Origin of the sequence: Pedobacter sp. Bi126, assembly GCF_918698245.1 — a bacterium.
GTDB lineage: Bacteria > Bacteroidota > Bacteroidia > Sphingobacteriales > Sphingobacteriaceae > Pedobacter.
Window position 1 is genome coordinate 230687 of the sequence record NZ_CAKKMS010000002.1, and the last position, 57671, is coordinate 288357.

General features: G+C 40.1%; 40 protein-coding genes (1 of these 40 cut by a window edge). 22 read left to right on the forward strand and 18 right to left on the reverse strand.

The window, feature by feature from the left end; all coding sequences use genetic code 11:
• Positions 1-3420: the 3' portion of a family 43 glycosylhydrolase gene (locus LQ201_RS06210; protein WP_230140185.1), read on the forward strand. 120 nt of this gene lie to the left of the window's left edge; the window shows 3420 of its 3540 coding nt (coding positions 121-3540); its start codon lies off the left edge, out of view; the stop codon is at positions 3418-3420.
• A gap of 224 nt (positions 3421-3644) precedes the next feature.
• Here LQ201_RS06210 and LQ201_RS06215 read toward each other — a convergent pair whose 3' ends face one another.
• The 9 genes from LQ201_RS06215 to LQ201_RS06255 all read right to left on the reverse strand — a co-directional run bounded on the left by LQ201_RS06215 (position 3645) and on the right by LQ201_RS06255 (position 16802).
• Positions 3645-4004 carry a DUF1801 domain-containing protein gene (locus tag LQ201_RS06215; protein ID WP_230140186.1) on the reverse strand — a complete coding sequence of 120 codons (360 nt, stop codon included), beginning with the start codon at positions 4002-4004 and terminating at the stop codon, positions 3645-3647.
• A 248-nt stretch (positions 4005-4252) separates the two neighbouring features.
• A complete protein-coding gene (locus tag LQ201_RS06220) occupies positions 4253-4873 on the reverse strand; it encodes a Crp/Fnr family transcriptional regulator (RefSeq protein ID WP_230140188.1) in 621 nt (206 codons plus the stop codon).
• Between the two features lie 227 nt (positions 4874-5100).
• A complete protein-coding gene (locus LQ201_RS06225; RefSeq protein WP_230140190.1) occupies positions 5101-5370 on the reverse strand; it encodes a hypothetical protein in 270 nt (89 codons plus the stop codon).
• Between the two features lie 873 nt (positions 5371-6243).
• Positions 6244-8565 (reverse strand): GH92 family glycosyl hydrolase, encoded by a 2322-nt coding sequence (locus tag LQ201_RS06230; protein ID WP_230140192.1) that lies wholly within the window; start codon positions 8563-8565, stop codon positions 6244-6246.
• Positions 8566-8719: 154 nt separating this feature from the next.
• A complete protein-coding gene (locus LQ201_RS06235) occupies positions 8720-9946 on the reverse strand; it encodes an acyltransferase family protein (protein WP_230140194.1) in 1227 nt (408 codons plus the stop codon).
• A 70-nt stretch (positions 9947-10016) separates the two neighbouring features.
• Entirely contained in the window at positions 10017-10997 is a 981-nt protein-coding gene (locus tag LQ201_RS06240; protein WP_230140196.1) for a tartrate-resistant acid phosphatase type 5 family protein, read from the reverse strand.
• A gap of 118 nt (positions 10998-11115) precedes the next feature.
• Positions 11116-12789: a RagB/SusD family nutrient uptake outer membrane protein gene (locus tag LQ201_RS06245; protein ID WP_230140198.1), complete on the reverse strand. Its 1674-nt coding sequence runs from the start codon at positions 12787-12789 to the stop codon at positions 11116-11118.
• An 18-nt stretch (positions 12790-12807) separates the two neighbouring features.
• Positions 12808-15846 (reverse strand): SusC/RagA family TonB-linked outer membrane protein, encoded by a 3039-nt coding sequence (locus LQ201_RS06250; protein WP_230140204.1) that lies wholly within the window; start codon positions 15844-15846, stop codon positions 12808-12810.
• Positions 15847-15914: 68 nt separating this feature from the next.
• Positions 15915-16802: an inositol oxygenase family protein gene (locus tag LQ201_RS06255; protein ID WP_057934786.1), complete on the reverse strand. Its 888-nt coding sequence runs from the start codon at positions 16800-16802 to the stop codon at positions 15915-15917.
• Between the two features lie 501 nt (positions 16803-17303).
• Here LQ201_RS06255 and LQ201_RS06260 point away from each other — a divergent pair.
• The 3 genes from LQ201_RS06260 (at position 17304) to LQ201_RS06270 (ending at position 21537) form a co-directional block, all read left to right on the forward strand.
• Positions 17304-18311 carry a LacI family DNA-binding transcriptional regulator gene (locus LQ201_RS06260; RefSeq protein WP_230140206.1) on the forward strand — a complete coding sequence of 336 codons (1008 nt, stop codon included), beginning with the start codon at positions 17304-17306 and terminating at the stop codon, positions 18309-18311.
• A 127-nt stretch (positions 18312-18438) separates the two neighbouring features.
• Entirely contained in the window at positions 18439-20067 is a 1629-nt protein-coding gene (locus tag LQ201_RS06265) for a sodium/sugar symporter (protein WP_230140208.1), read from the forward strand.
• Between the two features lie 51 nt (positions 20068-20118).
• The gene (locus LQ201_RS06270; RefSeq protein ID WP_230140210.1) at positions 20119-21537 is read left to right on the forward strand and encodes a glycoside hydrolase family 28 protein; all 1419 of its coding nucleotides are present in this window, start codon (positions 20119-20121) and stop codon (positions 21535-21537) included.
• A gap of 48 nt (positions 21538-21585) precedes the next feature.
• On the opposite strand, the gene LQ201_RS06275 is transcribed toward LQ201_RS06270, so the two are convergent.
• Positions 21586-21867: a hypothetical protein gene (locus tag LQ201_RS06275; protein ID WP_230140212.1), complete on the reverse strand. Its 282-nt coding sequence runs from the start codon at positions 21865-21867 to the stop codon at positions 21586-21588.
• A 196-nt stretch (positions 21868-22063) separates the two neighbouring features.
• On the opposite strand from LQ201_RS06275, the gene LQ201_RS06280 reads away from it, so the two are divergent.
• The gene (locus LQ201_RS06280) at positions 22064-22468 is read left to right on the forward strand and encodes a TfoX/Sxy family protein (RefSeq protein WP_230140214.1); all 405 of its coding nucleotides are present in this window, start codon (positions 22064-22066) and stop codon (positions 22466-22468) included.
• A 174-nt stretch (positions 22469-22642) separates the two neighbouring features.
• Entirely contained in the window at positions 22643-24523 is a 1881-nt protein-coding gene (locus tag LQ201_RS06285) for a gamma-glutamyltransferase family protein (protein ID WP_230140216.1), read from the forward strand.
• Positions 24524-24569: 46 nt separating this feature from the next.
• Here the strand turns inward: LQ201_RS06285 and LQ201_RS06290 are convergent, their stop codons facing one another.
• The 5 genes from LQ201_RS06290 to LQ201_RS06310 form a co-directional block, all read right to left on the reverse strand.
• Positions 24570-25550 (reverse strand): type IX secretion system membrane protein PorP/SprF, encoded by a 981-nt coding sequence (locus LQ201_RS06290; protein ID WP_230140218.1) that lies wholly within the window; start codon positions 25548-25550, stop codon positions 24570-24572.
• Between the two features lie 18 nt (positions 25551-25568).
• Positions 25569-26513: a gliding motility-associated C-terminal domain-containing protein gene (locus LQ201_RS06295; RefSeq protein ID WP_230140219.1), complete on the reverse strand. Its 945-nt coding sequence runs from the start codon at positions 26511-26513 to the stop codon at positions 25569-25571.
• Positions 26514-26547: 34 nt separating this feature from the next.
• Positions 26548-27240: a hypothetical protein gene (locus LQ201_RS06300; RefSeq protein WP_230140221.1), complete on the reverse strand. Its 693-nt coding sequence runs from the start codon at positions 27238-27240 to the stop codon at positions 26548-26550.
• 24 nt (positions 27241-27264) lie between these two features.
• On the reverse strand, positions 27265-30171 hold the full coding sequence (locus LQ201_RS06305) for a DUF11 domain-containing protein (protein WP_230140223.1): 2907 nt from the start codon (positions 30169-30171) through the stop codon (positions 27265-27267).
• A 525-nt stretch (positions 30172-30696) separates the two neighbouring features.
• A complete protein-coding gene (locus LQ201_RS06310; protein ID WP_230140225.1) occupies positions 30697-31617 on the reverse strand; it encodes an alpha/beta hydrolase in 921 nt (306 codons plus the stop codon).
• Positions 31618-31773: 156 nt separating this feature from the next.
• Here LQ201_RS06310 and LQ201_RS06315 point away from each other — a divergent pair, with 156 nt between their 5' ends.
• The 9 genes from LQ201_RS06315 to LQ201_RS06355 all read left to right on the forward strand — a co-directional run bounded on the left by LQ201_RS06315 (position 31774) and on the right by LQ201_RS06355 (position 43721).
• Positions 31774-32484: a FadR/GntR family transcriptional regulator gene (locus LQ201_RS06315; RefSeq protein WP_230140227.1), complete on the forward strand. Its 711-nt coding sequence runs from the start codon at positions 31774-31776 to the stop codon at positions 32482-32484.
• Positions 32485-32575: 91 nt separating this feature from the next.
• The gene (locus LQ201_RS06320) at positions 32576-33745 is read left to right on the forward strand and encodes an exo-alpha-sialidase (protein ID WP_230140229.1); all 1170 of its coding nucleotides are present in this window, start codon (positions 32576-32578) and stop codon (positions 33743-33745) included.
• Between the two features lie 83 nt (positions 33746-33828).
• On the forward strand, positions 33829-37176 hold the full coding sequence (locus LQ201_RS06325; RefSeq protein WP_230140231.1) for a SusC/RagA family TonB-linked outer membrane protein: 3348 nt from the start codon (positions 33829-33831) through the stop codon (positions 37174-37176).
• Positions 37177-37193: 17 nt separating this feature from the next.
• Positions 37194-38639 carry a RagB/SusD family nutrient uptake outer membrane protein gene (locus LQ201_RS06330; protein WP_230140233.1) on the forward strand — a complete coding sequence of 482 codons (1446 nt, stop codon included), beginning with the start codon at positions 37194-37196 and terminating at the stop codon, positions 38637-38639.
• An 11-nt stretch (positions 38640-38650) separates the two neighbouring features.
• Positions 38651-39430 carry a phytanoyl-CoA dioxygenase family protein gene (locus LQ201_RS06335; RefSeq protein WP_230140236.1) on the forward strand — a complete coding sequence of 260 codons (780 nt, stop codon included), beginning with the start codon at positions 38651-38653 and terminating at the stop codon, positions 39428-39430.
• 9 nt (positions 39431-39439) lie between these two features.
• A complete protein-coding gene (locus LQ201_RS06340; RefSeq protein ID WP_230140238.1) occupies positions 39440-40369 on the forward strand; it encodes a dihydrodipicolinate synthase family protein in 930 nt (309 codons plus the stop codon).
• Between the two features lie 17 nt (positions 40370-40386).
• The gene (locus LQ201_RS06345; protein ID WP_230140240.1) at positions 40387-41298 is read left to right on the forward strand and encodes a dihydrodipicolinate synthase family protein; all 912 of its coding nucleotides are present in this window, start codon (positions 40387-40389) and stop codon (positions 41296-41298) included.
• 37 nt (positions 41299-41335) lie between these two features.
• Positions 41336-42460 (forward strand): galactose oxidase, encoded by a 1125-nt coding sequence (locus LQ201_RS06350; protein ID WP_230140242.1) that lies wholly within the window; start codon positions 41336-41338, stop codon positions 42458-42460.
• A gap of 28 nt (positions 42461-42488) precedes the next feature.
• Positions 42489-43721 (forward strand): MFS transporter, encoded by a 1233-nt coding sequence (locus tag LQ201_RS06355; RefSeq protein WP_230140244.1) that lies wholly within the window; start codon positions 42489-42491, stop codon positions 43719-43721.
• 93 nt (positions 43722-43814) lie between these two features.
• Here LQ201_RS06355 and LQ201_RS06360 read toward each other — a convergent pair whose 3' ends face one another.
• From LQ201_RS06360 to LQ201_RS06370, 3 genes are read right to left on the reverse strand one after another with little or no spacing between them, the layout of a single operon-like run.
• Positions 43815-44321, reverse strand: a complete 507-nt coding sequence (locus LQ201_RS06360; RefSeq protein WP_230140246.1) for a GNAT family N-acetyltransferase — start codon at positions 44319-44321, stop codon at positions 43815-43817.
• A 2-nt stretch (positions 44322-44323) separates the two neighbouring features.
• Positions 44324-44935: an FMN-binding negative transcriptional regulator gene (locus tag LQ201_RS06365; protein ID WP_230140248.1), complete on the reverse strand. Its 612-nt coding sequence runs from the start codon at positions 44933-44935 to the stop codon at positions 44324-44326.
• Between the two features lie 31 nt (positions 44936-44966).
• The gene (locus tag LQ201_RS06370) at positions 44967-45857 is read right to left on the reverse strand and encodes a DMT family transporter (protein ID WP_230146612.1); all 891 of its coding nucleotides are present in this window, start codon (positions 45855-45857) and stop codon (positions 44967-44969) included.
• Between the two features lie 90 nt (positions 45858-45947).
• Here LQ201_RS06370 and LQ201_RS06375 point away from each other — a divergent pair, with 90 nt between their 5' ends.
• The 7 genes from LQ201_RS06375 (at position 45948) to LQ201_RS06405 (ending at position 57346) form a co-directional block, all read left to right on the forward strand.
• Positions 45948-47360, forward strand: coding sequence for a PLP-dependent aminotransferase family protein (locus LQ201_RS06375; protein WP_230140259.1), 1413 nt, complete (start codon positions 45948-45950; stop codon positions 47358-47360).
• A gap of 522 nt (positions 47361-47882) precedes the next feature.
• Positions 47883-49097, forward strand: a complete 1215-nt coding sequence (locus LQ201_RS06380; protein WP_230140261.1) for a hypothetical protein — start codon at positions 47883-47885, stop codon at positions 49095-49097.
• The gene (locus LQ201_RS06385) at positions 49094-49597 is read left to right on the forward strand and encodes a hypothetical protein (RefSeq protein ID WP_230140263.1); all 504 of its coding nucleotides are present in this window, start codon (positions 49094-49096) and stop codon (positions 49595-49597) included. The genes LQ201_RS06380 and LQ201_RS06385 overlap by 4 nt, the downstream gene beginning before the upstream one ends.
• Before the next feature lie 865 nt (positions 49598-50462).
• Positions 50463-51545, forward strand: coding sequence for an efflux RND transporter periplasmic adaptor subunit (locus LQ201_RS06390; protein ID WP_230140265.1), 1083 nt, complete (start codon positions 50463-50465; stop codon positions 51543-51545).
• Between the two features lie 24 nt (positions 51546-51569).
• A complete protein-coding gene (locus LQ201_RS06395; protein WP_230140273.1) occupies positions 51570-54740 on the forward strand; it encodes an efflux RND transporter permease subunit in 3171 nt (1056 codons plus the stop codon).
• A complete protein-coding gene (locus tag LQ201_RS06400) occupies positions 54733-56166 on the forward strand; it encodes a TolC family protein (protein WP_230140282.1) in 1434 nt (477 codons plus the stop codon). Before LQ201_RS06395 ends, LQ201_RS06400 begins: the two co-directional genes overlap by 8 nt.
• Before the next feature lie 349 nt (positions 56167-56515).
• Positions 56516-57346, forward strand: a complete 831-nt coding sequence (locus LQ201_RS06405; protein WP_230140290.1) for an aldo/keto reductase — start codon at positions 56516-56518, stop codon at positions 57344-57346.
• The last annotated feature ends 325 nt before the right edge of the window (positions 57347-57671 follow it).

A 57671-nucleotide genomic window follows, 5' to 3' on the forward strand; every position in this document is an offset into this window, starting at 1 on the left:
TTTGCAGATCCAACGGTTAAAAAATTTGGAGATACGTATTATATTTATGCAACAACCGATGGCAATGGGGGTGGGTTCGGCCCATCGCAGGTATGGACTTCAAAAGATTTTGTGAACTGGACCATGCAGGATATGAACTGGCCAACAACCCATCATTACTGGGCGCCAGATGCAACACAAGGCCCTGATGGAAAATATTATCTATACTACTGTCAGCCCGTTGAAATATTCGGTGCATCTTCAGCAACACCAGTTGGTCCATGGACATCCCTTTTGGCACCTGGAAAACCAATAGTTTCAAATTTTATGGTACCCAAAGTGATCACCCTTGATGGGCAGACTTTTAAAGATGACGACGGTAAGTACTATATGTATTGGGGTACCTGGGGCATTTATCCGGGCCATGGTTGTGGCGTTGGCTTATTGAATGCCGACATGAAGTCGTTTTCAAAACTTGCGCAGATCCCGAATACCGATGCAAAAGACTTTTTCGAGGCTCCATTTGTATTTAAAAGAAAGGGTGTTTATTATCTTACCTATTCATCCGGATATTGCGAAGATGGAACCTACAGGGTACAATATGCCACTGCAAGCAATCCGATGGGACCTTTTAAGTATGGCCCAGATAATCCTATCCTCGCCACAAACGGCGATGGAACGGTGCACGGACCAGGGCACCAGTCTGTTCTGCAGCAGGGAGACGATTTTTACCTGGTTTATCACCGGCATAATAACCCACACAATGATGGTGGCTATCACAGGCAGGTAGCAGCAGATAAAATGATCTTCGATGAGAAAGGAAACATACTGAAGCTGGTACCTACACATTCCGGAATTGGCTACTTGGCAAAAAATGCGAATCCGCATCCAAATCTGGCGCTAGGCAAAACTGCTGTGGCCTCTTCAAGTTATGATCAGGATTTTAAACCAGAATTTGCATTCGATGATAATAACGGAACTTTATGGAAAGCCAAAAACAATATTGGTCCCTCGTGGATCCAAGTTGATTTAGGCCGGGTCTATGATGTTAAAAGTGTACATACTCAATTTGAATATGCTACCTGGTACTATCAATACAAAATCGAATATTCGCTCGATGGCAAAACATGGGGGCTGTACATTGATAAGCGTAAAAACACCCAACATGGAAGTCCGATGATCGATTTTGGAAACGTTAAGGCCAGATATCTGCGTACAACAATTTTACGGACAGAATATCCGGGCTTAAATAAGGCGGTATGGAACATTAAGGTTTTCGACAATGCTGAATATAATCCGGTGATGAACACCAGCATCAAAAAATGGGAATCTTTGCAAGGTTTTGAACCGAAAGGACTGTTGGTTGATCTGAACTTTGATCACCTCCGTATAGGATCAATAGCAGCCCATATTCAAAATAATGGAAAATTGGCCGGTATGTTTTCTGCTAACGGAACAAATAAGCCGGTTACTTCAATGATAGGTGGAAAGAAAGCTTTGGTTTTCTCTGGTACCGAGCGCCTGTCATCGTCCGTTCGTGCGCCTTCATCTATGTTGGGGAACAGCAGTTATAGCGTGAGTATGTGGGTGCTGAATCCAGAGATTAATAAAGAAGAAATCATCATTTCATGGACAGGAAGGGGTGGTGTTGATTTAAGTAATGCTGCGGTAGGTTATGGGAATAGTAAAGGTGCAGGGGCTGCCACCCATCTTGGTTGGGCAGATTTAGGATACAGAAATTTACCCAAAGCAAATGAGTGGCATATGATTACCATGGTTTTTGATGGGACAATGGAGCGTATATATGTTGATGGGAAATTGGATAGGGCAGAAAGAAGGATGCTTTTTGTGAATAATCTTACCAGGTTTCTTGTTGGCGGAAATGATGATGGAACTTCAGGATTTTCTGGTGCGCTGGCAGCTTTGAAAATTTATGACGTTCCATTAACCGGTGCAGAGATTAAAGCGGCTTATACAAAAGGCATAACTAACCATACGGTTCTGTACGCAGCTGCAAAAAACCTTGAATATGGGGATTTAGCAAACTGGCCCAACAATGGGGCAGCTTTGGGAGAACTGACATGCAAAGGAAATGTGCAAGTTGCCGATATTAGTGGGAAAACAGCTGCTGTATTGGCAAATGGCAGTAAAGTCCTCATGGGAGATCGCATTACAAAAGAAGTCGATTTTTCAAAACCATTTAGTGCTGTTTTTTCTCTTTTGCCTGCTGTTGGCTCAAAAACAGATCTGTTTGTTGGTAAAGGAAATAAAGCCGTGAGGATAGTGGGTAATGGCAAATGGCAACAGTTAATCTGTTCTTTTTCTCAGGGCAAGTTCCAGGTATTTATTAATGGTAAACCAGCGAGTTATGCACTGGTACCTAATAATCAAAGAGACGAGCGTATTTTGATTGAATCTTCTGGTGGAAGACCAGGTGCCACAACAGCAATATCATCAATTTCAATATACAATTATGGTCTTGATCATAGTGCTTGCTTAAAAGAATTTAATTTTTGGGAACAAACCTTGGGAACAGACAGCTTAAAAGCATCATTTGCCTTAAAACCATCTGCAGTTACACCAAATATGGTTTATATGGTTGCAGATAAACCTAAACTGCCAGGCAGTGACCTCGAATATCTTTTTAAAAATGACAAAGATAAAGGGAATGTAAAATGGCTGCGGTCATTAGATTATATGGATTTTTCGGTCCTTCCGCAAAGCAGTTATCAGTATACGGTGAAAATCAGGGATAATTTTGGAAATGTTACCCAAACATCTCTTCCCTTTGCTGTTAGAACAGATTCTTCACAATTTGTGATCAGAAAACAGCGTGGGTCGGCCCGGTCAGTTCCGGCAACAAAAGACGGCCTGTCAGGAACTTCCTGGGATGGTTTATTGGGAAATGCTGATACCGTTACACAACAATCGGGTATCCTAAAGATGGTTTCGCACAATACATTTTGGGATGGATCGGAGGCAATAGGGCCTTTCGCCTACAACAATGTGGAGGGTGATTTTATCGCCGAGGTAATGCTTTCAGATATGCTGGGGCTCAAGGAGAAGAAAGCCTATGGTGCAAATGAGGCAGGTATAATGGTTAAAGCTCCAACAAATGGAAGAATGCTTTTACAAAACGGCATTATGCCAGGCTGGGGCGTTGGAAATATTGTTACCGACCTTGGGAATGGTGGCAGAAGGCAGACGAACAACCTCTCTGGATGGACTTTTTACAGGCATCTGCAGGTACAACGGCTAGGAAATACATTTTTTATGCGCGGTAGCAGTGATGGAAAGGCTTGGGTAGATCTTCCTGGCAGCCCGGTAAAAAGGGATGATTTGGGAAATAGTGGCTTACAGGTTGGTGTTTATCATGCTACTTATGGTGATGCCTCCGGTGATGCATCTTTTAGCGGTTTTAAGATTATCCAAAAGAAATGAAGCGAACATCGATGCGTCACAAGATGAAGTTCATTTTAATAAAGAATGTAGCTCAATACAGCCACAAAATGAGCTATAAACAAAAGCAGCATGAGCCATAAATTAAAAAATTAGACTTGAAATCAGTATTTCTTTATTGTGTTCTGGAGGCAGTAAACTCGCCAAGGACCTAGAATTATGCAAGAAATGGTTCTGCCAAGAATACTTTTGAGGACAAAGCGAATTTATTTGTCCATCAGTTCAACCCAGGCATTAACCATTTTTTCAATGAGTTCCTTGTTTGCTGTTACCTGATCCATAGAATAAAATTTTGCATAAACCTTTCCCTTAGTTGCCTCTTCAAGAAAGTCTGATTTTACATTGATCAGCGCTCCTTTGTGAAAGATAAGGGCAACATAGTTTTTGATCCTTGGATTGAAAGTAGCCAGGTCTTCTTTGTAAAGAAAACTAGGGCCTCCCCACTTTATGTCTTCTTCTATTTTAGGGTTTGCATTGACAATAATAGATCTTACTGCTTCAAGTTCTGCTTTAAGTGGGTGTTCAAGTTTAGCGATAAACTCATCTACTTTTTTTGTGTTGTTCATAATGGTTTGATATTAATGATTATAACAAATATCAAAATCTTTTATGGAGGGAATTAGGTGTATAAATGACAAATTAACGGGTCGATTAAGACTGATTAGGTGGAAATCCCCTTTTTTTGAATAAAATAGATGCTGTATTTATTTCATGGCCTATTTTTGCTGATTTATCAATGCATCAGCAGCCTTTAATATTTTCATGCCTTCAGCAAGATTTTAAACAATAAAATTAAAATAACGCAGACTATGTTTTATATTCTTTTGTTTTCTACTGATCGGATCCTGCTTAGCGTTTCCAGTCTTAGGCCAAGGAACGAAGCAACATACCGGAGCGGCACACGGTTAATCATCCAGGGGAAGGCTTGGAGTAGGTGTTTATAGCGGCCCGTAGCAGAGGGAATCTGACAGAGAAAGCCCCTGTCATTCGCTCCTCTATAATGAAGCTCCATAATCTTTCTGCCAATAATGTTTGCCTCTGCAAAATTTTTATAAAGCATAGTCGTGAGTTCATGAGGTATGGCAATCAGCTCTACATCCTCTATTGCCTGGAGGTATTCATCTGATTCTTCTTCAGTCCATAGATTGCGGATGGTCCCTACAATTTCATTTTCCTGACAGATCCAGGAAGTGATCTCTGTTCCCGAGTCCTTATAGAACCCCCTTACTACTCCCTTTAAAATCAGGTAAAGATATCTATTACGATCTATCGGAGAGATAATATATCTGTTCTTACGGAAACTCACGGGAAAGGTGTGGCTATCGATGAGTGCCTCCATTTCAACAGTTAGGGGGTGAAAGCTATTGTATAGGGCAATAAGTGGGGAAGCACCGTTATAGGAGTCCCATTTGTTGTTTTCCTGCGCACCGGCCATGATTCTTTAGTTTAGCTTTTCAGATAAGATAAAAGTAATTAAAAGACCAAACTTTTCAAATTTTCGTCGTTCCAGATTAATTGCATTGTCTCTTGATCTCAAGTAACAGTTATCGGGAAAATTCAGCTGATCATATTAGCCCCCCATCAAATACCGGGCCGGTAAGCTATATCACAGCTCATCAATATAAATTTTGGCGAAGATTAAAATGGCCTGTTTTTTGGCAATTATTTGTTTTTGGCACTTAAAGATGTGCGTAAAGCGCCCGATAGGGCAAGCATTTCACATACTTTATCATTCCAGTCTATCAGTGCATCTTCAGGTGAGGTTCCAAGACCTGAAAGATCATGCTCCTCCTCAAAGGATAATACGGCATAATAACAATCACCATCTTGATAAACGGAGGGTTTAAACTGCATTACAAATGTTGGTAACCTGTATCTGTTATAATCAAAATCTACCAGTTTTCCTGGGATCGTTCTGGCCTGCTGTTTCATAGCTTGCTATTTATCGAAACTTTTTTGTTTACCTGTTTTCTACTTAGGGTATGCGAATGCATTTGTAAATTAGTCAATCAATGTTTCCTCAAGGTTAGCAGGTTGTTGTTTGTTTGTTAAGTGTTTGGTGAGGCTGTGTTTTTACGAAAAAATACCTGGTATGCTTTCCCAAGATTAGGGCTTTCCCATTTGCCCAGAATCAATTTTTTGAGATGGGTAGGGCAGGTGCTTTAATATTGATGTTTTGAGCGATACGGTCAATGAATAAAGATATTTTTTCCTGTTAATCTTTTTGGCTCAAACGCAGTCAAATCCCATCTATACCAATCTAGCCATGAAGGTTGAAAAGAAAATTCTAAAAACATCAGATAAAACCGGGAATGAGGCGCGTGAAAGTGTCTTTCCCAAAAGAATGATACTTTTTATCCTTGTGTTAAGTGCAATACTAATGATCTTGATTTTGTTTAAAGATTAACCTGGGTTGAATCCCCTCTTTTAGAGGGGAGGGACGTAAAATGGGCATTTTATTAGTCCTAGCCGGACAGGCTTCTTTCTTTTTGATGTCAAAAAGACCAGCAGAGCTAGCTTGAATGCCGCTGAAAAACATAAAAGCCCATGAAAAAACAAAAAACACCGGCTGAAAATTTATTCATTCGTATTATAGTTTTCAGCTGCATTCATGAGGGCTTCGCCGTTTTCTTTCGAAGCTAGTAGGTTGGCTTGGGCATTGCAACCCGAAAAATTTATTACGCCGGATTTAAGTAGAACGGGGATACGGTGCTACGGCCTAGTTGGAAGGAAATGCGAAATCATCATAAACTGTTCATATTTAAATGATTATAAAATAACGGTAATACAGTTATTAATTTAAGTTTATTTATGTGCAGATTGGTTTTTAGGCATTTGAAGCATGGCTGGTTGATCTTGCAGATAAAAGATTAATTTTCCGCCTTGCACCAGCAATTGGTGTTTAATTTGGTTTTGGGTAAAAAGCTTTCCATTTAAACTGATTTTAGAGATGTAAATAGAATTTTTGTTCTTTTTAATGGCTGTTATAACCAATTTTTTGCCATTTTTAAAAGCTATTGTAGCCTGTTTAAACAAAGGACTGGTGAGTTGATAGTTTCCTGAAACAGGATCTACCGGATAAAAGCCAAGCGCTGCAAATACATACCATGCCGACATTTGCCCCGCATCGTCGTTGCCACTTAAACCACCAGCGCCTTCCCCGTACTCTTCTGCCAAGATGCGTGATACTTGCATCTGGGTTTTCCATGGAGAAGAAGTGTAGTTGTATAAAAATGGAATCTGGTGGCCAGGTTCATTCCCATGCCAATATTCCTTTTTATTAAAGAGCGAATCCAGTTCGTTTTCGAGATTTTTCCGCCCACCCATCAACTTGATCAGTCCTGGCATATCATGCGGAACATAAAAAGTATATTGTCTTGGGGTTCCTTCTGTAATATAAGGTTCGCGGTGATCGGGATAAAAAGGCTTGTACCAGTTGCCATTGGCAAAACGGCCCCTAACCATTCCAACATTGGGATCAAAAACATGTTGGTAATTAAGCGATCGTTTTGATAGCTCTCTGTAATCGGTTTCTTTGCCCAAATCTTTCGCGATACTGGCGAGTGCATAATCATCGTATGCATACTCTAAAGTTCTGCTTACCTGTTCTTTTTTATGAAAAGCGTTGGGGATACTGTCTTCTAACGGAATATAGCCATACTTTAAATAACTGTTAATGCCACGTCGGCCTTTTCCATTCAGATAATCGACAGAATCGGGCATTTGGAAGGCATTTTGCCTCATCAATCGGTAAGCTTCATTAATATCATAATTGCGGATCCCCTTATTATATGCGGAAGCGATGAAAGCAGTGGCATGATCGCCGATCATGGCGGCAGTATAACTGTTCCAACAAGGGAAAATAGGCATCCAACCACCTTGCTGACCTTTTAATACCATCGAATTAACAAGACTATTAGCTAAGTTGGGATTCAATAGTTCAATTAATGGTAATTGTGCACGGTAAATATCCCACATCGAAAAATCATCGTAATAATTGCCTTTATTTATTGTTTTGTTCTGATAATTTCCATCAAACTGCGGATATTTCCCATCTACATCATTGTATAACCTGGGATGTTGCATGGCATGATAGAGGGCCGTGTAAAAGATTTTCTTTCCTTTTTCATTTGTGTCTGAAATACGGACCTGCGATAGGGATTGTTCCCAAGCCTGATTGCTGCGTGCTAAAACAGTATCAAAATCATCATTTTTGATCTCACTTTCCAGGTTGGCCTTGGCAGCTGCGATACTTGTAAATGAGGTGCCGGAATAAATCACTAACTGTTCTCCTTTTTGCAGTTTAAAGCCTGCATAAGCACCAATATCCTTTTTATTGCTGATGTTTTGCTGATTGAAAATATGACCTTCGCTATAAACACCTGCAGAAGTAAAGGATTTTTTGAACCGGATGAAAAAATAACCACTAAAGCCTGCAGGTTCTCCCCATCCCTGATAAATCCGGTGAACAGGATTATATCCGGAAATTTCACCTTTTTCTGCATCAACCTGAATAAAACCTTTGCTCTGATCGCTATTGGGCGTAACTAAAATATAAACGCTATCTGTTTTCAGTGCGGTGATCCGCATTACACCGCTTCTGAGGCTGGCTGTAATTTCTGTTAACAGTTGATGTTGAGGTAATTTTAATTTGTAATAGGATGGGGTAGAAACTTCGTTTTCGTGGACATAATTTTCTGCATATTGAGCTGCATTGGTTTTAAGTTGGCCTGAAATGGGCATAATGGTGAAGCTTCCGTAATCTTGGGTACAAGAACCACTGATCCAATGGCTTGCCCTAAATCCGTAAAACTTTTTGTTGTTGTAATAATAAGGTGCCAGACATTTTTTTTCGGTGAGCTGGGTCTGCGGTGTCCATTGTGTCATACTAAAGGGCGGTGCTACAGCAGGAATGGTATTGGCCAGGCGTTCGGTTTTATCTTCTATATGTTGGCTGGCCAATGTGGTGCTGGCCGAAGTACCCGAAAATGGCTGAACATAGGGGATTAAAGGCTGTTTTTGTGCATAAACAACATTTGTATAAGTGATCGCTATGGCCGAAAGGAACAGAAACTGTATTCCTTTTTTGAATTTTGACGCTCTATTTTTTACATCAGTTAACAACATATGTATAATGGGGCTAGGATTTGATGGAAGTTCTTTTATTGCTTCTTTGTTCTTCAGGGGTAATTTTGTGTTTTTAATATTGCTCGTTTCGTCATCCTGAACTCGTTTCAGGATCTTTCTATATTACTTAGCGTATGGAGCCTAAGGCTTTGCCTTAAATTTTTAAGAACCATTTTCTATCATAGAGAAATTTCAATATCCCAAGCTGTATCAGTAGAACGCCTAGCCATAAACCTGCCTGTTGCCAGGCTAAAGGAATTTTAGCTATAACTCCGCCAAAGAGGAATTGTGAAGTAGATTCGAAATTGAAAAGCCCATGGGCACAAACGTAAATTAAAATAGAATTAGTACCAATCCAGATGAAAGGCAAGCTCCATTTTTGATAAGTTTTAACATCAATAATGTAATAGAAGACAGAGAACAGCGCCAGACTAAATCCACCGGCAACCAATACAAAAGAGCTCGTCCACATATTTTTATTGAACGGAAAAAGCAGGTCCCATAGTAATCCGAGCGAAACCAATATTATGCCTGCTACAAGGAGGTAGAAAGCTTTTAGAACCAGACTGAAACGGTTATTTTTAGTGTTTAGAAATGTTCCAGTAAATACCCCTAAAAGTGCTGTTGCAATGGAAGGAATAGTGCTCAGCAAACCTTCCGGGTCGTAAACTGCACGATGGAGTTTGCCGGGCAACAATAAGCGGTCTACATAGGCTGCCAGATTACCTTCGGGTGTTAAAACGCCATTCCCAAAACCAGGAACAGGTATGGCTATCATGATGATGTAGTAGCCCAATAAAATGCCGAGCAACCAGATGAGCTGTTTGCGTAACGAAAAATTGAGGTAAATTAAAGCCGCAAAAAAAGTAGATAGGGCAATCCGGCCAAGTACGCTCGCGAAACGGGTATTTTCGTAGCCTTCCCATTGGAGCAGGCCGTTTACCACCATTCCAAGAAAGATTAAAATCAGTGTTCTTCTGACCAGGGCATAATAAATAGCTTTTGCTGATTTTTTTTTATCATTTCCGGCATTTAAATGTTTTTCATAAGAAAATGGCATCGAAACACCTGAGATAAAGATGAAAAGTGGAAAAATCAGGTCGTAAAAAGTAAAACCGTTCCAAAGGGAGTGATGAAGCTGGTTGCTGATGCCAACCGAAAACTTTTCGAGAAACGATAAATGGCTATTACTGGCAATGGTCCAGTCATTGGGATTTCTGATCAAATGGTGTTCTTTCATTACACCGTTAGCCAGTCCGTGGAAAATACCTTCTCCACTAATAATCCAGAACATGTCAAAACCGCGTAAGGCATCTAAAGAAAGTAATCTTTTCTTTTTCGGTAAAAGTAAATCTTGCGGTGCAGATTCGGTAATGGCCATAATATTTTTAAGCTAATGATGGGCGGTTTTTGTTTTCTAAAAATAAGCGCTGTTCGGAGAAAAGCAGCATTTATTTTTTGATAATGGTATTATAAATAATTTCTCCTTCATCGTTAATGGTTTGTACACGGATTAAATCTTTACTGACCGAGAAAAGCATAAAACCATACACAGAAGCCACCATCTGGGCATCATCAATGAGTTTTACAGGTGTTTTTTCTGATGCTGCGCCTGAAATGAAGTGATGTGTTTTGCCTTCAGGTTTAATGTACTGCAAGCTGTGCTCGTGCCCGGTGAGGTATACATCTACGCCATAACGATCAAAAACCGGTTTAAGGGAACGGCGGATTGCTTTGGTATCATATCCATCTGTGCGGCTTCCTCCAGTATACATGGGATGATGCCCCACAACAATTTTCCATCTGATGCTTGGATCTGTGTCACTTAATGTTTTAACCAGCCATCGTTTTTGTTGGGTGGTATCCTGGCCTTTTACATTTGGGCCGTATTCGGAATTTTTGTAAAATTCTGGAATTAAAGGGTTGGTATCGATAAAAGCAATCAATACCTGATTATTCAGATCTCCATTGATGGGGAACTTCTTTGCGTAATAACGGGCGGGCATTTTCCATCTCCTACTGATTTTAGAATAAGCAACCTGGGCATCTGGATTGGATTTATAATCGTGGTTACCCAGTACCGGATACCAATCCCACTGCAAAGAAAATGCAGTATAAATATCTTCAAAAGAATATTTAAAAAGTGGATCGTGTTCACTGATTACGCCGCTAGGGTAGAAGTTATCACCTGTAGAAATGATAAACTGTGCTTTAACATCTGCTGCGGTTATCCCCATTTGTTGCGCTACCTGTTTCTGATGGTCGGCACCGTTTCTTCCCCAATCGCCCATGGCAATAAAATTAAGCGATAAGGCATCTTTAGTTATCGTTTTGGTAGGAGGGGTGGCTTCAGATTGTGTTTTTAATAAAACCTGAGCTTGTAATGAGCAATAGGTGAATAGGGAAATCAGTAAAAGTAAGTGTTTCCTCATGGAGATAAATTTAAGGTGATTGAGAAATTTTGATGGGCCATCGGCCTTAAACAGGATAGGAAAAAAGAAATTTCTCTGGCTTTTACCCCAGAGAAATTTTTGTATTGTTTACCGAGGGTTAATTGTAACCAGGGTTTTGAACCAATGTATTGTTTGTCGCTATTGCTGTACTTGGAATTGGGAATATACGGCGATAAGTATCGGTATTGGTTTTAGATAAACCATAAGTGTTCTCAAATTTACCGAACCTGATCATATCATTACGGTGCCAGCATTCCCATGCAAATTCTTTCGAACGTTCATTGTAAAGTACATCCAATGTCAATGCGCCTAAAGCTGCAGAAGTGGTACGGTTGCTTCGTACGCTGTTTACCAAACCTAATGCCGTAGCGCCTAATGTTGGCGTTCCACCTCTAAATATGGCTTCAGCTTTCGTTAGGATAATATCTGAATAGCGGAATAACGGCATATCGTTGTTTTGGTTCCGGCTAATTGGATTGGTGTAATCTGGTAAGAATTTAATGTTACGGTAGCCGGTATTCCAGGCAATTTCATCCTTCCCTAAATCGTAAGCATTTGCACCTAAACGTGAACTGCTTAATGGCGTTAAATTTAGGGCATAAGTTAGTGTTCCAGCCGGAGTACCACCAGTATAAAACTGATCGTAGCCTAAATTAGTGGTGCTCACCATTATCGGACTACCATCTGGCCAGTACTGCGGGCCGGTAAGCCATTGTTTGTTTCTGATGTCGTTCGAATCGTTAAAATTTGCATAAAACTCAGTTGTAGTCATTCTCGGACCGCTCGGTTTGTTGTTTGACAAGCCTCCGCCACTGCTTTGGTTCATAACCGGGTTGGTAAATGTGCCTGGTGTGGATCCAGAATATTGATAGCGTATGCCAAGGTTACGGTTTAAATCGTAACGGGCCATAAACATATTGCCGGAAGAAGTAGACGCATCAAAGGGGATTGCAAAAATAAATTCTTTTTGCGTTGGCCCATTGGTGGGATAAAACATTTGTAGATAGCTCGACATTGGTTCTATACTATATAAACCTGAACTGATAATCTGATCACAAGCCGCTATACAATCATCATAACGTGCTGTTCCTGTATATACAGCCGCATTTAAGTACATTTTTGCCAATATCGAATAAGCGAGGTATTTTGTTGGTAAACCATAGGTTGCCATACCGCTAGTCGATTTTAAATAGGGGATAGCCGCTTTAAGCTCGCTTTCTACATAGTTGAATACGTCTGCACGTTTCGAATTCGTTTTTAATGCTGTGCTGCCATACAACGTATCTAACGGAACATTGCCATATAAATCCATCATCATAAAGTACGACAGGGCCCGCATGGTTTTTAATTCTGCAAGGTTGGTGTTTTTTGCAGCACCCGCTGGTGCCGACTCGCTAATAATCGAAATGGTTTGATTGGCAGTGCCGATAATGTTGGTCAAATAAGACCAACCTGCTGCAACCCAAGCATTGTCTTTTGTCCAGGTGTGGCGATGCAGTTCAAGGTACTTATTCCCGTCAATCCAGTCGGAAGCAAAAATTGGCAGCACCGATTCATCTGTTGAAGAACTTTGTAAAAAAAAGTAAGTAGTGGCATAATCGCTCCTTAAATTGATATATACCGCCCCAGATGCCGATGTTAACTGTGCGGCTGTTTTGGGATAGGTTTCTGGTAAAAGTTCTGATGTAACGGGTACCTCGAGTTTTTGACAGGAGGTGAATATTAATGCACCAGTAAGCGCAAATAATATTCCAAATAATATCTTTTTCATGTCTTTAGAATTTGTGTTTTAAAATGATGCGTTAAGACCTAGTAAAAAAGTACGTGTTTTAGGATAGAAGTTGTTATAATCTATACCCGGGGCAGCGCCTCCTTGATTAATCTCAGGATCAATCCCTTTATAGCCAGTAATGGTAAATAAATTATTGGTTGATAAATAAACCCTAACATTACTTACATATTTAATTAGGTTTTTAAAATTATAGCCTAAAGTTGCATTATCCAAACGCACATAAGAACCACTTTCAATATACCGGTCTGAGTAGAATGAGTTTCTCGTGTCTGTTACTTTATCGTCAGCAGCGCTGTTTAGTATGTTATTAACTGCTGCACCCGCGGTGTAAGATAGATCTGCTTTGGTGGCATTAAATATCTTATTGCCAAAGGTTCCCCTTAAAAAGATGTTCAGCTCGAACTCTTTATATTTGAAGGTATTGCTCCAGCCCATTATTACTTTTGGCTGCGCATTGCCCAGGTAGAAATAATCGGTTCCAATGCTAGGTGTGGTGGTTGTAGAACCATCACGTTTGTAAAACAGTGAGTTGCCACTCGCATCTTTGCCCGCATATTTTAGGGTAAAGAACTGGCCAAGCGGGTAACCAACTTTCAGGATTTGTAAAGTCGCATTGGTTTGTCCAGGTCCTTCTGGATCTGAGTAACGAATAGAATCTGCATTAGAAATAGGACCTTGTAAGCTCGTAATTTTGTTTTTATTGTATGCCATGTTAATGCTACTCAACCATGAAAAACTTTTGGTAGCAACTGGTGATACATTTAAACTTACTTCGATACCTTTATTACTGATGCTACCACCGTTTGCGTATAATTGGCCACCCGGAACAAGCGCTTGTGGTACACTGTATTTGAAAAGCATGCCATTGGTGTTTTTATCATATACATCTACACTACCCGTAATTTTGTTGTTTAAAATGCCAAAGTCCACACCAAGGTTTTTGGTTGATGTCCTTTCCCATTTTAAATTGGGGTTTGCACCTTGTATAGGTGCATACGCCCCCGCCTGCACACCATTGTTGTAATAAGTGCCGAAACCACCATAAACTAACTGTCCATAATAAGCGCCTATCCCTGAAGAGTTTCCGGTTACTCCATAACTGGCACGGATTTTTAAATCGCTAACAAATGATTGGCCCTTCATGAATTCTTCTTCGCTTACTCTCCAGGCTAAACCAACAGATGGGAAATAACCCCATTGGTTATTTTTTCCGAATGCAGAGCTTCCATCGCGTCTGATTGAACCTTGCAAAAAGTATTTACTCTTATAATTATAATTTAACCTGAAAAAGTCAGAGATCATCAGGATTCTTTGATAAACAAGGTCATTTCCTAAATTAATGCGGTAAGTAGGAATGGCATAGGGGTTGCCCAGGGTAAGGTTTTGAAAGCCAACGAAATCTGTTGGGAAATTTGTACTTGAAGTTTGAAAGCCATCACCTACGATATTATCCTGATAACTGTAACCCAGTACAGCATTTAAGGTATGGTCGCCAATTTTCTTATCCCAGGTTAAGAATGTTTCTAATATTTTATTGGTGTTTTCAAAATTGCTTCTTAAAGCCGATCCATTAGTGCCAAACACACCTCCAATCAGGGTATGTGCTATTCCAATGCCTGGGTCGGGGTTATTGTAAAAGTTCGATGTTGGGTATTTTCCAAAATAACTGCTGTAAAATTCACCATGAGCAGCGGTAGTTTTCTGGTAAGATAAATTAATGTTATAGGTAAAGCCAAACGGCAATTTTACTTCCGTATTAAAACCACCAATTAAAACGTTATATTTTGTTTCGTCCTGTGCATTATCGGCAATGGCTACCGGATTAAAATAACCTGTATTGTTCAGGTTTTCGAAATAACTTCCATCTGCATTATAAATTGGCGAAACAGGTAAGCGCTTTGCAGCCTGTAACAATACAATATTCTGCAATGGCTCGTTAATAGATTTGCTACTCGAATTGGATAGGTTTAAGCTGAATTTTACTTTATCATTGAATGCGTACTGATCTATGTTTAATCGACCAATAATACGATTTAATGAACTTTTACTTAAAATACCCTCTTTGTTAAAGTAGTTTAAGCTGGCGCTATAATTGCTGTGATCGGTACCACCGCTAAATGAAAGGTTATGGTTTTGTGAATATGCGGTAGAACGCTCAATGGCTTTCATCCAATTTACATTTTCGCCTTTATCATCATTTGGCGAAAATGCAACTTTGTTAGCTGTAAGGTAAGCCCTTAATTGATCAGCATCCATTAAATCAAGCTGATTACTTACTTTTTCGGCAGCTATATAGCCACTATAGCTTAACTGCGGCATGCCCGATTTACCACGTTTTGTTGTTACTATAATTACACCACTGGCTGCACGGTTACCATAAATAGCAGTTGCTGCGGCATCTTTTAATACATCAATTGATGCAATATCCGCTGGTGCTATCGCCGCAATATCGGCTCCTGGGATACCATCAATCACATAAAAAGGAGCTCCCGGACTATTAACGGTAGATGCACCACGTAAAATTACTGCTGCTGGTTTGTTTGGGTCGCCACTGGCGCTAATATTCAGCCCCGGAACTTTACCCTGTAGCAACTGACCAACATCTGCAATAGCGCCTTTATTTAATTCTTCGGGTTTTACTGAAGTAATGGCACTTGATAAGCCCTTGCGAGACCCTTTTCCATATCCTACCACAACTACATCTGTAAGTGAGGTATTCGCTTCTTTTATGGTTACTTTATAGCTCGATGCAGTGCCAATAGTGATTTCTTTGGCTTCGTAGCCCATAAAAGTAAATACGAGTTTGTCGCCGTTTTTGGCAGAGATGCTAAAAGCACCTTTGTCTCCGGTAACTGTTACTTTGCTGGTGCCCTTTACCGAAACCGAAGCACCAATAATTGGCATGTTTTCGGTATCTATTAAATTCCCGGTAATTTTTCGTTCATCCTGCGCAAAGACAGCGTTGAACGACTGGCTGATGAGTAAAAGCAGCAAAAAGATGCTGCCATACTTTAAGCTTGTACATTTAAATCTCATGATTTTTGTAGATTTAGGTTCATAAATTGGTTTGTTTTATTTGGTTATACTGTTTTTGAGATAGAATGTTAAAATTTAATGGTAGCTGGTAAATACTTAGCTACAAGCGCTTTGTAATAGGGCTCTAGTTCTGCCCAGCTTTTCTGATTGGGGTTTTTAGAGTATAAATCGTAAGGATTAAACAGATTAACCCATTTAAACATTTCATGATCTTTTTCATTCATCAGGTGATCGTATGCATTTTCCCTGTGCTGCGAGTAAAAGGAATGGTAACGGAGCATGTATAATCCCGGCTCCGGAATGTAGGGCTTCATCATGTGGTATACATATTCATCGTGGCCCCATGACATGTCTACATTGTCTAGACCGCAGTTTTGAGTATAAACACCCAATTTGGTCTGGTAGGTTTCGTTTTTAAAATCGGGATTCTGACTGAAAAATTCTGGATAAACAATTTTATCTGAATAGGCGCAACCTACCGGAAAAGTATCGCCCACTACGGCCCATTGTGGTTCTCCGAACAGACACAGTACTTTGCCCATATCGTGTATTAAACCAACCAATACCATCCAATCGGGGTGGCCGTCGTTTCTAATGGCTTCTGATGTTTGTAAAAGGTGCTGCATCTGGTCCAGATCGGTATCAGGATCAGAATCATCTACCAGTTTGTTTAAAAAATCAAACGCACTCCAGATCGGCATCTCCTGTTTGTCGAACTTTAAATAATCTGCTTTTTTCTGTTTTACGAAATCATAGGTTTGATAAGTATGATTAAGCCTGTAAAATTCTTTTACGCTGTCTTTTTCCGTTTCATCATAATTTCTGAACTGCTCTTCTTTTTTTTCAGCGTTGATGTTTTTTGGATCAGGGTAGCGGATTAATATATCCTCTTCCCATTGATCAAGATTTTGCAATGGATTTTGATTATCCTTTGAAGCTTCGCTTTGGTTTCTCATAAGGCTAGAAATGGATTGGTTAAAGATTTTCTTTGGTTTTATAAGTTAAAGTTGAGTTTTTAGAAGCTTAAACTTTTATATTTTGCCAATTTTATTTACGTAAACGATTAAGTAAAATTAAATTCTACACTATGTAATCAACTTTAATTTGTTTATATTTAATAGGTTACATTTTGAGTTGCACTAATGGTTGTCCTTTTCTGCCTGAATGCCCATTAGTGAAATGTATAAAAGAAAAGAAATAAACGTTGTTATTACGATTATTTCATATTTTCGTTTGTAGCAGATACTTTTTCTTAGTCAAAAGAAGTATCTTATTGCTGTAACCAACAAATGTTATGAACATAAATTCGGCAAACCTGCTCTGAAAATTGAGGCAAGCTGGATTGTTTTTGATGAAGATGCTGGTGAAAAAGAAGCTTTTGACCTATTATATCGCTAACTAAAGTGTTATATGGGGCATTTTCCTCTGAAAAAACTAACTAAACAAATTTTTAAGACATGGCGGAAGCAGTGAACATTAAGCGGTTGGCTCAGGAATTAAATATTTCCATCGCAACCGTTTCTAAGGCCCTCAATGACAGTTACGAGATCAGTTTAAAAACCAAAAACAGGGTGTGGACCTTAGCCAAAGAGTTAAATTATACACCCAATCCAGCCGCCAGTAATCTAAGGAGCCATAAAACTAAAACGGTAGCGGTGATCATTCCCTGTGTAGCCAATAACTTTTTCTCATTATCCATCAAAGGAATTGAGGAGATTGCAAGGCAATACGGTTACCATGTACTTATTTACCAAACCCACGAGAATATAGAGGCAGAAGTTGCCTTCACCAATAGTTTATTAAATGGCCGGGTAGATGGTATTCTTACATCTGTGTCTAGCAGTGAGTATAACAGTGAATATTATACCAACCTGGTTAAGAAAATTCCATTGGTGTTTTTTGACCGCGTTTATGAAAACCTGGATGCTGTTAAAGTAACCACCGATGATTACGAAATTGCTTTTCAGGCGACTGAGCATTTAATTGAATGCGGTTGTACCAAAATTGCGTATTTATATGGATTGGAAAATCTTCCTGCTGGTAAAGCCAGGTTTGCGGGTTATCTTGATGCACTGAAAACGCATGGAATAGCTGCTGATGAGCAGCCCGTTGTTAAATATCAGGATGACGAAGAACTTAATCTGCAACATATAAACGAGCTGCTCAGGGAGTATAAGCCCGACGCACTTTTTTCTTCCATTGAAGAATTTATTATTCCTGCTTACTGCGCCTGCAGAGAAATGGGCCTAAAGATTCCGGATGATGTGAAAATACTGAGCTTTTCGAACCTCAGTACAGCAAAGCTTTTGAATCCTTCACTTACTACAATTACACAGCCAGCTTTCGAAATCGGGCGTGAAGCAGCAAAATGCCTGTTCAAAATTCTCAATAATAAACAACTGGATGATGAGCAGAATATAATATTGAAATCGATGTTGATCAAGCGCGAATCGACAGGCTGCTAACAAAGCTAAGTCTGTGTTATTGCTATAGGCTAGGCGAAAACGTTTACGTAATTAAATAATCGAATTTAGCCCCCAACATTGGGATTTTTTCTGATTTTTAAAAAAAAACCAAATATAAAAAATCCATATGAACCACTTGTCTGCATTTGATTATGCTGTTTTTTTGATGTATTTTATTATTGTTTCGGCATATGGCTATTGGGTTTATCGGAGCAAGAAAAAAAAACGTACCGATACCAAAGATTATTTTCTGGCAGAAGGTTCACTTACCTGGTGGGCAATTGGCGCATCTATCATTGCTTCTAATATTTCTGCCGAGCATTTTATTGGCATGTCGGGTTCGGGTTTTGCTATGGGGCTTGCCATTGCAAGTTATGAATGGATGGCAGCTGCCACGCTAATTATTGTAGCCATATTCTTTCTACCTATTTATATCAAGAACAAAATTTATACGATGCCACAGTTCCTTTCTAACCGCTATAATAATACGGTGAGTACACTGATGGCTGTTTTTTGGTTACTCGTTTATGTGTTTGTAAACTTAACGTCTATTTTCTTTCTTGGGGCCATTGCTATTGAAACCATTACAGGCGTTCCTTTTAATATATGCATCATTTTTCTGGCCATTTTTTCTGCTATTATTACACTAGGGGGGATGAAGGTAATTGGTTATACCGATGTAATACAGGTTTTTGTTTTGGTTGCAGGCGGATTGATTACCTGTTATATGGCACTTAAACTCGTAGCCGAAAAATTAGATGCACCAAATGTTTTAGCCTCGCTTCCATTATTACGCAGTGAAGCGTCTGATCATTTTCATATGATATTTTCGAAAGGGGATAAATTTTACAACGAACTGCCGGGTATTGCGGTATTGGTAGGTGGTTTGTGGATCAATAATTTAAATTACTGGGGCTGTAACCAGTATATCGTTCAAAGGGCATTGGGAGCCGACTTAAAAACCGGGCGCAGCGGACTAATATTTGCCGCATTTTTAAAATTACTCATTCCGGTAATTGTTGTTATTCCTGGTATTGCTGCCTATGTGCTTTATCAACGTGGTTATTTTCATTCCGAAATGCTAGATGCCGCCGGAACGGTTAAACCCGATCATGCTTATCCGGTGCTCATGAATTTATTGCCTGCAGGAATTAAAGGTTTGGCTTTCGCCGCGCTCACTGCTGCCATTGTGGCCTCTTTAGCAGGGAAATGCAACAGTATCGCCACCATTTTTACGCTTGATATTTACAAGAAATTTATCAAACCTGAAGCTTCAGAAACACGTTTGGTTTCAGTTGGGCGATGGTCTGTGGTTATTGCATCTCTAATTGCTATCGTTATTGCGCCTGCATTGCGCAGTTTTGATCAGGTTTATCAGTTTATTCAAGAATATGTCGGTTTTATTTCGCCGGGTGTTTTTGCCATCTTTTTACTTGGCTTTTTCTGGAAAAAAACCACTTCACGTGCAGCCCTCACTGCTGCATTATTAACCATACCACTATCTATCTTGTTTAAATTTTTACCCACATTAACCGACGGAGCCATTGAGCCAATCCCTTTCTTAAACAGGATGTCATGGGTATTTGTGATCATCATCGTTTTGATGGTTTTGGTTACGCTAACCGATCCGAAAAGTAAAGATAATCCACAGGGGCTTGAAATAGACCGCAGCATGTTTAAGGTTACTCCGGCATTTACCATTGCCTCGGTTATAATATGTGGTATTCTTGCAGCGCTTTATACCGTTTTTTGGTAAACGGGCCTTTGTCTAAAATAGCCTTATCTATCTATTCCTAATGAATTGAAAATGAAGATCAAAATATTACTCTTTTTTGCAATGCTGATTTCTATCGGTACGCTGGCCCAAAATAAATTATACAATATTAAAAACTACGGCGCAGTTGGCGATGGCAAAACCAATGATGCAGTTGCTATTCAGAAAACCATCGATGCCTGTGCAGCAGCAGGCGGCGGACAGGTAATTGTACCAGCTGGTTATGTGTTTTTAACTGGTCCTTTTAACTTAAAATCGTTCATCGATTTAAGAGTGGAAGGCGGTGCTAAGCTCTTGGCTAGTCCAGATGAAAAATTATATACCCAAAGTGCCTTTCGTGAAAACAAGGGCGAGGGAACCATTTGGATAGGCGGGGAAAAACTCGAACAGGTAAGCATCAGTGGAACAGGGGTAATTGATGGAAATGGGATTTCGTTTATGGGGGAGGAGCTTAGCGACTCGTATGTATTAAAACCCTTTAATGTTGTAGACCCCAGGCCGCATTTGCTTACTTTGATCGGTTGTAATAAACTGAACATAGATGGGGTAACTTTTCAGAATTCAGCCTACTGGACGGTTCATTTAGTAGGTTGTAATGACGTATCGATATCAAATATTACGCTGTTGAACAGTATTAAAATCCGTAACAGCGATGGTATTGATCTTGATCATAGTAAAAATGTGAGGATTACCAATTGTTTTATCGAATCAGGCGATGATTGTATTTGCTTAAAAAACAGGCGTGAATTTGCAGAGTATGGCGCCTGCGAAAATATTGTGATTAGTAACTGCACCATGACCTCTAGTTCATGCGCCATTAAAATAGGTTCTGAAAATATGGACCGGATCAGTAATGTGCTCGTCAATAACTGTAATATCAGGAAAAGCAACCGCGGTATTGGTATTCAAAACCGTGATGAAGGGACGGTAAACAACGTAATTTTCTCCAACCTGTTTATCGAATCCAAACTTTTTTCGGATGTATGGTGGGGCAAGGCAGAGCCGATTTATATTACTGCTTACCCAAGAGCAACCAGCAACAATAAAGATGCTGGTTGGCGTTTGCCAAAAGGACAAACCAAGGGAAAGGTAGGAGCGGTTAAGAATATTTATTTCAGCAATATCCGCTGTACGGGAGAAAGTGGTGTGTACATCAGTGGCGAAAGCCCCGATAAAATTTCAGAGATCTACTTTGATCAGGTTAGTGTTTATCTTGATAAAACCACAAAGGAAGAAGGGGGTGTATACGACCGTAGGCCGAGCAATGTTGAAGGACTTGTTAAAAGTGCAATTGCAGGGTTTTATTTTGAAAATACGGGCTACATCAGTGTACTTAACAGCAATGTGGTATGGGGTGTAAATAAACCTGGTTATGCCGGTAAAGCCATTGAACAAAAGAATGTAAGTAAGCTCAAAACCGTGAACTTTAACGAAACTACAGTAGATAAATAATTAAGGATTGCGCCCGATAATTAAGTGCTTCAACGTATAATAGCATATTTATTGGAATTCAGGCTGTTGTTCTTTTTGAGTAATTTCGGCCATTGCAATAACAATTTCGTTAATGGTTTTAATGCTGAAGACATGTCTGCCGGTTAACCACCTTTTAATTTCATCAGGATTAATATCCAGTATGGAAGCAAGATTGTTTTCTGTTACACCCTTTTCTGCAAGTACTTTTGTGGTTTTATTGGCAACTTCGAGATTTAGCTGCCCTAGCTTCTCAATTGCAGGATTTCCGGTTTCTTCCAGCCAGATTGAAACAAAATCATTTTTTTCCATTTTATTCTTTTTTACCGTTTAGAACAATCATATATTTTGTGTCAATTGTTCATTTGGGCGACAAATTTAGCGATTAAGCCCATTATTGCAAACCAGAATCAAAAGAAAAACAATAAGCCAATGATTAGTGAATGGGTGTACTTAATATAATCGGCGATTGTTCCTACCTTAGTGCTTGAAGCAGTAGAATTTAATAGTGAAAACAGTTAAAGATTTTCTCTTTAATTATTCGTTTAGCTTTACTCATAATACACCTTTCAAATTAGATCAATTTACAATGGCGTCAGAACAGAAATTCGTAGACTTTATAATAGATCAAATGGATTATTCCGGACATGTTACGTATAAAAAAATGTTTGGCGAATACGGCTTGTATTTTGATGATAAGTTGTTTGCACTGGTGTGCGATAACAAGCTGTTTGTTAAGCCAACCTTATCTGGAAGGGCGTATATAAAAGATGTTGTGGAGGCACCTCCTTACCCGGGTACAAAAAATCAGTTTCTAATAGAAGCGCAATTGGAAGATCGCGATTGGCTAAAAAAACTGGTTAGCATCACTGTAGCAGAACTGCCTGAACCCAAACCCAAGAAAAAGAAATGAGAACAGTACCTTACATTCTGCTGAGTCGATAGTTTACCAAAAGCTAAAATGTGCGCTACGGTTAGCTGTTCTGGTGGTGCTTAAATTTGTAACAAGCTTGTTTTATTACCCAGAATTAAGGGCGCTGTGCAGGTGAAGCGCTGCTGTGGTATATATTTTAGCTATATTGGAACTATGAAAAAATTAGCCCTGTTTCTGTTATTGTCACTCTCTCTTCGCCCTTTATTTGCACAGCAAACGCAAAAGCCCATGCTTTATGGCAACAGCTGGATGGCCATCACCGGAAAGCCGATGGCAGCAACGGCAGGGTCGATGATCTTTCAGCAAGGTGGAAATGCAGTTGATGCAGCATGCGCCATGTTGGCTGCTACCTGCACCATGTGGGATACTTTAAGCTGGGGAGGAGAAACACAGGCACTAATTTACAATCCGAATACAAAAAAGGTGATCGCGATTAATGCAATGGGTGTCGCCCCAACTGGAGCAACCGTAGCCTTTTTTAAAGCTAAAGGTTATAGTTTTCCACCAGAATACGGCCCCTTGGCCGCAACCACGCCAGGTACACCCGGCGGACTGATTTATATGCTGAGTAAATATGGTAGCATGAGCCTGGGGCAGGTTCTGGCACCTGCCATGCACATGGCCGCGGGTTATGCCATAGAAGCACAGGCAGCAAACAGTATGGAGCGCGATAAAGAATTGATTAAATCCTGGCCTTATAGCAAAAAAGTACTATTGCCACATTTGGGCGAAAAGCGTGAGGCGCCAGAAGCAGGTGAGGTTTTTATTCAAAAAGATCTATTGGCCACCCTAACCAAAATGGTTGAAGCAGAGCAAGCTGCGTTGAAGAAAGGTAGCTCTCGACAAGAGGCATTAATGGCCGCTTACGATCGTTTCTATAAAGGAGACATCGCCAAGGAATTCGTGCGTGGGAGTAAGGAACAAGGAGGTCTGATTACCATGGATGATCTTGCTAAATGGAAACCAGTTGAAGAAGAAGCATTAAGTACTGATTATAAAGGCATTAAAGTATACAAACTACAACAGTGGACACAAGGCCCTGTTTTACTGCAAGCTTTGAATATATTAGAGAATTTCGACCTAAAAGCAATGGGCTACAATAGCTCAAAATATATCCATACTGTTTATCAGGCAATGAACCTTTCTTTTGCCGACCGCGATTTTTATTATGGCGATCCTAATCAAAGTCCGGCTGAACCGATGAAAGGTCTGTTAAGTAAAGATTATGCAAAACAAAGGGCCTCGCTTATTCAGCTTGATAAAAATGATGCAAACACCGGTCCCGGCGATCCGTACCCATATGAAGGCAAGAAAAACCCATATCTAAATCTGTTAAAAAGCAGAGGCTTTAATCCCGATACAACCAAACGTAACTTTGCGCCAAAGCACGACCTTGGGAACAATACACCAAAAGAAATTTATGAAGACCGTTTGTGGAGGGGAACAACATCGATAGAGGCTGCAGACAAGGCCGGTTGGGTGGTATCTGTTACCCCAAGTGGTGGCTGGCTTCCGGCCTGTATTGCTGGTAATACAGGCATTGGGATGAGTCAAAGGATGCAAAGTTTTGTGCTCGATTCTACCTTAAATCCCTTCAATGTTGTTGCACCGGGCAAAAGGCCAAGGGTAACCCTGTCGCCTTCATTGTTTATCAAAGATGGTAAACCGTTTGTATCGGCTGCAGTTCAGGGCGGAGATACCCAGGATCAGAATTTGCTGCAGTTCTTTTTAAACATGGCTGAGTTTGGTATGAATGTGCAAAAGGCAACCGAAGCGGCTAACTTTAACACGAATCAGCTTTGGCTTTCGCTGGGTGGTTCTAAAACAAGCGACAGGGCACCAAAATCTGGTCAGATCTTGTTAAATACCAATACGAAAGAGGAGGTGCGTAATGAACTGAAAAAAATGGGTTATACACTCAGTTTTTCAGAACGGACCAGTGGGCCAATCAATGCCATTTATTTTGATTGGAAGCACAATAGTTTGCAGGGTGGCTCGAGTAACCATGGCGAAGATTATGGTATTGCATGGTAATACATTGGCTTGATAAATGGCCTGCACTGCATTTTTTGATTAGCGCCTAAAAATAACACTTTGGCCTTCGGCTCTTTTTGGTTTCGATATAATAGCCAACTGAGATTTCGTGCGAGCCATAATCATAATTGCTCAGTTTATTGAGGCTGTAATCGTAACCATAACCAATACGCAGGTTAGATCTTATAAACAATTCGCTGATGAAACCAACTGCCGCTCTACTGGTTAATCCACGCTGCAGGTTATCTTTAGGGTAAATTTTCACAGAAGTGCGATAAACTGCACCAAGCCAGAAACGCTCTTTTACCAGTAAAAAGGCATTTAAATCTAATGAGGTTGGTCCATGTAAATCGTCTTTAATTAAAAAGGTTGGTTTAAAAACAAAATCGTCATTAACAGGTAATGCTACCCCTGCACTCAAGTAAAAATGAGGCTGAATTTTAACGTTTAGCGAATTGTAATCGTCAAATACCGATAAGGTTTTTGACAAGAGGTTGTTTGCCGAAAAACCGATAAAAAATTGCTCATTTGAATAATGAATGCCGGCGCGTATATCGGGCATGGTTTGACTAATTGATCCTGTCGGGATACGGTTATCGCCCATTTCGATAGGATCTAACAAATTGCCGTTTAAGGAAGTCTGTATTACACCTACACCTAAACCGAATGCAAGGATATTGGTTTCAGTACGATCGAGTTTTATCCTGTAAGCGAAATTTGCCGATGCATTTAAAGTGTTTTGTGCACCTATTTTATCCTTGGTTACAATCATCCCCAGGCCAATACTTTCGTCATTTATAGCCTCATCTGCAGATATAGAAAGGGTTTGTGGTGCGCCCCGAACACCAGTCCATTGTGCTCTGGCGAAAGCCTGTAGGTAAAGCTCTTCCTTATAACCAGCATATGCAGGATTGATGTACATGTTATTAAAAACATATTGCCCAAACTGGGCATCTTGTTGCGCAAAAACCTTAACAGATAATATCGTAATGGTCAAAATAAGAAATATCCTTTTCAAAATGTTCATGTCTGTATTTTGTTTTATTTACCTGATTACCGTTACATAACCTTTGTAATCTTGCCAGGTTGCTGTTCCATTTCTAACTTTAACCACATAGAAGTAAGTTCCATCGGCCAGCCCCGGTGCCGTCCAATCATTCTGATAGTGATTGGATTGATAAACCGTACTTCCCCAACGGTTAATAATTGTTACCTCGTTCGATTCAAAAGATTCCAGGTGTTCAATATAAAAAGTGTCGTTCTTGCCGTCCCCATTGGGCGTGAAGACATTAGGTATTCTTAAACCTGAAATTTCTTTTTTATCGGTTGATGTATTATTGGCCAGTTGTGGGTCGAATTCTGCTGCTGCTACGGTTGCGGTATTGCTGACCATTCCTGGCTGTTTAGATTTTACTTTAATTACCAGTTCGGCGAACTTGCCATTGGCCAGTAAAGGAATGTTCCAGTTAATGGTTCGGCTTAGCTGATCGTAGGTGGCCAGTCCATCTGTTGGTTGAGCCAGACTTTCTAAAGACAGGTTATCCGGAAGTGCATCCTTTATTACCAGTTGGGTGGCATCATCTTTACCATTATTTCTAACATTCAGGTAATATTCGAAAACCTGATTGCCCACTACAATTTTTGATTCTGATCGCTTTGTGATGGCAACATCTGCACTAGGTTCTGGGATTACCATAACCACTATTTCATCCGAGATCTCGGATGTACAGCCCAATTTATTTGAACTAACTACTTTATAAATACCAGCAGTAGCCGTAATCAGCGTGGGATTAGTTTGTCCTTGCACCAACACATTATCCTTATACCATATAAATGAGGTCGCCCCAGCCGAATTTGCACGCAAAACCACCGACGACCCTTGTCTGATCGTAATGGTTTGCCGCCCTTCGGGAGCATTTTGGCCTTTTGCTGTTTGAATAAAAAACAACAATATAGCCAAAGCAAGAAAGGAGTATATCCTTAGCTTCATTTATACAATAATCATCAGAAAAACGAAAATCAGCCTAGAAAGTAACTGCTGTTGCCGTGCCGGTAATGGTTCCTGGAGTAATGGTTGGTTTTACAGGTTTAGCGGTTACCGTAACATCATGATCTGCCCATTGCGGACAATATTTATTGCCATTAATTACATAACCTACTTTTAACCTATGTGTTTTTGTTCCAACAGTTGCTGGAGCCGATGGCGTATAATCTTTTGCTGTAGCACCAGATATAGCCGTTTCTACTCCTCCGGTTACTGTATACCACTGATAGGCCAAAGTTGGAATGTTGGTGGCATCAGGATTGGTAACAGCGCCAACTTGCGCCAAAGGACTTTCGAGACAGAAATCAGCAGGCGTAAAATTAACAGTCAAAGGTTGAAGCACATATACCGGAATTTCCTGTAATTCAGATTCGCAGGAGCCTGGTGTGGTTGATTTAGAGCTTAAATAATAATAGCCTGTGTTTAAATCGGCAGCTGCGATTTTATTTCCCGAAACTAAAGTAACACCTGTACTTGGCGTAGTAGTTTGCGTTGCACTGTATTTAACAATCCAGTCTTCTCCAGCTGGTGCAGCGGGCAAAGTAAGGTCTGAGCCTTTGCAAAAAAGACTAACTCCGCTTGTGGTTGGTAATACCTGAGCCGATACTGTTGAAAATGTGCAGATTAACAAGAATGTAATTGCTAAAAATGCTTTTGTAATTGAATTGTTCATGGGGACGATTTTTTGTTTGTTTGATTAATATTGTGAATTAGTTTGCACCAACACATGTGGTGCTGATGGTTTTGGGTTTATTTTAATGTTGAAATTAATTTGAGTACTGCAACCCGCTGCATTTTTAATGGTCAAAACACCGGAATGAAGACCTAAAGCAGCGTTGACCGGAATGTTAAGCGGGATATTTCCTGCAGGCAAAGGCTGATTGCTAACTGGATCAAAATCTAGTGTATTCCAGGTAATACTATATGTTGTCGGACTGTTTAAAGCGTTGGTATAAGGGAGAGATGAAGAGGTAAAACCCTGACAGATTTCAGGTTCGGTACCCAATGTTAAATTTGGAAGCCCGTTTACAATTACAATAAAATCGGTTGTTTTCTCCGCGCAGCCCTTTGCTGTGGCTGTTATGGTGGCTGTTCCTGCAAATCTATTATCCCAGGTTACTTTACCGCTGTTTGCATCTATAATACCTGCCGATAGTGGTAAAATGGAGTAGACTATACTTGTAGCATTTGTTGCCGTTGCAACATAAGTATCGGTTCCGGTACCAGTACAGCGTTTATCGGTTAATCCGGTATTAAAAACCGGAGTACTTACATTTCCATTTACCGTTATTGAACCTGTTGTAGTGAATGGCGTTCCTGTACTATTAGAAACGGTATAAGTTTTTGGTAGGCCTGCTGTAGTTGGCGTACCCGAAATGGTGACTTTTTTAGGAGATGAACTATTGGTATAAGTTATCCCAGCTGGTAGACCTGTAACTTGAATACCATTTGAACCTGATGGGATACTGATAATAATATCGTTCATGGCTGTACCCACACATACTTCTCTATCTTTAGAGCCAGTTATGGTGCTAACCGAGCTCTGATCGTTAGTGGTTACCTGATCAGGCTGCGAGCCAGTAATCGTTGCGGTGTTAATATTAGTTCCTGTTGTTATAACTTTTGCTGTGATGCTTAAGGAGATACTGGCGTTACTGGCCAAATCGCCAATGGTCCATATACCCGAAATAGGATCGTAACTCGTGCCCGATGGCACTATGCTCGATACATAAGTAAAACCATTGGGAAGCAGATCTGTAACCGATACCCCAACTGCATTGCCATCGCCTAAATTTTCGGCCTTAAGGGTAAATACCACATTGCTATTTAACTCCGGATAAGCGATATCAACTGTTTTGGTAATGGCGCGGTCGATATTACAAAGTGAAACCTTTATTGGGAGAGAAGGTGCACTCAGCCCGCAATCTAAACTATAACTCACGGCATAATTGCCAGATGTACTGGCCACATAAGTATTTGTATTTGCACCACTTATCGGAACTTCGTTAAGATACCATTGATAATTGGATGCATTTGGAGTTGCTGTAAGTGTTGCTGATGCACAGTTTGTTTGTGATACCACTGGCTGAGCGCCCTTTTCGGGAAAACGTGAAATGAAATTAGACATCGAAAAAGCACTACTTTGCTGTACCATAGAAACAGTAAGCCTGCTGGAACTTGTTATTATAATTGTACTTGGCGATCCAATATCAGCACGTGTAAAACTCACTAGAGATAAGCCCGTACTACCTAGGGATTTACGGGTACCTATACCTGCTATAGTTTCTATATCCGTATTGTTGTAAAGCGGAGTGCCATTTGCATTAAGATAAATTCTATCTGCACTACTGGTAATGATATAGCCAAAGTAATCGAGGTTGGTACTTTGAAGGTAAGCAGTAAACTTTGAGGTTTCAACTCGCTTTGATCCCGAGCAACTGGATATTGGGACTAAGGTAGCCACATCTACTTCACAACCTGCACCGCCGGAAGCGCCTGCTGTGCCTGAAAAAACTTCAATATTTTTTGTTGCTGAAATCCAGGTCGAGGAATATCTTCCTGTATTACTTACGGGGTCATATGCGCCACTCAGATAGCCATGATTAAAGGTTTGCTTATCTCCCGCTTGTGCCAAATTGTAGGTTGTGGTGCCTTTTTGAACACCATTTTGATCAAAATGTATCACTGTAAAGCTGGTGTTTGCCTCAGTTGCAATTACGGTAGTTTGCTCTGCAGTCGTATTACCCTCACCTCTAACCACCACATATTCTTTACCTAAGGAGGCAATAGGCGGAATTGGATTATAAGCACCGTCTCCACAGCCTCCGGGGGCATCCAGATCTGCCGCGGTATTCATTACCGCCGATCCTGACGATTCTACCAAGGTTCCCATTGGAGCATTGAATAAATAACTTTGCCCGGCATTTAATGTGGCCTTTGCCACACCAGCTATTTTAACAATCGTATTATTTTCGATGGCCATAATGCTATAGATCGGTGGATGAGCATTACTTGCAAGATCACCGTCCCGATAATAACCTACACGAAAAGACGTTCCAATTGCCGCATCACCAAAGCTAAAAAGAGAGGCATTACCCTTAATATCTGTATCCGTACCATCAGTTCCTAAATTATCTGAAGCTACATTTCTTAAATTCACTGAAATAGATCCAGTAGCCTCTACGATTAATCCGGCCCCGCTCAGTACCTTATTTAATTCATGCTCAGGTGCATCTTTGGGTAGTCCGGTAAAGCGATAAACAAAAGGCGTTCCTTGAACGCAACTAAAAGTTGTAACAACAGTACCATCGCTTTTATATATTGTTCCGGTAACAGTTCCAATATCTGATGTAATAACAATTTCGTTGGCTTTACTCCAGTATTGCCATGGGGCCGGCGCAATATAATGTTTAGAATAGCTGGTTGCAGGTAAGCTTTTTGTGGTTCTTGCACTGGCTTTTAAAGGAAAAGGGATTGGTAAATTGTTAAAGCCCGCGTTTATTACGGTTTTAAATTCATGGCGTGCAAATGCAATATTTGCTGAGCAGAGCAATATTAATCCCAGTAACCCGTTAAATAAAAACAGCAGAAAAGCCTTAATCATAAATAACTTGTTGGAACCCGTATGTAGCCTAACATGGATCTAATAATTCATTAAAAGCTGAGGACTTTTTAATAAATTTTAGCATAACAAATCACTTACCTATCTAGATTAGGTTTGATCTATTATGTAGCTCGAATGTGTCAGTTTGTTTGGTTCTTTTGGTCGAAAGTAATTAAAAAAATGCACTAAAAAATGCCCCTAATATTAATTTTTAATGCACTCTAAAGCTATTTAAAGGCGTTTTTTGCATAAATTAAATCAGCTGTATTTCTACTGATACGTCTTTGATTAAAAATCGATTATTTTCTTTCTGGCTATTTGAGTTTGTTTAATAAACAACTTATTTGTAGTCAATTAATTATGGTGTTTTTTTGAGTCTTGAATATAATGAAAAGCATTTGGACGAGAAAAAATGATTTTTTTATATAAAATAATACGATTGGCATAGAGATACTTACCTTATCTGTGGCTTAAAAAGCCTATCGATCCCCGTTTTAAAATTAACCCTGCACAGCGGAAGGGACCTTATGGTGTTTTGATTTTCATTTCAGTCATCCATGCCATACATTGTTCAAGCCATTTATCGGTTCTCGTGGCGTTTTTTAAACCAAAACCATGTCCGCCTGTAGCGTAAATATGCATTTCGGCCTTTACCCCGCTGTTTTTTAGTGACTGATAATAGTTTATAGTATTAGCAACAGGTACTACTTTATCATCACTGCAATGAATCAAAAAAGCAGGAGGAGTATCTTTATTTACCTGTAGCTCATTCGAATATTCAGCTGTTTTTTCGGCCGATGCATTTTCTCCGATTAAAGCTTTTTTAGATCCTTTGTGCAGAATGCTATCCTGAAAGGTAATGACAGGGTAAATAAGTATTGAAAAATCTGGCCGAAGATTTGTTTTCTCCTGATTTGGTATCACTACGTTTTTATAATGAGTAGATACAGTGGAGGCAACATGACCTCCCGCTGAAAAACCCATTATCCCAACTTTTGCCGTATCAATGTTCCATTCTTTAGCCCGCTCGCGCACTGTTTTTATGGCTTGTTCAGCATCCTGTAATGGCCCGATTGAACGATTTTCCATAATCAGATCGTTGGGTAATCTGTATTTTAACACAAAGGCCGCTATACCTTGTTTATTTAACGCTTTTGCAACCTCGGTGCCCTCGTTATTCATCACCAGATAAGAATAACCCCCACCAGGACATATAATTACTGCAGCACGCTTATCATCGTTTTTTTCGGGGAGAAAAACGGTTAATGTTGGCTCTGTAACGTATCTGGTTAATATTCTGCCATTTTTGGCAGTATCTGTTTTTTCTGTTAAATCGGCCTTAATGGCGTTCGGTACATTTTTGTAAAGCGGTACAATATTTTGTGCAAATAATCCTGCCTGGTTCATGTTAAGCATTAATGTAAATGCTAAAATTATTTTTTTCATATACTTGGTTTAAACAAAATTATAAAATTATTTTGTAAACATGTACTACATATTTTGTGAACATTTGTTTTTGAATCTAAAAGCGCGAACTATTTTTCAAATGTTTTTGTACTACATAAAAACGAGTATATTTGAAGCTTCTAAATATGTATTTCTATGGCATTAAAAAGTGATTTAAGTTTGGATATCGATAAAATCTCATCTGATACAATGGCTGATGTGGTTGAAATGAGGTTAAGAGATTATTTCAAAAAGAAATCATTTAAACCTGGCGATGCATTACCGAAAGAACAGGAACTGGCTGAAGCGCTGGGGGTGAGCCGAAACGTTTTAAGGGAAGCTTTAAGTCGCTTGAGGATGCTTGGCATGATTGAGACTAAGAAAAAGAGGGGTATGATTTTATCAAGCCCTGATGTATTGGGCGGTTTTCAGCGTGTACTCGATCCGCTGATAATCAGTCCGGATGCACTACAGGATCTTTTTGAACTGAGGTTAATTTTGGAAATGGGCCTCGCGGATGTGCTTTTTTTGAATTTAAATGATAAAAGTATCCGTGAACTTGAAATAATTGCCAATAGCGAAAAGAAAAAGAACAAAGAAGCATTCCGCATTGCCAACGAAATTGCCTTTCACGGTAAATTATACGAAATGGCCGGTAACGATACCTTAAAACGTTTTCAGCATATGCTTTTGCCGGTTTTTGGTTTTGTACTTCAGGTAGAAAATGAGTTTCTTTCTGGCAGTGTTAGCCATCAGGATCTGGTAGAAATTCTTAAATCTGGAAATAAAAATGATTTCAGAAATGGAATGTACGAACATCTAAAGCCTCATTTTGATCGACTGGAGGCACTAAGGAAAATAAATTAAGTTTTTATGTACTACATATAATTTTATTAATTACATTTGTTTTATGCAAGTCTGATTAGGCGTGCGCTAACCAAATTAATTTTTTTAAGTTATGTTTTACACCATCAAAAATCTGAAAAGGATTGGCGGGTTATGCTGCTTTTCTGCACTGATTTTGTACTGTATAAATACCACTTATGCGGCAGTCAATATTACAGCGAATAAGGTAGACAGTCTGAATTTCATTTTTAAAGCTGGCGAAAACGGTTATGCCTGTTTTCGGATTCCGGCCCTAATCAATACTCAAAACGGGAGCTTGCTTGCTTTTGCCGAAGCACGAAAAAACAATTGCGGTGATTCTGGAGATATCGACCTGGTGGTTAAACGTTCATTGGACAAGGGTAAAACCTGGACCGGCTTACAATTGGTGTGGAGCGATTCGACCAATACCTGTGGTAACCCTGTTCCCATCCAGGATCAAGCTACTGGCAATATCATTTTAATTTCTACATGGAATTTGGGTACCGACCATGAAAAACAGATTATGGATGGCTCATCGAAAGATGGAAGGCATGTATATATGTTATCCTCTGGTGATGATGGAAAAACCTGGTCGGCCGCAACAGAGATTACTGCTCAAGTGAAAAAAACAGGTTGGACCTGGTACGCAACCGGGCCATGCCATGGCTTACAGGTACTTAAAGGAAAATATGCCGGCCGATTGGTCGTACCGATAAACCATGTAGAAACGGGTACTAATCAGAATTTTGCACACACCATTTATTCAGATGATCATGGCAAGAGCTGGAGTTTAGGCAATAATACCCCTCAGGATAAAATGAACGAAACTACATTGGCCGAAATTTCGAAAGGCCGATTGATGTTGAACATGCGGAACAGTGACCGGACAATTAAAACAAGGCATACTGCTGTAAGCGAAGATGGCGGTCAAAACTGGGCTAATGTTCAGGTAGATACAACTTTAATAGAGCCTATCTGCCAGGGAAGTTTGCTGAGTCATTTTTATCGCAAAAATAAACCAACACTGCTTTTCAGCAATCCGGCAAATACAAAATTACGGGCAAATTTAACTTTACGTTTAAGCGAAAACGACGGTAAAACATGGAAATATAAGATGGTTTTACATCCTGGTCCATCAGCCTACTCAGATATTGCAGTAATAGACAAACAAATAATCGGCTGCTTTTTCGAAGCAGGATATGCAAAGCCGTATGAGGGCATTGTATTTAAAACTGTAAACTATTCAGATTTAACAAAATAATTAAGGCCGATTAGTCACGCGGTGATTAATCAGCGAATTTCTATACTAACCAAATATGTAGTACATAAATACAAATAATAATTATGAGAAAAATTTTATTTATTTTCCTGTTGGCCGCAATTAACCTCTGTGGTTTAACAGGAGCTGCACAAACAACCGATGTGCAGGTATCGGGTACTGTTTCTGATGCGACAAAAAATGAAACGCTGCCAGGAGTAAGTGTAAAAGTAAAGGGCACGCAGACCGCGACTGTTACAGATGCAAATGGAAAATACACTTTACGGGCACCTCAAAATTCAATCCTTGTTTTTAGTTCTGTAGGTTATAACGAACAAGAAGTAAAGGTTGGAATAGGTGGTGCAAAAAATGTACAATTAAATCCAAATGCACAGTCTTTAACCGATGTGGTAGTGGTGGGATATGTTAAGCAATCGAGAGAGAAAAACACAGCCGCTGTATCTAAACTGGATACCAAACAACTGGTTAATACTGCCAATGCAGGACCAATAGCAGCCATACAGGGTAAAATTGCAGGAGTTTCGGTACCGTTATCAAACGGGCAACCAGGTTCGGCTGGTACCAATATCATTATCCGTGGAGGATCAAAACTTAATGTTTATGGAACTGGTACTGGTAATAGTGGTGGAGATCCTGTGTTATCTTCTGATGCATCAAGTCCGCTGGTGATTGTAGATGGTGTTTTCAGGACGATGAAAGATCTAAATCCAGATGATATCGAATCATTACAGGTAATGAAGGATGCGGCTTCAACAGCTATTTATGGTGCCCGCGGTGCAAATGGTGTAATTGTAATCAAAACCAAAAGCGGAAAATTTGGCTCAGGTAAACCCAATATTACCTTCAATTACCGTACAAACTGGGAAACTCCATCAAGGATGTATGATTATTTAAGTGCCAAAGATTACCTTACACTTGCCAGAACAACAGCAAAAAGCACTTACGATTTAATTGATAAGAATACACTGTTAAATAATGGTGGTTTTTCTGCAGGAACAAAGGTGTACACTGCCAAAGGCCAGTACGGTGTTGGAACAAATTTAACAGCCTTATACGATAACATTGTAGCGGTTGAAGGCCAGGGATATGTAGATAATTTATTGGCCAACGGCTGGCAGACTATGGATGATCCGATTAATCCGGGTACTAAACTGTTATTTGCTGACAATAATTACCAGGATCTGCTTTGGAATACCGGCATAAGCAATAATTACAATTTTGGGATTGATGGAGGCAGCCAGATTGCTACTTACAATATATCAATGAACTACGTTGATCAGGCAGGTACTTTCGTGGGCACAAGCTATAAAAGATACAGTGCACTTGGGAATTTTGGGTTTAAAGCAAGCGAAAAGCTACAAATCAATGCCATGCTTAACTACCAGAATGTACAGCCAAATTATGTAGATGCTTATACCAATGATCTGGTCCGCGCTACACGCATTACGCCTCTGATCAGAATTTTTAAAGATGATGGTACACCAACTACAGGCGAAAACCTAACAACAAGAAACCGCTTTCATACGTTGGCCTACGATAATACCAAAGCATCAACTGAACGATTGGTTTCGAGGGTAGATGCAGATTGGGCTATTGTTAAAGGCCTACATTACAGGCCAGCTTTATCTTACTTAATTAGCGATGACAAAACCATTTTTTCGAGAAAAGCATTTCCCGATCCGATCCAGTTTGCAACCACCCGGTTAAAAACGGAGAATACCAATAACACTCGTCAGTTAATGATCGATCAGATCCTTCAGTACGATTACACCTTAAAAGAAAATCATCATTTTACCGCATTGGCTGGTTTTAATTATACCAAAAATGATGGAAACAGTATCGATATAGGTTCGCAGCGTGGAACCAACGATTACATTACAACGATAAATGAACCAACTGTAACCACCATTAACGGTGTAACCGTAACCAATGTTACCAATTTCGGAACACGGATCAGTCAAACTAAATCTGCCAGTTTTTTTGGTCAGCTGAGTTACGATTATAAAAGTAAGTACCTTTTAAGTGGCGTATTGCGAAACGATGGTTTTTCAAATTTCGCCCCTGAAAATAAGTGGGCATTATTTCCGTCGGTTTCTGCGGGATGGAATATCCATAAAGAAGATTTCTGGAAATCGAATGTAGTGAGCACTTTAAAACTTAGGGGAAGCTGGGGACAGGCAGGTTCGAGCGATTTAGATTTAACCGATACTTATGGAAGTTATACTTCGGCGGTTTATGCACAGAATTCAGGCATCCAACGTGCAAACTTATCTAATCCGAACCTGGTTTGGGAAACCACACAAACAACTGATGTTGCGGTAGAGGCAGGTTTTTTCAAGAACAGGGTGAATCTTACCGTCGATTTATATGATAAACTCACCAAAAATCGCATCGATTCTAAACCATTGCCCGCAGAGGCGCCATTTTCTACCATTACATTCAATAACGGAACAATCCAGAACAAAGGGATAGAAATCGAGCTTCAGGCAACCGTGCTGAAAATGAAAGATTTCGCCTGGAACGCCAATTTCTCTTTTGCCTATAACGCGCAAAAAGTAATCAGCTTACCTAATAATGGCAGGTTAAAAAATAGACAGAATGGAGGCGTTGTCATCGATCCGAATACCGGTAAAGAAATTGAAGTGGGTGGATATGCAGAAGGAGAGCGCCCGTTTGGTTACTATGCATGGCAGGTAGAGAAAATTTTTTCTACAGAGGCTGAAGCTGCTGCATGGGGTAAAGTAGATCAGATTGCTACGGCGGCTGGTATAACGGTAGGTAAACATGCGGGAGATTACAAGTTTGCAGATTTAAACAACGATAATATTATCGATAACCGCGATATGGTATTTATGGGCTATAAAACGCCAAATAAAATCGGAGGTTTTCAAAATACATTTACCTATAAAAGTTTTACGCTTAGGGTTAATATGGATTATGCTTTAGGCTTTGTGATCTCTGATGGCGCTTTAGCCAGATCTTTAGGACAGGGCAGGGCCTATAATGAAGGTGCTCCGGCACAAGCTTTAGGGAATGATATCTGGCAAAAATCTGGTGATGTGGATAAATTATATGCCCGTTTCTCTTTCGGGGACGCTGATTTCGGACAGAAAAACTTTATCAGGCAGGGAGCCAGTACGGTAGGGACCGGAAGTGGTTATGCATCGGATGTTTCTACCATGATTTCGAAAGGAGACTTTTTAGCCTTGCGCGAAATTTACCTGAGTTACGATCTGCCTAAAAACATCATGTCGAAAATCGGCTCAACCGGAATGAGTGTTTTTGCTAGCGTTACCAACGTTGGTTACCTCACTAAATACAAAGGGTTAAATCCTGAAACCTATACCGGATTCGATCCGGGTGGTTATCCTCGTCCAAGACAGTTCACCTTAGGTGCATCATTAAGATTTTAACATTTAAAAACATGAAAATGACCAAGAAATATATCCTGCTTTCTGTTATCGTTGTAATAGCAGCAGCTTTTTCATCTTGCAAAAAATTACTCGAAGTTAAACCACAATCGCAGATTACCGATCAGGTTTACTTTAAAAGTGAGGGCGATTTTCTTCCCTATGTTACCGGAACATATACTTCCATCAGGGCCTTTGCCAATTCCATTACCTATGGTACCGAACGGAGCGAGGAGCTCATTAATGGAACCAACAGCCGTTTAACAACGGTATGGTCACAGATATTAAGTCCAACAGTAGGTGCTTTAAACTATAATGGGCAATACAAAGCCATTGGTAACTGTAATCTCCTGCTCAGCAAAATAGAGCCTTTTCCTTTTTCCAATGCGGCTACAAAGAACAGGTTAAAGGCCGAAACACTTTGTCAGCGTGCCTATACTTATTTTTATCTGGTTAGGATTATTGGCGATACGCCATTAATGCTCGAAACCATTACCGATGATAATGTTCCACTTTTGCCAAGAGCGAAAGCCACTGAGGTGATGAAACAGGTTTTTACCGATTTAGATCAGGCTATAGCACTTTTTCCTGAAAAAACTTACGTATCCAAATACAGGTTTTCGTATGGCGCTGCATTGGCGTTAAAAGCTGAAGCCAAATTATGGAGTGCCAAAGTATTGGCTGGCGGTACGGCAGATTATAACGATGCGATCACGGCTGCTGCTGCAGTAGAAGCCACAGGCGTTTCATTATTGACCAACTTTAAAGATGTAACCACAACGAGGGCAAATGCTGAAGTAATCATGTCGGCCTATTATAACCGTGATGAAAATGGCGCAAATTATGGTTTAAATGCTTTGCCATTTTTAACGGCGATTTCGAATGCATCCAACCTGGATAGCATTGCCTATGCGCTTACTTCTGTTAACGGACAGGGCGGCTACCAGATCAGTAAAGAAAGCAGGGCACTTTTTAGCGGCTTAACCGCTGATAAACGTGTGCCAAATACCTTTATCATCGAAAGACAGGGAACCGTACAAAAGAGCGCATGGATTACCAAAATGCCGGGCACCAAATACGCTGACGACCGGGTTTCTGATAATGATGTCATCATGTTCAGATTGGCCGATATTTATATGATAGAAGCAGAGGCCTATGCCGCGCTTGATAATACCGCGCAGGCAATTGTGTATTTAAATAAAGTTAGAAATAGAGCCGGAAACGGAGTTTATACAGGTGCAACTGATAAAGCTACCGTAGAGCGCGCCATCTTTGACGAACGCGGTCGTGAGTTTTTCTTCGAAAACAAACGCTGGTACGATATTGTGCGCTTTCATTTCGGCGGTACCATAAACGCCTATACTTACGTACCTAACCTAAAAAATAAAACGGTGCCTTTATTCTGGCCTTTATCTACAACTGTTTTGGCAGCAAATCCAAATCTGGTGCAAACACAAGGATATTAATGCAACTATTCATGAAAAACGAATCGTTATTTAATTATAAAACACTCAGTGGTGAAGAATTGACGTTTTTTAACGAAAACGGTTATCTCATCATCAAATCTATTTTAAAACCCGAGGGTCTGGCTCAGATGCAACAAGAGTGTATGGATGCCTGGGGTAAAGAAAAAGAGACCTTCGATCCGAATAAAAGCTGGCTGCAAAACGCCTTGTTGATTAATATCCATCATCAGGCTACAACAGTAAAGGAATACTATTTTAACGGTCCGCTGGTTGAAATAGCCTCAGAAATTATCGGTCCGAATATAAAAGGAGCTACCTCACAGCTTACATTTAAAATGAAAGGGAATACAAAACCTTTTGGCTGGCATCAGGACAATGGTTATGGGGAGCTGGAGCCTTATAACGCTTTAACCACTTTAACTGCACTTGATGATACTGACCGGGGCAATGGCTGTTTGTGGTTAATTCCAGGCAGTCATAAAAAAGGCCAGGTCAGGGTAGAGCAGAACGAAGCACAAAAGAAAAGTGGCGCTGAAATTATTGTAGAAGCCGACGATAGTTTAGCTGTACCGATGGAAATGAAGGCAGGAGATGTTTTGATTTTTAACTGTTGGATGCTTCATAAATCAGACGGTAATATTTCTGATAGCAGAGACCGTAGAATCTTGTTTTTGAGATATGCAGATGCTGACGCAATAGAAGTCTACAATGGTGGCAAACCCCGCTTAGGTAGATTGGTAAAAGGCAAAACGAAGTTTAAGGAGGTTGAAGAATTTGAAGCCAATCTTTAAAAAACACCGATGAATACATTAACAGCAAAAACTTTAAGAGGGAATTGGGCGACCTTGTTGTTGCCCATCCAAACTGACCAAACGATCGATTTCGGATTATTGGCTGATGAAATAGATTATTTGATTGATGCGAAAGTAGATGGTATTTATTCGAACGGAACGGCAGGCGAATTTCACAATCAGACCGAAGCCGAGTTTGATGAGATCAATCGGCTGTTTGCAGAAAAATGCCAGAAAGCATCAATGCCTTTTCAGATAGGCTGTAGTCATCCTTCGCCGGTTATTTCATTAGAAAGGATTAAGAGATCAGTAAGCCTACAACCAAGTGCTTTTCAGGTGATTTTGCCAGATTGGGTAGTTCCTTGTGATGCTGAACAGATAGGATTTTTACAGGTAATCGCAAAGCACGCAAACGGAATTCCTTTGGTATTGTATAATCCGCCACATGCAAAGCTGGAGTTAAAACCAAAAGATTACCTCAAATTCAAAACAGCGGTACCATCACTTATTGGTATTAAAGTTTTAAGTAAAGATGCAACCTGGACCGAAGAGATGAAGATGTACGCAAGCCATTTATCAATATTCGTCCCTGGCCATTTTCTGGCGAGTGGGGTAAAAGCGGACATTGCGGCCGGGGCTTATTCAAATGTTGCCTGTATCAATCCATCGGCAGCTCAGTACTTATGGAAACTGATGCAAACAGATCTGGATGAAGCTTTGAGAATAGAAAAAAATATTCTAAAATTCTTTAAAATGTGCATTGCCCCCTATCAAAAACAACAGTACAGCAATCCGGCATTAGATAAATTTTTAGCAGCAGTTGGTGGCTGTATTCAGATTCCAACACGATTAAGATGGCCCTATAAATGGATTTCAGCATCAGATGTAACATCGGTGCGCAAACAGGCCAAAATACTAATACCAGAATTTTTTAATTAGACAAATACAAAATACATATGAAAATTAACGGCATAGTTGCTGCAACATTTGCGGCCTACCAGGCAGATGGTTCCTTAAATCTCACCATCATACCGCAACTAGTAGATAAATTGGTGGCTGATGGTGTGGCAGGGGTTTATATTTGTGGAACCAACGGAGAAGGACCAAACATGACTGTTGAAGAGCGGATGGCTATTGCCGAAGCGTACGTAAAAGCTGCAAATAAAAGGATTTTAGTATTAGTGCATGTAGGGCATACTTCCATACACGAATGTAAAAAGCTTGCAGCCCATGCAGCACAGATTGGTGCCGATGCATTTTCTTCAGTTGCCGCATTTTATTTCAAACCGACCTCGGTACAAAACCTGGTCGATTGTATGGCCGAAATCGCCTCTGCCGCTCCCGAACTTCCATTTTATTATTATCATATGCCAACTTTAACTGGCGTTGGAATGGATATGGTTGAGTTTTTAGCACTCGGAGAACAAAAAATCCCAAATCTTGCCGGCATAAAGTATACTGCATCAACACTTCACGAGTTTCAAGCTTGTTTAAACTACAAGGATGGGAAATTCGAAGTATTATCAGGCTATGATGAGATGTTGCTAAGTGCTTTGGCGGTAGGTGCTGTTGGTGCTATTGGTAGTACCTACACCTTTGCCGCGCCGGTATACCTCGAAATAATCAAACTTTTCAGAAATAATGATTTAACTGCTGCCAGGGCATTACAATTAAAAGTGGTCGATTTTATCCGCTGCATTATCAAACATCCATCGATTGCAGCACAAAGAGCGATTATGAAAATGTTAGGCTATGATCTAGGAGATGCCCGGTTACCATTGGTACCACTTTCTTCTGATAAATTTATCGAACTTAAGGCCGATTTAACCAAAACTGGCTTTTTTGAGCTCCTCGAAAAATATAGGTAATGCTTAAAAGCATGCAAATTTTCTATAGGCACATCATATGAAACACTTTAATACCTTACTTTTTCTAAGTTTTATGTTGATATCAACAGCAGGTTCTGCACAGATTACCAAAAAAGCTAATCAATTTGCATGGGGAGAATTGCCGGCCATACCAGATAACTTCGGTTTTGCCGGTTCTTTTAGTGGAGTATCGGGCGATGCATTGATTGTTGCCGGAGGAGCAAATTTTCCAGATGGTGGTGCGCCATGGTCAGGCTCAAAAAAAGCGTGGAGCGATAAAATATTTGTCCTGGATAAACCCAGCGGAAAATGGAAAGTAGCAGGCAAACTTCCTGAAGCTTTAGGCTATGGGCTCTCCATTTCTTGGGGCAAACAATTCATTTGCATTGGAGGAAGTAACGAGAAAGGCCATTCGGCAAAGGTTTATGCTATTCTTTACAAAGATAAAAGCATCAGCATCACTATGTTGCCAAACCTTCCTCAACCCATAGCAAATACTACGGGAGCGGTTTTAGGTGACGTTATTTACCTTGCAGGCGGACTCCTTACGCCGGAAGCTGATCATACTGCCAATGTTTTTTGGTCTTTCGATCTATCTTCCAAAGGAAAAAAGCGGGTTTGGCATAAATTAGAAACCTGGCCTGGCCTTCCGCGAATGTTGGCTGTGGCTGGTGTTGTCGATCAAACTTTTTATCTATTCAGTGGAGCCGATCTGATCAAAAATAATAAAGGAGGCCTAGACAGACAATATCTAACGGATGCTTTTTGTTACAGCGCTGCTGATGGGTGGAAAAAAATAGCTTCTCTACCAAAAGCCGTTGTAGCCGCGCCATATCCAGCCTACAACACCCATCACAAATCGTTGCTCATATTCGGCGGTGATGACGGCGTACTTGCTCCGAAAGCAGCTGTACTAAAAGAAAAACACCCTGGTTTTGCAGATGAAATATTAGCTTACGATATAGAGAAAAACAAATGGTCGGTAGAGGGGAAGGTGTTAAAGAATATCAAAGCAGATGCGCAAACAAATCCCAATAACAGTACCTGGCCTGCGGTAACAAATACAATGGTGCTGTGGCGGGGAAATCTTGTTTTTCCGGGTGGAGAAGTAAGGCCGGCAGTAAGAACGCCAAAAGTGATCATAGCGAGACCAAAACAGTAAAATTATTTTAACAAAGGAAAATCTAGAAATGACCGGTACAAAATCAAATCAATCATATTATGCCTGGGGCCTAGTTGCACTCCTTTGGATAGTGGCCTTTTTAAATTATTTCGATAGGATTATGATCACCTCTATGCGCGATCCTATTGTGAAAGAGTTTAGCCTTTCTGATGCCCAATTCGGGCTTTTGACTTCGGTTTTTCTTTGGTCTTATGGGATACTAAGTCCCTTTGGAGGTTTTTTGGCCGATAAATACAGCAGGAAAAAAGTAATTATATTCAGTGTTTCAGTATGGTCTGCAGTAACCTTATGGACGGGCTTTACCTCCTCATTTGAAGAAATGCTTGTTTCGCGTTTGTTTATGGGCCTAAGTGAAGCTTGTTATATCCCTGCGGCATTGGCGCTGATTACGGATTATCATAAAGGAAAAACAAGATCGCTTGCCACAGGACTGCACATGAGCGGCCTTTATGCTGGTTTAGCATTGGGTGGCTTGGGTGGTTATATTGCCGAAATATGGGGCTGGAGATATGGTTTCCATGTATTCGGAATTTTTGGGATTCTTTATTCGATTGTGCTGTTGTATTATTTAAAAGATGTTAAACACGAAACGACAGAAAATGAGGTAGAAGAAGTAAAAAAAGAAACCATAAGTTTATTAGGTTCGGTTAAGATCCTGTTTAAAGAGCGGTCTTTTCTGGTATTATTGTTTTATTTCAGTGTTTTGGGTACCGCAAACTGGCTGGTGTATGGTTGGCTACCCACCTTTTTAAAAGAACATTTTCACCTTAACCTGGGTGAGGCCGGAATTTCGGCAACAGGCTATATTCAGATCGGATCTTTTGTTGGGGTAATTTTGGGCGGTTATTTTGCCGATAAATGGTTCCTCAAAAATAAAAGAAGCAGGGTTTTTCTGATCATTATCGGTTTTACTGTCGGTGCACCATTTTTATTTCTCATGTCGTCAACCACGGTATTTGCAATAGCCATTATCGCTATGTTCTTTTTTGGTATTGCCAGGGGGATAAACGACGCTAATTTAATGCCGGTACTTAGGCAGATTGCCGATAGCAGGTACATTGCAACCGGATATGGTTTTCTTAATTTCCTGAGTACAATTATAGGTGGATTAATGGTTTATGTTGGTGGCGCATTAAAAGATGCCAAAGTAGATTTATCTATTGTTTACCAGGTTTCGGCGGTGATCATGTTATTGGCAACATGGTCGCTATTTGCAATAAGGATTAAAAAAGACGCTTAACTATGGATAACACCATTGGGCATATATTTCCGTTATAATTGAAGCCCCAAAACCTTCGAACTTGAAGGTTTTGGGTCCAGTATGTATTCAGCATTAAATTTGCATCTCGAATAAACTAACTGGCTTCTGATGATAATGTGCCGGGAGCTGATCGGTGTTGCTTAGTTCGTATAGTCCCAAAAAATCAAATCCAAATTTTTGATAATGTTGAATCAACCCCCTGTTTTCACCAACGGTATCTAATCTAACAAAACGTTTTCCATTTGCTTTTGCATATTCTTTTGCCCAGTTTATAATCGTACCCACCAGGTTTTGCCCCCTGAAATCGGGATTTGTAGCAATGCGGTGGATGTAAATAGCTGGGTCGAGGTTCTTTTCTTCCCATATCTGTGGATCGCTAAAGGTAGTTGCCCAAATACAGGCTACCTGCCCATTAATAATTATTTTCCATTGCCTGTTTTCCTTAATCTCTGTTTCAATCAACGAAAGTTCGAAGTTGGGCCAATGAACGCTATATTTCGTTTTCTGGAAATCCGTTGCGATTTCATATAAGCGGAAGATTTCTGCTATATCATGTATCGTACTATTTTTTATCTGCATGGCTATGGCTTTAGGTTTTTAATGAATGGAGCGAGTTCTCTTTCTACAGCGTTGCTGCTGTTTTCGAGGTGCGATACAATGTTTTTTCGTTCCTGTTCCGATTTGTTCTGGCTTAGTTTTTTCTTTCCCTGAAGATTGCTTACTTCTATTTCGAAAGCTGCAATTCCCCGCATCATACCTTGTTTAAACTTTTCTGAAAGACTATCCCATTGTAAGAGATATTCTTTTTCGTAATACAGAATCATTTCTTTTAGCGCTTGTTCTTTAGCTTCTTCATCGCTAATAATATTGGCTTTCCCATAAGCATGTACGCTAATATAATCCCATGTGGGTACACTTTCGTGTTTTTCGTAATGGCTGGGAGAGATATAAGCGTGTGGCTCGGTGAATATAATAAGCGATGTATACTGCTCAATATATTTCACCTGTTCGTTGGCTTGCGCAAAGTGACCGCTAATCAAGACCTTTCCATTTACCTCATTTACAACGAAAGGTAACTGAGTGGCTATGGGTAAATTATTGTAGCTGGTAATGATCGTGGCAAAGCTATATCTCTTCATAAAGGCAATTTGCTCACTTTGGTCATCAAACTTAAAACTATTGGATATCAACATTTTTATTAGATTTTTGAAGGGTATATGATGGTTATTTAGCAAACTTTTTTGAACCCGCAACGCAAAGGATTACGCCCATCGTAATGGCTAGCATACCTATAGTTACTTTTTCATGGAGCAGGGTAGTGGCAAGAGCCAATCCAAAAAAGGGCTGTAGGAGCTGGAGCTGTCCAACTGCTGCGGTTCCACCTTGTGCAAGCCCTCTGTACCAGAAAATAAACCCGATGAACATGCTAAAGAGCGAAATATAAGCAAGGCTCAGCCAGGCAGCGGTACCCACTTCAGCAAATGAAGCTGGTTGATAAATGAACATTAAAGGTAACATGAGCGGGAGCGAGAGCACAAGTGCCCAGGAGATTACCTGCCAACCACCCAATGTTTTAGATAGTTTTGCACCTTCCGCATAGCCAAGCCCGCAAAGAACGATTGCCAATAACATTAAAATATCGCCGATTGGTGCGGCGTTAATTCCCTGATAAATGGCGTAACCAATTACCAGAAGGCTACCTACAATTGAGAAAAACCAGAATATGGGTTTAGGACGTTCACCTCCCCGTAAAACGGCAAAAGCAGCTGTAGCCATGGGCAAAAGGCCTAAAAATACCAAAGAATGTGCTGAGGTAATGTGTTGCAAAGCAAGGGCACTTAACAAAGGAAAGCCGATTACCACACCCAGTGCTACAATGACCAGTGAGATTAAATGTTTGCTTGATGGTCTTTTTTCTCTAAATGCAATTAATACGCCCATTGCGAGCAACGCAGCTATAGTGGCACGGGCAACGGTTACAAAAACAGGGCTCATATCCATCACTGCCATTCTTGTGGCTGGCATAGAGCCGCTAAAGATCAGTACGGCGATAAATCCGTTAAGCCAGCCACTTGAAATATTCTCTTTGCTTGGCTCAGTTCCTGTTTCTTTCATGTCTTTCATTTCTTAAATCAAAGGTGCAAAGCTAAAAGCGATAAATACAGTATCAGTTTTGTATATTTGTATGGATACAGTTTGTTGATTATGGAGAAAGTTTACAGGTACAACGAAATAGCAAGCGGAATTGCCACACAGATTAGAGACGGTATTCTTCGATCGGGAGATAAACTTCCTTCTGTTCGGATGCTCTGCAAAGAATATGCAGTGGGCATGAATACGGCAAAACGTGTGTTTTTGGAACTGGAAGCCCAATCGTTGGTTGAGGCCAAGCCACAATCGGGTTTCTTTGTAAGCAACCGTAGGGTAGAACGACTTCCACTACCTGCAGTTAGTAAACCTTCACTAATTGCAAATCATCATGAGCCGAGCGAACTGAGTACCCAGGTATATTCTAGCATTGGTCGCGATGATTTAACCCTTTTTTCAATTGGTGTGCCATCAGGAAGCCTGTTGCCATTGGCAAAACTCAAAAAGGAAATACTTTATGCTACGCGGACGCTTAAAGAAGGAGGGACAGAATATGAGCCGCTTCAGGGCAATGTTAAATTACGCAGAATGGTTGCAGTACGATCTTTAGGCTGGGGAGGAAACCTTCATGAAGATGATCTGATTACGACTGCTGGCGGAGTGAATGCATTATCTTTTTGCCTGATGGCTTTAGGCAAACCTGGCGATACTGTGGCCATAGAAAGTCCCTGTTATCCCGGAATTCTCCAGCTGGTAATCAGTTTAGGTTTAAAAGTACTCGAATTGCCCACGCATCCGGTTACGGGCATTGAGATAGATGCACTTAGGAAAGTGGTGTCGAAAATTGATATTTGCCTGTTAATTCCCAATTTTAATACACCGTTGGGTAGTTGCATGCCCGATGCGCATAAAAAAGAAGTTGTTCAGCTTTTGGCCGCAAATGATATTCCGCTTATTGAAGATGATATTTATGGTGACCTTTATTTCGGCACCCAACGACCAAGATGTTGCAAATCATTTGATACAGAAGGTAATGTGCTGTGGTGTAGCGCAGTTTCGAAAACCTTGGCGCCAGGATACCGTGTAGGTTGGGTAGCTCCCGGAAAGTATAAAGAAAAATTACTTAAACTAAAACTTGTACATGCCCTTGCCTCAACTTCTGTTATTCACGAAGCTGTTGGCAATTTTCTAAAAACTGGTCGGTATGATCGCCATTTGCACCAACTCCGTCGTACATTACAACAGAATTATCAGCATTTTATTGATGCGGTTACCGAATATTTTCCAGAGGGTACAAAAACAACCCGGCCGCAAGGTGGGCTGGCCATATGGATAGAATTTAATAAAGAAGTTGATGCTGTAAAACTCTATGAACTGGCCATGAAACAAAAAATCAGCATTGCCCCGGGTCCGATGTTTACCTTGCAAGATCAATATCAGAACTGTATCCGCCTCTGTATCGGTATTCCATGGTCAGATGAGCTTAAATTTAAACTGAAACAATTGGGTAATCTGGCAAAAATGATGTGACCGAATAATGGCACGCACTAAACTTAGGGCAATTATAGCTCAATGCCGATACGCTATGATTGATTAAGGATTTACATTGTCTGACTCAGGAGTACTCGGCGTTTCGCCTAAGGGCGTTATTCCGCAAGCTGCCCATATAAATTTAAAAATATTTAGGAACTCGCATTGGATATCCCTGTCAGATTGTATTTCGTTCTCCATATTGTACCGCTTTAATCTATTTATTGAAACATAGAAAGGCTGGTTTTGTGTTAGCGAAGGTAATCCTTTAATGTAAGTTTACTGTTGCCTAAATGTTAAGGAAGATGTTTTAAACCTTAACCGATTCGGTGCAATATTTATTTGAGGTGCAATACGTAAGTGTACCCAATAATCAGTATTGGAATCTCTATGGCGTTATGTTATATTTACATATTTAACAACAGTTATCTGTTTAGTTTTCAATAGAATGCAATGTTTTCTAATTGATTTACTATTATATCAGTATGTCCCTTGCTAAACATATATTTTAATAAACAGAAAATGATATACAACGATCGAAAAGCCATGGATCCTGCTATAAAAAAATGTCTTATCGACAAACTGCTCAATAACAATATCTCGGTTAGCGAACTTATTGAACTGAGGCCTGAAATTAATGAATTCGATCTTTCTGAAATTATTCAGCATATCTACGACCTTAACCTGGAGCAGGTACGAAAAATAGCAGCATTAGCGCCTGTTATGGCTAAAGTTGATGCATTAAAAAACAGCCAGCGCAATACCCGTTTTATAAAAAAGGTGAAAAATAATTTCCGGAAACATACGGCTAAGCACAACGGTCTTAAAAACAGGGTAGTGGTGGTAGAGGGCGATTCGTGGTTCAATTATCCCATTCTTTTAAGCGATGTGATCGACTGGGTTGCTATGGAAGAGAATATGGCCGTTTATAGCCTGGCATCTGGTGGCGATTGGCTGATGAACATGCTTAGTGCCAAAAAATATGTCGAACAGCTTTCTACACTCCAACCGGATGTATTTATCATTAGCGGGGGAGGAAACGACCTGGTTGGAAACCGGAGAATAGCAGCCATGGTTACGCATAAAGGAGACTCCAACGAATTTGAAAAAAGCGCATTTGCGAAATACCTTTATCAAAGCGCTGCTAATCCACCCGATAAACCAGAAGATTTTAAACGGGGTACCCAGTTCATATCCAAAGATTTTTATGCTTTACTGGCCTTTTTTCAGCTCCAATATTATTTTATTATAAATGGGATTCTCACTGGCGGTGAGGGAGAAAATGGTAAGTTTCCGGGGATACAGATTATTACGCAAGGTTACGATTATGCCATACCAAGTGATAAAAAGATAGCGGGATATAATCCACTCAAATGGTACCGGCTGTTTGCGCGAACTTTTCTCGGGCACGGAGGATGGTTAAAAACACCCTTGCAGCTCAGAGGGATATACGATCCCGAAGACCAGCGCAAAATTGTTTATGCCATGATTTACCTCTTTAACGAAATGATGATTGATATCGGTCGCATTTTTAGTGAAATGTTAGGTGAGAATAGGGTTTTCCATATCGATTCAAGAGGATCAGTTGGTAAAAATGGTTGGACGGATGAATTGCATCCTTTGCCCCAACATTTCAAAAAAACAGCAGCAGCCTTTATTCATTGTATTAACAATCCAAATAAACAAGGAAGTGCAGTTATAGAAGTTGTAAAACAACAGGATGGGGGGCAGAAATGAAAAAGATATTGATTTTAGTATTTATTATCGTTTGTGGCGTAATGTCCTTTCAGGGGAAAGTACTTCAGCACTTCAGCGGAAAAGGAATCGTCAATTTAGAGCTCTCCAATAAAGATGCAGGAGTGGAAATTATTGCGCTTTGGAGCGATACCCTGTATGGCGATCAGACACTTTTAAACATTGCCCAAAAGAATACACACCTCGATTTTCTGTTTATTTTGATATATGTAGTGCTCATCATGACGCTATCTAATTCGCAAATGCAAAGAGAAAAAACAAGTTGGCTAAACGAATTGCTACGGCTTAATTTATTTCTGGCATTTTTAATAGGCTCACTGGATGTAATTGAAAATATCAGGCTATTACACAGTTTCCATCACCCAGGAAATCTGGCTGAATTTTGGCGAACAGATTTTATTGCATGGCCAAAATTTGTGATAGCAGGCTGGGTAATTTTGATTTATGTTTTCTCGGTAATTAAGGGTTACATGAGAAAATGACTTTGAATGTTCTGATTATTAAGGAATTAAGGTCGTTAAGATAATTGTGGTGTCAGTTGTTCCCAACTGACACTAAAACATATACTCTGGATCTTCGCTTTTTTAATAGTCGATAGTCAGACGGTAACATCTGACTGCGCTTGGAATTGAGAAGATCCTTCGACAAGCTACCATTGACAGATTCCAATATAAGGGTCGTCATTCCCGCGTAGGCGGGAATCTTAAAGCTTATTGCATTACGATTATTCATAAGTTTTCCTTTTTTCGGAGGCATTCATGAGCACTCTGTGGTTCCCAATCAAGTTGGGAATGACGATTTCGCACAATATATTAATTCATTAAAAACCCCTGTCATTTATATTGATTTTTATAAATAAATTATTGCTCAGGATGACAAGCGTGGTTAATGTTTAATTTTCTTTAACGCCACTTAAAACGATGTTCTTGTTAACTTTATGTTAGTTTGTCGTCAATAAATCCTATTTATACATCATTCTGAAAATAACTGTCAAATGCCTAGAGTGGAGTTTTTGTGTAAGAAATCGTCGTTTCTTCATCTAATTCTAGCTGTTAACTGGTAATTCGTTCAAAAAGCGAGACTAAATGATCTGTTTATTGTGAAAAATCATCTTTTGCTTCACTAAAACACAATTTCTCAATCCAAACCTGAAGTTCAACTTCATTATAACTTCATAAATCTGTATTTATTTCGCTTTCGAATTAAATCATTGCGTAACCATAATTTATTGAAGTCAATTAAGTATCTGCACATCAGTTGTAGACTGCTTCTTATCATAAATTGGTTGCCAAGGGAGACTAATTAGAGAAAAAAATAAATCAGATTAAAACCATTTAACAAAAAAAAATGAAAAGAGTTGTCATGTGCTTAGGCTTATGTACTTTGCTTTACGTAACGGGTTGTACCTCGAAAAAAGAAGAAAAAGAAGAAGTAACTACTTATGCGGTAACCACACCGTTAAGAATGGATACTTCCTTTACCAAGGAATATGTTTCGCAGATTAAATCTGTGAGGAATATCGAAGTTAGGGCACAGGAAAAAGGTTATCTCCAAAATATTTATGTAGATGAAGGTCAGCGTGTAAAAGCTGGTCAGCTGTTGTTTAAGATTATGCCTAAAGCAGCACAATCTGAGTTGTTAAAAGCACAAGCCGAAACTAAATCTGCAGAAATTGAGCTTGAAAACACCAGATTACTTTCTGATAAAAACATCGTTTCTAAAAATGAGCTGGCCATGGCTAAAGCTAAACTGCAATCAGCAAATGCCGAAACCTCATTGGCCAAATTCCATTTATCCAATACCGAAATCAGGGCACCATTTGATGGTACCATCGATCGTATTCCATTAAAACTGGGTAGTTTGGTTGATGAAGGTGCTTTATTAACCAGTCTTTCAGATAATAGTCAGGTTTTTGCGTATTTCAATGTGTCTGAACCTGAATACCTGAACTATCAGCGTGCAGCAAAGGTAAAAGGCCAGCAAGAAGTTAGCCTGTTATTGGCAAATAATGAGTTATTGAAATCGAAAGGTAAGGTTGAAGTGATCGAGAGCGAATTTGATAATGAGACAGGAAACATCGCTTTTAGAGCCAGGTTTAACAATTCTGATAACTTACTGAGAAACGGAGAAACAGGCAAAATCCAGATGGTTGTTCCTTTAAAAAATGCCTTAGTAATCCCACAGAAAGCCACTTATGATATTCAGGATAAAACTTATGTTTTTGTAATCGATAAAAATAATAAAGTACATTCCAGAGCCATCACCATTGCAGGCGAGGTGCCAGATTTGTACATCATTGGCGATGGCATTACCACGGGTGATAAAATATTGCTTGAAGGCGTGCAGAAAGTAAAAGATGATGATAAAATTACCTTCAAATTCCAACAGCCTCAGGAAGTGATGAAACAATTAAGATTGAAAACTGAATAATCTACCACCCTCCATACTTATTTTATGTTTAGTAAATTCATACAAAGGCCAGTCCTTTCTATAGTAATATCGCTTATCATTGTGTTTCTTGGGGTGTTGGCCATCAGCTACCTGCCCGTTACACAATTCCCCTCTATTTCACCGCCTAAAGTTAATATTACGGCCGAGTATCCAGGGGCAAATAATGAGTTATTGATCAAATCGGTAGTTATTCCGCTCGAACGTGCCCTTAACGGTGTACCGGGTATGAAATATATTGCCTCTGATGCCGGTAATGATGGTGAAGCTTCCATTCAGGTCGTATTTAATTTAGGTACCGATCCCAACCAGGCTTCGCTTAACGTACAGAACCGGGTAGCTGCTGTTACCAATAAACTTCCTCCTTTAGTGGTTCGTGAGGGGGTTAAAATCACCCGTGAAGAGTCTAACATGTTGATGTACATCAACTTGTATAGTAAAGATCCTAAGATGAACCAGAATTTTCTGTACAATTATGCCGATATCAACTTGCTTTCAGAGTTGAAAAGGGTTGATGGTGTAGGTTTTGCCGATATTTTGGGCGATAGGGATTATGCCATGCGGATCTGGCTTAAACCCGACCGTATGCAGGCTTATAAAATCTCAGTAGATGAGGTGATGAAAGCACTTGATGAGCAAAGTTTAGAAGCCTCTCCAGGTAAAACCGGCGAGAGTTCTGGTAAACGTTCTCAGGCCTTTGAGTATGTGTTAAAATATTCCGGACGCTTTAGTACGAAAGAAGGATACGAAAATGTAGTATTAAGAGCAAGTGCTAATGGAGAATTACTTCGTTTAAAAGATGTTGCCGATGTAGATTTTAGTGCTTCAGCTTACAATTTATACTCTACGTTAAACGGAAAGGCTTCTGCAGCTATCGTATTGAAACAATCTTACGGAAGTAATGCCAGTCAGGTAATTAAAGATGTAAAAGCGAAAATGGCCGAGATCAAATCGAGCTCATTTCCTAAAGGTTTAGATTATGAAGTAAGTTACGACGTTTCTAAATTCCTCGATGCTTCTATTGAAAAAGTAATCCACACCCTTGTCGAAGCCTTTATCTTGGTAGGTCTAGTGGTATTTCTGTTCCTTGGCGATTGGCGTTCAACCCTCATTCCGGCAATTGCTGTACCCGTATCCTTAATCGGAACCTTTGTGTTTATGCAGTTTTTCGGTATTACGCTCAATCTGATCACCTTGTTCGCCTTGGTGTTGGCCATTGGGGTAGTAGTAGATGATGCCATTGTGGTAATTGAAGCGGTACACGCCAAAATGGAACACGATCGGAAACTTTCGGTACTGAAGGCTACCCAGCAGGCCATGAAAGAAATTGGCGGTGCAATTATCGCCATTACCTTTTTAATGGCATCGGTATTTATTCCGGTAGCTTTTATGTCGGGACCAGTAGGTATTTTCTACCGTCAGTTCTCGATCACCATGGCAACGGCGATTATCCTTTCGGGTATTGTGGCCTTAACACTTACGCCAGCTTTGTGTGCCATTATGTTGAAAAATAACCATGGATCGAAGAAAAGGAAAACTATTATTGATCGCTTCTTAGATGGTTTCAACAATGGTTTTGCCAAACTTTCGGGTAAATATGAACTGGTGCTAACCAAGGTAGTAAGCCGCAGGATATTAACTTTTGGTATTCTGGCAGCCTTTTGTTTAGGGGTTTGGGGATTAAGTGGAAGTGTGCCATCAGGTTTTATTCCGAACGAAGATCAGGGAATGGTTTATGCCATTATCCAAACGCCTCCGGGATCTACCTTGGAGCGTACTGATCAGATTGCGGAGAAACTGCAAAAAATGTGCGAAGATATTGATGGTGTAAAGTCGGTTTCATCTTTGGCAGGATATGAGATTCTTACTGAAGGTACAGGATCGAACTCAGGTACCTGTTTAATCAACCTGAAAGACTGGAGCGAACGTAAACATTCGGCAGTAGAGATTATTAAAGAGCTTGAAGAGAAATCGAAATCTATTCCAGGTGCAACCATCGAATTTTTCCAGCCACCAGCGGTTCCGGGTTATGGTGCTGCGGGAGGTTTTGAGCTTCGTTTACTGGATAAAGCAGGTAGTGGCGATTACAAAAAAATGGAAACCGTGGCCAACGATTTTGTGAAAGAGCTGAACAGACGTAAAGAGCTATCATCAGTATTTACTTTTTACAGTGCGAGTTTCCCTCAGTACATGTTAGATGTTGACAATGATATTGCGCAACAAAAAGGCGTGAGTATTGATAATGCGATGAATACACTGTCGACTTTTGTGGGGAGTAATTACGAAACCAGTTTTATTAAATACGACCACCAATATAAAGTAATTGTACAGGCATTGCCTCAGTACAGGGCTTTGCCAGAAGATATTTTAAAACTGTCTGTTAAAAACGACCGCGATGAAATGGTGCCTTTCTCGGCTTTTATTAAAATGCGGAAAGTGTATGGCTTATCGGAAATTACCAGACACAATATGTATAATGCTTCGGAGATCAGCGGACAATCTGCTCCGGGTTATAGTTCTGGTGAAGCCATCAAGGCCATTACCGAAGTGGCCAAGAAATCACTTCCAAGGGGATTTGGTATCGATTGGGCAGGTATATCTAAAGATGAAGTATCGAGGGGTAATGAAGCCATTTATATCTTCCTGATCTGTTTGGGCTTCGTTTATCTGGTTCTGGCAGCACAATACGAAAGTTTTATTTTGCCACTTTCGGTTATCCTTTCTTTACCAGCGGGTATTTTTGGCGCTTTCCTGTTCTTAAAATTATTAGGATTGGAAAACAACATTTATGCACAGGTTGCGATGGTGATGCTGATTGGTTTACTTGGTAAGAACGCAGTATTGATTGTTGAATTCGCTGCACAGCGGCATGCCCAGGGTGCAACGGTATTAAAAGCGGCAATGGAAGGTGCAAGTGTACGTTTCCGTCCGATTTTAATGACCTCTTTTGCCTTTATTGCAGGTTTAATTCCATTGATGATTGCATCAGGGCCTGGAAAAATCGGTAATAGAACCATTGGTTCTGCTGCTGCTGGGGGTATGCTTTTCGGTACCATTTTCGGGGTGGTTATTATCCCGGGATTATATTATGTGTTTGGAACAATAGCAGCCAGACATAAGCTGATTAAAATTGAAGAAGAACATCCATTAACTGAAGAAGTAGAAGATAATGTTTAAGAATAATATTTATAAAGGCCTTGGCTTAGTGCTGATATGTGCCACATATACAGCATGTAAATTGCCAGAAGTGGCCCAACGCGCCGAAAATAAAAGTGTTCCTGCAGCCTTTAGTAGTGCACAGGATACCGTAAGTACGGCCAGTATACAATGGCGGAAGTTTTTTACCGATCCAAATCTGGTAAACCTGATCGATACCGCATTAAAAAATAACCAGGAGTTGAATATTACGCTTCAGGATATCGAGATTGCGAAAAACGAAATCAAAGCTAAAAAGGGGGAACTTTTACCAAGTGTAACCTATGGCGTTGGTGCAGGTTTTGATAAAGTTGGTCGCTACACCAGTTCGGGTGCTGGCGATGCTTCTACAGAAATTACACCAGGTAAAGAAGTACCTGAAATATTGCCCGATTATCGTTTCGGTTTGCAGGCCAACTGGGAAGCCGATATCTGGCACAAATTGCGAAATGCGAAGAAAGGAGCCATAAGTCATTATTTAGCAACGGTAGAAGGCAAAAATTTCGTAGTCACCAATTTAATAGCTGAGGTTGCAAATTCATATTACGAACTGCTGGCTGCTGATAATCAGTTAGAGACAGTGAAAAAAAACATTGAGCTGCAGAAAAATGCTTTAGAACTGATGAAAATCCAGAAACAGGCCAGTAGGGTTAACGAACTTGCAGTGCGTAAATTTGAGGCTGAGGTCTTAAGCTCTAAGAGTCTGGAATTTGATATTCAGCAAAATATTACCGAAACGGAGAATAAAATCAATTTCTTGCTAGGCCGTTTTCCTCAGCCAATTATAAGGGATAAATCGAGTTTTACCGATCTGGTACCACCAACAGTACAGACAGGTTTACCTTCACAATTGCTGGCCAACCGCCCCGATATTAAACAAGCTGAGTTAGAACTCGCTGCTGCTAAGCTGGATGTTAAAGTGGCTAAGGCACAGTTTTATCCATCATTGGGTATTTCTGCGGCCATCGGTTACCAGGCTTTTAATCCATCTTATTTATTGAGAACGCCAGAATCATTGATCTACTCGTTAGCAGGAGATCTAGCCGGACCGCTCATTAACCGCAATGCCATTAAGGCCGAATATTTAACCGCAAACGCAAAACAATTGCAGGCCGTGTTTGAGTACGAAAAAGCGATTCTGAACGGTTATATTGAAGTAGCCAACCAGATGTCGAAAATCAGCAACCTGCAAAAAAGCTACGATTTGAAATCGAAACAGGTAACAGCACTTACACAATCAATCGATATTTCTAACGATTTGTTTAAATCGGCAAGGGCGGATTATTTTGAGGTATTGATGACCCAACGTGATGCTTTGCAGTCAAAATTAGAATTGATCGAAACCAAAAAACAGCAGTTAAATGCGGTGGTCGATATCTATCACGCCTTAGGTGGGGGATGGAATTAGGTAAATAGCTATAATTCTCATATTCATATTATCCTTATAAATCTATTTAGGCTGTTCCAAAAACCGGGGCAGCCTTTTTCTTTATTTGTCATTCTGAGCGCAGCGAAGAATCTTTATAGCTGCTAACGCTCGTTTCTAACGAGTGTTGAATAATCAATCGTTTACAACGATAAAATCATTTAGTTATTTATGCACTCATCTGGAAACGAGCGCAGACTAATTTATGCCAAACTGGAGCAGCCTTTTTTCGCTTTATTCATTTCTTTATCATAAAAATTAGTTTAAAAACAAAGCCACTCACTTAGGGTTATCTTTATCGTATAGAAATTATTATCATATCTAAAAGCACATGGGAAATACAACATTTAAATTAGGCGAATTAGAAATTAACCGTTTAGGTTATGGTGCAATGCAGCTAACAGGCAACGGTGTTTTTGGCGAAGTGGATGATCGCGAAAATGCAATAAAAGTTTTGCAGGAAGCCGTAACAAATGGCGTTAATTTTATTGATACCGCAGAAGCTTACGGACCAAAATTTAACGAATCTTTAATCGCTGATGCACTACATCCTTACAAACAGGATCTCCTTATTGCTACCAAAGGTGGTTTTGACCGACCAGGCCCCAACAATTGGGTTCCGAATGGTAATCCTGAAAAAATCAGGCAAGATATTGAAGGAAGTTTACAGCGTTTAAAAGTTGAATCGATTGATTTATGGCAACTGCATCGTATCGATCCTAAAGTTAATGTAGCCGATACCCTTGCACCAGTTATAGAAGCGGTAAAAGAGGGGAAAATAAAATATGTTGGTCTGTCTGAAGTAACCATCGATCAGATCAAACAGGTACAGGATATTCTGCCAATTGTATCGGTTCAGAATTTATACAACTTGGCCAACAGACAATGGGAAAATGTACTTGATTTTACTGCCGAACAAGGTTTAGCTTTTATTCCCTGGTTCCCACTGGCTTCTGGCCCCGCAAAATTAGAAGATAAAATTAAAGTAATAGCCGAAAAATATCAGGCCACTACAGCACAGATTGCACTGGCCTGGTTATTAAAAAGATCTTCAAACATCCTGCTAATACCCGGAACAAAATCTGTTGCGCATTTAAAAGAAAACTTAAAAGCTACAGAAATCGAATTAACTGATGCAGAATTTGAAAGTTTAGCGAAATAAGAACGGAAAATTCCCTGCGATCGTCATTTCGAGCGGAGTGCAACGCAGTTGAGAACCACGATTGCTCAGCGAAGCTACATCTGGCTAGATAGATCTCTCTCGAAAATTCGGGACTGTGCTCCAGTCGAGATGACGATTTTTCTGTTGAAGTTTTTCAATGTTAGCGCAGCAGAGAACCTGAAAACGCTGCGAGGCAAATTTTTAGCACAGAATACATTAACTCGTTTCGTCATCCTGAACTTGTTTCAGGATCTTTACTGGATAGAATGATCAAGTTCAAAGATCTTTCCTCCGAAGGAATTCCTTTGGAACATTCCGCATCCCT

What these genes read in the sequence shown, in the direction of transcription:
- LQ201_RS06300 (WP_230140221.1), bottom strand. Translation starts at nt 27,240, where the DNA reads ATGAACAATTCAATTACAAAAGCATTTTTAGCAATTACATTCTTGTTA.
- LQ201_RS06340 (WP_230140238.1), top strand. Translation starts at nt 39,440, where the DNA reads ATGAATACATTAACAGCAAAAACTTTAAGAGGGAATTGGGCGACCTTG.
- LQ201_RS06260 (WP_230140206.1), top strand. Translation starts at nt 17,304, where the DNA reads ATGGCGGAAGCAGTGAACATTAAGCGGTTGGCTCAGGAATTAAATATT.
- LQ201_RS06255 (WP_057934786.1), bottom strand. Translation starts at nt 16,802, where the DNA reads ATGAGAAACCAAAGCGAAGCTTCAAAGGATAATCAAAATCCATTGCAA.
- LQ201_RS06395 (WP_230140273.1), top strand. Translation starts at nt 51,570, where the DNA reads ATGTTTAGTAAATTCATACAAAGGCCAGTCCTTTCTATAGTAATATCG.
- LQ201_RS06405 (WP_230140290.1), top strand. Translation starts at nt 56,516, where the DNA reads ATGGGAAATACAACATTTAAATTAGGCGAATTAGAAATTAACCGTTTA.
- LQ201_RS06230 (WP_230140192.1), bottom strand. Translation starts at nt 8,565, where the DNA reads ATGTTGTTAACTGATGTAAAAAATAGAGCGTCAAAATTCAAAAAAGGA.
- LQ201_RS06400 (WP_230140282.1), top strand. Translation starts at nt 54,733, where the DNA reads ATGTTTAAGAATAATATTTATAAAGGCCTTGGCTTAGTGCTGATATGT.
- LQ201_RS06225 (WP_230140190.1), bottom strand. Translation starts at nt 5,370, where the DNA reads ATGAAACAGCAGGCCAGAACGATCCCAGGAAAACTGGTAGATTTTGAT.
- LQ201_RS06220 (WP_230140188.1), bottom strand. Translation starts at nt 4,873, where the DNA reads ATGGCCGGTGCGCAGGAAAACAACAAATGGGACTCCTATAACGGTGCT.
- LQ201_RS06235 (WP_230140194.1), bottom strand. Translation starts at nt 9,946, where the DNA reads ATGGCCATTACCGAATCTGCACCGCAAGATTTACTTTTACCGAAAAAG.
- LQ201_RS06270 (WP_230140210.1), top strand. Translation starts at nt 20,119, where the DNA reads ATGAAGATCAAAATATTACTCTTTTTTGCAATGCTGATTTCTATCGGT.
- LQ201_RS06325 (WP_230140231.1), top strand. Translation starts at nt 33,829, where the DNA reads ATGAGAAAAATTTTATTTATTTTCCTGTTGGCCGCAATTAACCTCTGT.
- LQ201_RS06390 (WP_230140265.1), top strand. Translation starts at nt 50,463, where the DNA reads ATGAAAAGAGTTGTCATGTGCTTAGGCTTATGTACTTTGCTTTACGTA.
- LQ201_RS06310 (WP_230140225.1), bottom strand. Translation starts at nt 31,617, where the DNA reads ATGAAAAAAATAATTTTAGCATTTACATTAATGCTTAACATGAACCAG.
- LQ201_RS06345 (WP_230140240.1), top strand. Translation starts at nt 40,387, where the DNA reads ATGAAAATTAACGGCATAGTTGCTGCAACATTTGCGGCCTACCAGGCA.
- LQ201_RS06360 (WP_230140246.1), bottom strand. Translation starts at nt 44,321, where the DNA reads ATGCAGATAAAAAATAGTACGATACATGATATAGCAGAAATCTTCCGC.
- LQ201_RS06320 (WP_230140229.1), top strand. Translation starts at nt 32,576, where the DNA reads ATGTTTTACACCATCAAAAATCTGAAAAGGATTGGCGGGTTATGCTGC.
- LQ201_RS06215 (WP_230140186.1), bottom strand. Translation starts at nt 4,004, where the DNA reads ATGAACAACACAAAAAAAGTAGATGAGTTTATCGCTAAACTTGAACAC.
- LQ201_RS06330 (WP_230140233.1), top strand. Translation starts at nt 37,194, where the DNA reads ATGACCAAGAAATATATCCTGCTTTCTGTTATCGTTGTAATAGCAGCA.
- LQ201_RS06295 (WP_230140219.1), bottom strand. Translation starts at nt 26,513, where the DNA reads ATGAAGCTAAGGATATACTCCTTTCTTGCTTTGGCTATATTGTTGTTT.
- LQ201_RS06265 (WP_230140208.1), top strand. Translation starts at nt 18,439, where the DNA reads ATGAACCACTTGTCTGCATTTGATTATGCTGTTTTTTTGATGTATTTT.
- LQ201_RS06305 (WP_230140223.1), bottom strand. Translation starts at nt 30,171, where the DNA reads ATGATTAAGGCTTTTCTGCTGTTTTTATTTAACGGGTTACTGGGATTA.
- LQ201_RS06365 (WP_230140248.1), bottom strand. Translation starts at nt 44,935, where the DNA reads ATGTTGATATCCAATAGTTTTAAGTTTGATGACCAAAGTGAGCAAATT.
- LQ201_RS06245 (WP_230140198.1), bottom strand. Translation starts at nt 12,789, where the DNA reads ATGAAAAAGATATTATTTGGAATATTATTTGCGCTTACTGGTGCATTA.
- LQ201_RS06370 (WP_230146612.1), bottom strand. Translation starts at nt 45,857, where the DNA reads ATGAAAGAAACAGGAACTGAGCCAAGCAAAGAGAATATTTCAAGTGGC.
- LQ201_RS06380 (WP_230140261.1), top strand. Translation starts at nt 47,883, where the DNA reads ATGATATACAACGATCGAAAAGCCATGGATCCTGCTATAAAAAAATGT.
- LQ201_RS06250 (WP_230140204.1), bottom strand. Translation starts at nt 15,846, where the DNA reads ATGAGATTTAAATGTACAAGCTTAAAGTATGGCAGCATCTTTTTGCTG.
- LQ201_RS06350 (WP_230140242.1), top strand. Translation starts at nt 41,336, where the DNA reads ATGAAACACTTTAATACCTTACTTTTTCTAAGTTTTATGTTGATATCA.
- LQ201_RS06285 (WP_230140216.1), top strand. Translation starts at nt 22,643, where the DNA reads ATGAAAAAATTAGCCCTGTTTCTGTTATTGTCACTCTCTCTTCGCCCT.
- LQ201_RS06385 (WP_230140263.1), top strand. Translation starts at nt 49,094, where the DNA reads ATGAAAAAGATATTGATTTTAGTATTTATTATCGTTTGTGGCGTAATG.
- LQ201_RS06240 (WP_230140196.1), bottom strand. Translation starts at nt 10,997, where the DNA reads ATGAGGAAACACTTACTTTTACTGATTTCCCTATTCACCTATTGCTCA.
- LQ201_RS06355 (WP_230140244.1), top strand. Translation starts at nt 42,489, where the DNA reads ATGACCGGTACAAAATCAAATCAATCATATTATGCCTGGGGCCTAGTT.
- LQ201_RS06335 (WP_230140236.1), top strand. Translation starts at nt 38,651, where the DNA reads ATGAAAAACGAATCGTTATTTAATTATAAAACACTCAGTGGTGAAGAA.
- LQ201_RS06315 (WP_230140227.1), top strand. Translation starts at nt 31,774, where the DNA reads ATGGCATTAAAAAGTGATTTAAGTTTGGATATCGATAAAATCTCATCT.
- LQ201_RS06275 (WP_230140212.1), bottom strand. Translation starts at nt 21,867, where the DNA reads ATGGAAAAAAATGATTTTGTTTCAATCTGGCTGGAAGAAACCGGAAAT.
- LQ201_RS06375 (WP_230140259.1), top strand. Translation starts at nt 45,948, where the DNA reads ATGGAGAAAGTTTACAGGTACAACGAAATAGCAAGCGGAATTGCCACA.
- LQ201_RS06290 (WP_230140218.1), bottom strand. Translation starts at nt 25,550, where the DNA reads ATGAACATTTTGAAAAGGATATTTCTTATTTTGACCATTACGATATTA.